At 50.9% G+C, this 57,671-nt stretch carries 49 protein-coding genes and 2 tRNA genes (2 of these 51 only partly in view); 35 read left to right on the forward strand and 16 right to left on the reverse strand.

What is annotated here, in order from left to right:
• Both ACG1BZ_RS03580 and ACG1BZ_RS03585 read right to left on the reverse strand, forming a co-directional pair.
• Positions 1-1,118, reverse strand: the 5' portion of a protein-coding gene (locus tag ACG1BZ_RS03580; RefSeq protein ID WP_413664409.1) for a proline--tRNA ligase. 610 nt of this gene lie to the left of the window's left edge; the window shows 1,118 of its 1,728 coding nt (coding positions 1-1,118); the start codon lies at positions 1,116-1,118; its stop codon lies beyond the left edge, outside the window.
• 214 nt (positions 1,119-1,332) lie between these two features.
• Positions 1,333-1,731: an HU family DNA-binding protein gene (locus ACG1BZ_RS03585; protein WP_282934239.1), complete on the reverse strand. Its 399-nt coding sequence runs from the start codon at positions 1,729-1,731 to the stop codon at positions 1,333-1,335.
• Between the two features lie 287 nt (positions 1,732-2,018).
• Between ACG1BZ_RS03585 and ACG1BZ_RS03590 the strand changes: the two genes are divergently transcribed.
• From ACG1BZ_RS03590 to ACG1BZ_RS03670, 17 genes are all read left to right on the forward strand, one after another.
• The gene (locus tag ACG1BZ_RS03590; RefSeq protein ID WP_282934238.1) at positions 2,019-2,291 is read left to right on the forward strand and encodes an FmdB family zinc ribbon protein; all 273 of its coding nucleotides are present in this window, start codon (positions 2,019-2,021) and stop codon (positions 2,289-2,291) included.
• Positions 2,292-2,368: 77 nt separating this feature from the next.
• A complete protein-coding gene (gene aspS / locus ACG1BZ_RS03595; RefSeq protein WP_282934237.1) occupies positions 2,369-4,147 on the forward strand; it encodes an aspartate--tRNA ligase in 1,779 nt (592 codons plus the stop codon).
• A gap of 105 nt (positions 4,148-4,252) precedes the next feature.
• On the forward strand, positions 4,253-4,996 hold the full coding sequence (locus ACG1BZ_RS03600) for a YebC/PmpR family DNA-binding transcriptional regulator (RefSeq protein ID WP_282934236.1): 744 nt from the start codon (positions 4,253-4,255) through the stop codon (positions 4,994-4,996).
• 150 nt (positions 4,997-5,146) lie between these two features.
• Entirely contained in the window at positions 5,147-5,674 is a 528-nt protein-coding gene (ruvC, locus tag ACG1BZ_RS03605) for a crossover junction endodeoxyribonuclease RuvC (RefSeq protein ID WP_413664410.1), read from the forward strand.
• A 57-nt stretch (positions 5,675-5,731) separates the two neighbouring features.
• Entirely contained in the window at positions 5,732-6,343 is a 612-nt protein-coding gene (ruvA, locus tag ACG1BZ_RS03610) for a Holliday junction branch migration protein RuvA (RefSeq protein WP_282934234.1), read from the forward strand.
• A gap of 23 nt (positions 6,344-6,366) precedes the next feature.
• The gene (gene ruvB, locus ACG1BZ_RS03615) at positions 6,367-7,386 is read left to right on the forward strand and encodes a Holliday junction branch migration DNA helicase RuvB (RefSeq protein WP_413664411.1); all 1,020 of its coding nucleotides are present in this window, start codon (positions 6,367-6,369) and stop codon (positions 7,384-7,386) included.
• 12 nt (positions 7,387-7,398) lie between these two features.
• Positions 7,399-7,803, forward strand: a complete 405-nt coding sequence (ybgC, locus tag ACG1BZ_RS03620; protein ID WP_282934233.1) for a tol-pal system-associated acyl-CoA thioesterase — start codon at positions 7,399-7,401, stop codon at positions 7,801-7,803.
• Between the two features lie 4 nt (positions 7,804-7,807).
• A complete protein-coding gene (gene tolQ, locus ACG1BZ_RS03625; RefSeq protein WP_413664412.1) occupies positions 7,808-8,497 on the forward strand; it encodes a protein TolQ in 690 nt (229 codons plus the stop codon).
• A gap of 20 nt (positions 8,498-8,517) precedes the next feature.
• Complete coding sequence (tolR, locus tag ACG1BZ_RS03630; RefSeq protein WP_282934232.1) at positions 8,518-8,949, forward strand: protein TolR; 432 nt, start codon at positions 8,518-8,520, stop codon at positions 8,947-8,949.
• A gap of 7 nt (positions 8,950-8,956) precedes the next feature.
• Positions 8,957-9,751, forward strand: a complete 795-nt coding sequence (gene tolA, locus ACG1BZ_RS03635) for a cell envelope integrity protein TolA (RefSeq protein WP_413664413.1) — start codon at positions 8,957-8,959, stop codon at positions 9,749-9,751.
• Positions 9,748-11,043: a Tol-Pal system beta propeller repeat protein TolB gene (tolB, locus tag ACG1BZ_RS03640; RefSeq protein ID WP_413664414.1), complete on the forward strand. Its 1,296-nt coding sequence runs from the start codon at positions 9,748-9,750 to the stop codon at positions 11,041-11,043. Before tolA ends, tolB begins: the two co-directional genes overlap by 4 nt.
• Before the next feature lie 99 nt (positions 11,044-11,142).
• Positions 11,143-11,631: an OmpA family protein gene (locus ACG1BZ_RS03645; protein WP_413664415.1), complete on the forward strand. Its 489-nt coding sequence runs from the start codon at positions 11,143-11,145 to the stop codon at positions 11,629-11,631.
• Between the two features lie 18 nt (positions 11,632-11,649).
• Complete coding sequence (ybgF, locus tag ACG1BZ_RS03650) at positions 11,650-12,489, forward strand: tol-pal system protein YbgF (protein WP_413664416.1); 840 nt, start codon at positions 11,650-11,652, stop codon at positions 12,487-12,489.
• Between the two features lie 106 nt (positions 12,490-12,595).
• Positions 12,596-13,255: a 7-carboxy-7-deazaguanine synthase QueE gene (gene queE, locus ACG1BZ_RS03655; protein WP_413664417.1), complete on the forward strand. Its 660-nt coding sequence runs from the start codon at positions 12,596-12,598 to the stop codon at positions 13,253-13,255.
• A 35-nt stretch (positions 13,256-13,290) separates the two neighbouring features.
• Positions 13,291-13,968 carry a 7-cyano-7-deazaguanine synthase QueC gene (gene queC / locus ACG1BZ_RS03660; protein WP_413664418.1) on the forward strand — a complete coding sequence of 226 codons (678 nt, stop codon included), beginning with the start codon at positions 13,291-13,293 and terminating at the stop codon, positions 13,966-13,968.
• A gap of 132 nt (positions 13,969-14,100) precedes the next feature.
• Positions 14,101-14,176 (forward strand) — tRNA-Lys (locus ACG1BZ_RS03665).
• Positions 14,177-14,280: 104 nt separating this feature from the next.
• A tRNA-Lys gene (locus ACG1BZ_RS03670) sits at positions 14,281-14,356 on the forward strand.
• Positions 14,357-14,943: 587 nt separating this feature from the next.
• Here the strand turns inward: ACG1BZ_RS03670 and ACG1BZ_RS03675 are convergent.
• The 3 genes from ACG1BZ_RS03675 to ACG1BZ_RS03685 form a co-directional block, all read right to left on the reverse strand.
• The gene (locus ACG1BZ_RS03675; RefSeq protein ID WP_413664419.1) at positions 14,944-16,515 is read right to left on the reverse strand and encodes a PepSY domain-containing protein; all 1,572 of its coding nucleotides are present in this window, start codon (positions 16,513-16,515) and stop codon (positions 14,944-14,946) included.
• A gap of 40 nt (positions 16,516-16,555) precedes the next feature.
• On the reverse strand, positions 16,556-18,670 hold the full coding sequence (locus tag ACG1BZ_RS03680; RefSeq protein ID WP_413664420.1) for a TonB-dependent receptor family protein: 2,115 nt from the start codon (positions 18,668-18,670) through the stop codon (positions 16,556-16,558).
• A gap of 204 nt (positions 18,671-18,874) precedes the next feature.
• Entirely contained in the window at positions 18,875-19,414 is a 540-nt protein-coding gene (locus ACG1BZ_RS03685; RefSeq protein WP_413664421.1) for a hypothetical protein, read from the reverse strand.
• 1,154 nt (positions 19,415-20,568) lie between these two features.
• Between ACG1BZ_RS03685 and ACG1BZ_RS03690 the strand changes: the two genes are divergently transcribed.
• The 4 genes from ACG1BZ_RS03690 (at position 20,569) to ACG1BZ_RS03705 (ending at position 25,490) form a co-directional block, all read left to right on the forward strand.
• Complete coding sequence (locus tag ACG1BZ_RS03690; protein WP_413664422.1) at positions 20,569-21,006, forward strand: hypothetical protein; 438 nt, start codon at positions 20,569-20,571, stop codon at positions 21,004-21,006.
• A 463-nt stretch (positions 21,007-21,469) separates the two neighbouring features.
• A complete protein-coding gene (locus tag ACG1BZ_RS03695; RefSeq protein ID WP_413664423.1) occupies positions 21,470-22,663 on the forward strand; it encodes a hypothetical protein in 1,194 nt (397 codons plus the stop codon).
• A gap of 270 nt (positions 22,664-22,933) precedes the next feature.
• The gene (locus ACG1BZ_RS03700; RefSeq protein WP_413664424.1) at positions 22,934-23,773 is read left to right on the forward strand and encodes a hypothetical protein; all 840 of its coding nucleotides are present in this window, start codon (positions 22,934-22,936) and stop codon (positions 23,771-23,773) included.
• Positions 23,774-23,933: 160 nt separating this feature from the next.
• The gene (locus ACG1BZ_RS03705) at positions 23,934-25,490 is read left to right on the forward strand and encodes a hypothetical protein (protein WP_413664425.1); all 1,557 of its coding nucleotides are present in this window, start codon (positions 23,934-23,936) and stop codon (positions 25,488-25,490) included.
• Positions 25,491-25,661: 171 nt separating this feature from the next.
• On the opposite strand, the gene ACG1BZ_RS03710 is transcribed toward ACG1BZ_RS03705, so the two are convergent.
• A complete protein-coding gene (locus ACG1BZ_RS03710) occupies positions 25,662-26,759 on the reverse strand; it encodes an NAD(P)/FAD-dependent oxidoreductase (RefSeq protein WP_413664426.1) in 1,098 nt (365 codons plus the stop codon).
• A 162-nt stretch (positions 26,760-26,921) separates the two neighbouring features.
• Here ACG1BZ_RS03710 and nadA point away from each other — a divergent pair, with 162 nt between their 5' ends.
• Positions 26,922-27,974: a quinolinate synthase NadA gene (nadA, locus tag ACG1BZ_RS03715; RefSeq protein ID WP_413664427.1), complete on the forward strand. Its 1,053-nt coding sequence runs from the start codon at positions 26,922-26,924 to the stop codon at positions 27,972-27,974.
• A 69-nt stretch (positions 27,975-28,043) separates the two neighbouring features.
• Here nadA and ACG1BZ_RS03720 read toward each other — a convergent pair whose 3' ends face one another.
• On the reverse strand, positions 28,044-29,552 hold the full coding sequence (locus tag ACG1BZ_RS03720) for a M48 family metalloprotease (protein WP_413664428.1): 1,509 nt from the start codon (positions 29,550-29,552) through the stop codon (positions 28,044-28,046).
• A gap of 192 nt (positions 29,553-29,744) precedes the next feature.
• On the opposite strand from ACG1BZ_RS03720, the gene ACG1BZ_RS03725 reads away from it, so the two are divergent.
• The 12 genes from ACG1BZ_RS03725 to ACG1BZ_RS03780 all read left to right on the forward strand — a co-directional run bounded on the left by ACG1BZ_RS03725 (position 29,745) and on the right by ACG1BZ_RS03780 (position 43,549).
• On the forward strand, positions 29,745-30,038 hold the full coding sequence (locus tag ACG1BZ_RS03725) for a sulfurtransferase TusA family protein (RefSeq protein ID WP_413664429.1): 294 nt from the start codon (positions 29,745-29,747) through the stop codon (positions 30,036-30,038).
• Positions 30,039-30,061: 23 nt separating this feature from the next.
• Complete coding sequence (locus ACG1BZ_RS03730) at positions 30,062-31,147, forward strand: AI-2E family transporter (protein WP_282934585.1); 1,086 nt, start codon at positions 30,062-30,064, stop codon at positions 31,145-31,147.
• A gap of 91 nt (positions 31,148-31,238) precedes the next feature.
• A complete protein-coding gene (locus tag ACG1BZ_RS03735; protein WP_413664430.1) occupies positions 31,239-32,342 on the forward strand; it encodes a phosphoribosylaminoimidazolesuccinocarboxamide synthase in 1,104 nt (367 codons plus the stop codon).
• A gap of 354 nt (positions 32,343-32,696) precedes the next feature.
• On the forward strand, positions 32,697-33,608 hold the full coding sequence (locus ACG1BZ_RS03740; protein ID WP_413664431.1) for a hypothetical protein: 912 nt from the start codon (positions 32,697-32,699) through the stop codon (positions 33,606-33,608).
• A gap of 463 nt (positions 33,609-34,071) precedes the next feature.
• Entirely contained in the window at positions 34,072-36,432 is a 2,361-nt protein-coding gene (locus tag ACG1BZ_RS03745) for a marine proteobacterial sortase target protein (protein ID WP_413664432.1), read from the forward strand.
• A gap of 2 nt (positions 36,433-36,434) precedes the next feature.
• On the forward strand, positions 36,435-37,013 hold the full coding sequence (locus tag ACG1BZ_RS03750; RefSeq protein ID WP_413664433.1) for a class GN sortase: 579 nt from the start codon (positions 36,435-36,437) through the stop codon (positions 37,011-37,013).
• 448 nt (positions 37,014-37,461) lie between these two features.
• On the forward strand, positions 37,462-40,131 hold the full coding sequence (aceE, locus tag ACG1BZ_RS03755; protein WP_413664434.1) for a pyruvate dehydrogenase (acetyl-transferring), homodimeric type: 2,670 nt from the start codon (positions 37,462-37,464) through the stop codon (positions 40,129-40,131).
• A 17-nt stretch (positions 40,132-40,148) separates the two neighbouring features.
• Positions 40,149-41,792, forward strand: a complete 1,644-nt coding sequence (gene aceF / locus ACG1BZ_RS03760) for a dihydrolipoyllysine-residue acetyltransferase (RefSeq protein ID WP_413664435.1) — start codon at positions 40,149-40,151, stop codon at positions 41,790-41,792.
• 263 nt (positions 41,793-42,055) lie between these two features.
• Positions 42,056-42,328, forward strand: coding sequence for a hypothetical protein (locus ACG1BZ_RS03765; RefSeq protein WP_413664436.1), 273 nt, complete (start codon positions 42,056-42,058; stop codon positions 42,326-42,328).
• A 95-nt stretch (positions 42,329-42,423) separates the two neighbouring features.
• Entirely contained in the window at positions 42,424-42,726 is a 303-nt protein-coding gene (locus ACG1BZ_RS03770; protein ID WP_282934207.1) for a hypothetical protein, read from the forward strand.
• On the forward strand, positions 42,716-43,009 hold the full coding sequence (locus tag ACG1BZ_RS03775) for a hypothetical protein (protein ID WP_413664437.1): 294 nt from the start codon (positions 42,716-42,718) through the stop codon (positions 43,007-43,009). Before ACG1BZ_RS03770 ends, ACG1BZ_RS03775 begins: the two co-directional genes overlap by 11 nt.
• Positions 43,010-43,189: 180 nt before the next feature.
• Complete coding sequence (locus tag ACG1BZ_RS03780) at positions 43,190-43,549, forward strand: hypothetical protein (RefSeq protein ID WP_282934205.1); 360 nt, start codon at positions 43,190-43,192, stop codon at positions 43,547-43,549.
• 46 nt (positions 43,550-43,595) lie between these two features.
• On the opposite strand, the gene ACG1BZ_RS03785 is transcribed toward ACG1BZ_RS03780, so the two are convergent.
• Together ACG1BZ_RS03785 and ACG1BZ_RS03790 are read right to left on the reverse strand one after the other, a co-directional pair.
• Entirely contained in the window at positions 43,596-46,787 is a 3,192-nt protein-coding gene (locus tag ACG1BZ_RS03785; protein WP_413664438.1) for an efflux RND transporter permease subunit, read from the reverse strand.
• Positions 46,788-46,886: 99 nt separating this feature from the next.
• Positions 46,887-48,029 carry an efflux RND transporter periplasmic adaptor subunit gene (locus tag ACG1BZ_RS03790; protein ID WP_282934203.1) on the reverse strand — a complete coding sequence of 381 codons (1,143 nt, stop codon included), beginning with the start codon at positions 48,027-48,029 and terminating at the stop codon, positions 46,887-46,889.
• 380 nt (positions 48,030-48,409) lie between these two features.
• Here ACG1BZ_RS03790 and ACG1BZ_RS03795 point away from each other — a divergent pair, with 380 nt between their 5' ends.
• Positions 48,410-49,372 (forward strand): AraC family transcriptional regulator, encoded by a 963-nt coding sequence (locus tag ACG1BZ_RS03795; protein ID WP_282934202.1) that lies wholly within the window; start codon positions 48,410-48,412, stop codon positions 49,370-49,372.
• On the opposite strand, the gene ACG1BZ_RS03800 is transcribed toward ACG1BZ_RS03795, so the two are convergent.
• From ACG1BZ_RS03800 to ACG1BZ_RS03830, 7 genes are all read right to left on the reverse strand, one after another.
• Positions 49,369-49,653 (reverse strand): hypothetical protein, encoded by a 285-nt coding sequence (locus tag ACG1BZ_RS03800; protein WP_413664439.1) that lies wholly within the window; start codon positions 49,651-49,653, stop codon positions 49,369-49,371. The genes ACG1BZ_RS03795 and ACG1BZ_RS03800 overlap by 4 nt on opposite strands.
• Positions 49,654-49,809: 156 nt before the next feature.
• The gene (locus ACG1BZ_RS03805; protein WP_413664440.1) at positions 49,810-52,122 is read right to left on the reverse strand and encodes an immune inhibitor A domain-containing protein; all 2,313 of its coding nucleotides are present in this window, start codon (positions 52,120-52,122) and stop codon (positions 49,810-49,812) included.
• A gap of 284 nt (positions 52,123-52,406) precedes the next feature.
• Positions 52,407-53,732, reverse strand: coding sequence for a sensor histidine kinase (locus tag ACG1BZ_RS03810; protein ID WP_413664441.1), 1,326 nt, complete (start codon positions 53,730-53,732; stop codon positions 52,407-52,409).
• Positions 53,732-55,084 carry a sigma-54-dependent transcriptional regulator gene (locus ACG1BZ_RS03815; protein ID WP_413664442.1) on the reverse strand — a complete coding sequence of 451 codons (1,353 nt, stop codon included), beginning with the start codon at positions 55,082-55,084 and terminating at the stop codon, positions 53,732-53,734. The genes ACG1BZ_RS03810 and ACG1BZ_RS03815 overlap by 1 nt, the downstream gene beginning before the upstream one ends.
• 102 nt (positions 55,085-55,186) lie before the next feature.
• Positions 55,187-55,726: a nuclear transport factor 2 family protein gene (locus ACG1BZ_RS03820; protein ID WP_413664443.1), complete on the reverse strand. Its 540-nt coding sequence runs from the start codon at positions 55,724-55,726 to the stop codon at positions 55,187-55,189.
• A 134-nt stretch (positions 55,727-55,860) separates the two neighbouring features.
• Entirely contained in the window at positions 55,861-57,069 is a 1,209-nt protein-coding gene (locus tag ACG1BZ_RS03825; RefSeq protein ID WP_413664444.1) for an ABC transporter permease, read from the reverse strand.
• Between the two features lie 9 nt (positions 57,070-57,078).
• Positions 57,079-57,671: the 3' portion of an ABC transporter permease gene (locus ACG1BZ_RS03830; RefSeq protein ID WP_413664445.1), read on the reverse strand. Its footprint extends 721 nt past the window's final position; only the last 593 of its 1,314 coding nucleotides appear in the window; the start codon falls outside the window, past its right edge; the stop codon is at positions 57,079-57,081.

Below are 57,671 nucleotides of genomic sequence, written 5' to 3' on the forward strand. Positions count from 1 at the left end.
GTTAAGTGGTAGTCATCGCGATTGGCGCCGCAGATAAAGTCTGCCAGGTGCGCTGCAGAGCGATCCACAACAGTCTCGATCTTTATGCCCGCCGGGCCCAGGGAGCCAATGTTGCAACTGAGTTCTTCGGCGATGCGCTCTTCCGAGGCGAACTGAATAGGGCTGGCGATTCCAGCCAGCTTCTCTGCTTTTAATTCGTTCAGCTCGTGATCGCCACGCAGTACCAGGGCAATTAATGGAGCGGTTTCACCCTCTTCGCACTCGCCCAGAACAATCAGGGTTTTTACTGAGTGGGCGGGATCACTTTTCAAAAACTCGCTGACATCGGCGATGGTTTTTTGGTTCGGCGTATGAACTTCCTGCATTTCCTGCGACGGAGCAGGGCGCTCGCCAGCTGGGGCAACCGCTTCTGCCAATTCGACATTGGCGGCGTAGCGGGATTCTGTGGAGAAGGCGATATCGTCTTCGCCGCTCTGCGCCAGCACGTGGAATTCGTGAGAGCTGGAGCCACCGATTGAACCGGTGTCTGCCAGCACCGGACGGTAGTCCAGGCCAATGCGCTCAAAAACCTGGCAGTAGGCGCCGTGCATAATATCGTAGGTTTCCTGCAGGGAATCCTCGTTCACGTGGAAGGAGTAAGCATCCTTCATGGTGAATTCGCGCGCGCGCATTACGCCAAAGCGCGGACGGATTTCATCGCGGAATTTAGTCTGCACCTGGTAGAAATTGGCGGGCAACTGCTTATAGCTATTGATTTCACCGCGGATCAGGTCGGTGATGACTTCCTCGTGGGTCGGGCCCAGGCAGAAGTCATTGTTGTGGCGATCCTTGATGCGCAGGAGTTCGGGGCCGTACTGCTGCCAGCGGCCGGACTCTTCCCAAAGCTCTGCCGGCTGCACGACCGGCATCAGTACTTCCAGGGAGCCAGCGCGGTCCATCTCTTCGCGAACAATACGCTCGACCTTGCGCAACACCCGCAACCCGGTGGGCAGCCAGGTGTAGAGACCTGAAGACAGACGGCGGATCATGCCGGCACGCAGCATCAGCTGATGGCTGATCACCACTGCGTCGTTGGGAGTTTCTTTTTGGGTTGCGATGAGATAACGAGATGCGCGCATAGGAATTATATGGATTCTATTACGGGTAAGCTGGCTATTTTACGCTATTCGCTGGGCAATAAATATTGCCTGGGGGCAGTATTGCCTCAAAGCGGATTGCCTTTTGCTATACCGGGGTATCTATTTAGCAGGTGCCTGGGCACTGGCTTGGAATGGGAGTGAATAAAAAACCCCGCATAAGCGGGGTTTTTAAGCTGAGGCTTTACAGAGTGTATTAGTTCTCTGCCATTTCCTTCAGCTTCTTCAGTGGGCGAACTTTAACCTGGATGCTGGCAGGCTTCGCCTTGAAGGTAGTCTCTTCACCGGTGAACGGGTTGATACCCTTGCGAGCTTTCTTAGCCGGCTTTTTCACGGTGGTGATTTTCATCAGGCCCGGCAGGGTGAATTCGCCAACTGCGCGCTTCTTGATGTGGCCTTCGATGATATCGTTCAGCTCGTCCAGAACAGATTGAACCTGCTTGCGGGACAGCTCAGTGCTTTCTGCAATCTGATTAAGTACTTGAGTCTTAGTGTACTTTTCCTTGATTGCTTTTACTTTCTTGGCCGGTGCAGCTTTGGCCGCAGCTTTCTTTGCCGGGGCCTTTTTAGTAGCAGCTTTCTTGGAGACAGCCATGGCTTACTTCCTTCTTTGTTGTTCGGTATATATCCGGTAAAAGTGTGTTTTTTCTCCCGCTGCGCTGCATCCGTTACGGGTGTCTCAGCGGGTGATGGGGGAAGTATATATAGTTTTTGTTCGGCCGCACGAAGAAATACTAGAAAAATAGTGCTTTTTTTACATTTTTTAGCCTCACGTCGCCTTTATGGGACGCTTTACCCAGGGAAAAGACCCGTGCAGCTTCTTACCTCTGTAGGCCTCATGTATACTCTCTCCCCCTTTTTTTAAGCACCAGGTACTGTGTAATGCCGATATATGAATACCAGTGCAATGCCTGCGGCCATGAAATGGAAGCTTTGCAGCGGATGAGCGATGACCCGCTCAAAGACTGCCCAGCTTGCGAGAAGGCCGAGCTGCGCAAGAAAATCTCAGCGGCTGGATTTCGCCTGAAGGGCGCCGGTTGGTATGAGACTGATTTTAAAACTGGTAGCAAGAAAAACCTCGCTGGCGGTGACTCTGCCAACAGTGGTAAGGCCAAAAGCGACAAGTCTGGCACAGCGGCGGCAAAGACGGCCTAGGCGAGCTGTGCGGGGCTGTCCGTGCGGTGTACCCTCTAACTAATCTTTTCACCTATCGATAACGGGAATTTTCATCCATGCGCAGCGATTACTGTGGCGTCCTTCGTTCTGCGGACATTGACCGCGTAGTAACCCTCTGTGGCTGGGTCGACCGCCGCCGCGATCACGGCGGAGTGATTTTTATCGACCTGCGCGACCGCGAGGGAATTGTACAGGTGGTGTTCGACCCCGATGCGGCCGAACACTTCGAGATGGCCGATCGCGTGCGCAGCGAATATGTGCTTAAAGTGACAGGTCGTGTGCGCGCCCGTGCCCCAGAGGCCGTGAATCCCAATATGGTGACCGGTGAAGTTGAGGTTTACGGCACAGAGCTGGAGATCCTCAATACTGCTGAGACAGTGCCTTTCCAGCTGGATGAGCACACCGAGGTGGGTGAAGATATCCGCTTGAAATACCGCTATCTGGATCTGCGCCGCAACGAAATGCAGAACAACCTGTATTTCCGTTCCAAGCTGACTACCGCAATCCGCAATTACCTGGATGAGCACGGCTTCCTCGATATCGAGACCCCAATCCTGACCCGCGCCACCCCAGAAGGTGCCCGGGATTATCTGGTGCCGAGCCGCACCCACGAGGGCAAGTTCTTCGCCCTGCCACAGTCACCACAGCTGTTTAAGCAGTTGCTGATGGTTTCCGGTTTCGATCGCTACTACCAAATCGCCAAGTGTTTCCGCGATGAGGATTTGCGCGCTGATCGCCAGCCTGAATTTACCCAGATTGATATTGAGACCTCCTTCCTCGACGAAGAGGAAATCATGTCGATCACCGAGAATATGGTTCGCAAGCTGTTTAAAGAGCTTAAGGGTGTTGATCTGGGTGAATTCCCGCGCATGACCCACTACCAGGCGATGCTGCGCTACGGTTCCGACAAGCCGGACCTGCGTATTCCGCTGGAGATGGTGGAGATCAAGGACCTGATGACCGAGGTGGACTTCAAGGTATTCTCTGGGCCGGCCAATGATCCGAAGGGACGTGTTGCTGCGATTAAAGTACCTGGCGGTTGTAAGAAACTGACCCGCAAGCAGCTGGACGATTACGGCAAATTTGTCGGTATTTATGGCGCCAAGGGCCTGGCGTACATCAAGGTTAACGATCGCTCTGACCTGGAAAATGGTCTGCAGTCGCCAATCGTTAAATTCCTGCCGCTTGAAACCCGTGCAGCTATTCTCGATCGCCTGCAAGCGGAAGACGGTGACGTTCTTTTCTTCGGTTCGGACAAGGCCAAGATTGTCTCCGAAGCTCTGGGTGCATTGCGCTGCAAGCTGGGTGAAGACCTGGACCTGTACACCAGCGAGTGGGCGCCGCTATGGGTTGTCGCCTTCCCGATGTTTGAAGAAAATGATGACGGCAGCCTGACTGCGTTGCACCACCCCTTCACAGCGCCTTCCTGTACCCCGGAAGAGTTGGAAAAGAATCCGCTCGAAGCACTTTCCCGCGCTTACGATATGGTGCTCAATGGCACCGAGCTGGGCGGTGGTTCTGTTCGTATCCACGACCAATTGATGCAGGAAGCGGTATTCCGCATCCTGGGTATCGATGCTGAAGAGCAGCGCGAGAAGTTTGGCTTCCTGCTGGATGCACTCAAATACGGTGCGCCGCCCCATGGTGGCCTGGCCTTTGGCCTGGATCGTCTGGTGATGTTGATGACCGGCAGTGACTCAATTCGCGATGTTATCGCTTTCCCGAAAACCCAGAGCGCCGCCTGTGTGATGACAGATGCCCCGGGTGCTGTAGATGCGAAACAACTGCGTGAGCTGAGTATTCGCCTGCGACAAAAAGAAGAGAAAATCAGCTGATTTTTCCCCGATGGGCCGAGCGAAGCGGGCCTATCCAATCGTAGTGATGGGCGATTCGCTTCGCTCTTTGGCCCATCCTACGCACTGACTGAAGAGAGACGGAAAATGGCCGGACATAGTAAATGGGCCAATATTAAGCATCGCAAAGCAGCTCAGGATGCCAAGCGGGGCAAGGTCTTTACCAAGATCATTCGCGAGTTGACGGTAGCCGCCAAATCGGGTCCAAACCCGGACGATAACCCGGCGCTGCGCGCCACTATCGATAAGGCTTTGGGCGCCAATATGAAGCGCGACACCATCGACAAAGCTATCGCCCGTGGCGCCGGCAATGCGGATGGTGAAAACTACGAAGCCGTAGTTTACGAGGGCTACGGCGTTGGTGGTGTAGCGGTCCTGGTGGAGTGCCTGACTGACAACCGCAACCGCACTGTGGCTGAAGTGCGTCACGCCTTCACCAAGCGCGGTGGCAACCTGGGTACTGACGGTTCCGTTAGCTATCTGTTTACCCGCAAAGGTCAGATGTTCTACGAGACCGGAGTGGATGAAGATGCGTTGATGGACGCAGCTCTCGAAGCCGGGGCTGAGGATATCGAATCCAACGATGACGGCAGTGTTGAAGTTACCACTGAATTCCAGGACTACCTGACGGTTAAGGACGCCCTGGTTGCAGCTGGTTTTACCCCGGACAGTGCCGAAATTGCCATGATTCCGTCCACCACGATTCCGCTGGATAAAGACGGTGCTGAAAAAGTACTCGCTCTGATCGAGATGCTGGAAGACTTGGATGATGTGCAAAACGTTTACACCAATGCGGATATTCCGGCAGAGGTGATGGAGGAGCTGGGCTAAAGCCGGTTCCGTAACTGGAGGCGGCTACTGTCCCGCCTCTGGTTTTTTATCTTTTCAAGCCCTTCTTACTCCCCCTCCCTTGACGCTTCCTGTTCACCTTGGGACACTCCCACCACTATATAAACATACAGATATTTGGGGAGCTGCCTTTTGACCCGAATCCTGGGTATTGACCCCGGCTCGCGAAAAACGGGCTATGGAATTATCGATGTGGAGCGGGGCAAGGCTCGCTATGTGGCCAGCGGGGTGATTCGTATTCCCGAAGGTCCCCTGCCTGAGCGCCTCAAACTGATTTTTGATGCAGTGAGCCAGATCGCCCAGCAATACCAGCCTGCTCAGATGGCAATTGAAAATGTTTTTATGTCCAAGAGCGCCGGCTCCGCCCTGAAATTGGGACAGGCCCGGGGGGCAGCTATTGTAGCTGGGGCAAATAGCGGTCTGGCAGTAGCCGAATATGAAGCTCGCAAAGTGAAGCAGGCAGTGGTCGGCAACGGAGGAGCGGATAAATTGCAGGTACAGCACATGGTCAAAACCCTGCTGTCCCTACCTGCGTCGCCACAGGAGGATGCCGCCGATGCGCTGGCCGTGGCTCTGTGCCATATGCATACCGAGCAAACCCTGGTATTTACCGCTGGCGGTGCGCGCAGTCGTTTTCGTCGCGGCCGCCTGAGCGTGTGATCGGCTGGTAGAATCGGCCCCATAAAGGGCGCAGACAATATAAACCTGGAATAACACATGATTGGAAGATTGAGCGGTACCCTGGCAGCAGTGCAGCCACCTCTGCTGTTGGTGGATGTACAGGGGGTGGGCTATGAAGTGCTCGCACCCATGACCACGATTTTTGAACTGCCCGCACTGGGGCAGCCGGTGCAGCTGCACACTCATTTAGCGGTATCGGAAACGGCCCAGCAGTTATATGGTTTTATTCGCGATGGGGACCGCAAATTGTTTCGCACCCTGATCAAGGTGAGTGGAGTGGGTCCCAAGATGGCCCTGGCTATTTTATCCGGGCTGGACGGCGCTGCCTTGGCCCGCTGTGTGTCGGAGGATAATGTAGCGGCGCTGGTCAAAGTCCCCGGCGTCGGTAAAAAGACTGCCGAGCGCCTGATTGTGGAGCTGCGGGATAAATTGACCCCGGATTTTGGCGACGCCAACGATATCCCCTTGATGGCCGCTGCTGCCGAGCCCAAGGTGGATCACACCGGTGAAGCGGAGAGCGCCCTGGCGGCTCTGGGTTACAAGCCCACTGAAGCCAGCAAAATGGTGGCCCGCGCCAGCAAGGAGCAGCCGGATGCCGATAGCGCGACTTTGATTCGCCTGGCCCTTAAGGGAATGGCCCCCGCTTAATCTGAGGCCCTGGAGTTGTTGCAATGATCGAAGCCGACCGTTTGGTGGCACCGGAGCCCGTGGGCCCCTCGGGCCAGGAAGAGCAGTACGACCGCGCCGTGCGCCCCAAAACCCTGGATGATTATGTGGGTCAGCCAGTGGTGCGGGAGCAAATGGAGATCTTTATTCAGGCTGCCAAGCTGCGAAAAGAGGCCCTGGATCACACCCTGGTATTCGGCCCACCGGGGCTGGGTAAAACTACCCTGGCAAATATCATCGCCGCCGAAATGGGGGTGGCCATTAAGACCACCTCGGGCCCGGTACTGGAGAAGGCTGGCGATCTGGCTGCGTTGATGACCAACCTGGAGCCGGGGGATGTGCTGTTTATCGATGAGATCCACCGCCTCAGCCCCCATGTGGAAGAGGTACTGTATCCGGCGATGGAAGATTACCAGCTGGATATTATGATCGGTGAAGGGCCTGCGGCGCGTTCGATTAAGCTCGACCTGCCACCCTTCACATTGGTGGGTGCCACCACGAGGGCGGGCCTGCTTACCTCGCCACTGCGGGATCGCTTCGGCATCGTCCAGCGGCTTGAGTTCTATAACGTTGAGGATCTCACCAGTATTGTTCGTCGTTCCGCTGGCCTGATGGGAGTGGAGATGGATGAAGGTGGTGCTCTCGAAGTTGCCCGTCGAGCTCGGGGTACCCCCCGAATAGCCAACCGCCTGCTGCGCCGCGTGCGCGACTACGCGGAGGTTAAAGGTGATGGTGCCGTGGATTCCGGAATTGCCGATGCCGCCCTCAACATGCTCAATGTGGATTCCCGTGGTTTCGATCAGCTGGATCGCCGTATGCTACTGGCCATGATTGAGAAGTTCGATGGTGGGCCGGTGGGGGTGGACAGTCTCGCTGCAGCAGTCAGTGAAGAGCGGGATACTCTGGAAGATGTGTTAGAGCCCTACCTGATTCAGCAGGGTTATATCGCCCGCACACCGCGAGGGCGAGTGGCAACCGGGCTGGCCTACGAGCACTTCGGCCTGCCGAAGCCAGATAATAAGTAGAGAGAGGATGGGGTGAAGGAAGTTTTCAGTATTCCGCTGCGGGTTTATATCGAGGATACCGACGCAGGTGGTATCGTTTATTACGTCAATTATTTGAAGTATATGGAGCGCGCGCGCACAGAACTGCTGCGCTCCCTCGGGTATGATAAGCCGGCGATGCCAGAACAGGGACTGTTACTGGTGGTGCACTCCGCCGAGATCCAGTATCGAAAGTCCGCACTTCTTGATGATGCATTGCGCGCTACGGCCTCGATTGGCAAACTGGGGCGGGCCGCAGTGACTTTTGAGCAAAAAATCTGGCGCGGCGATGAGCTAATTTGCGAAGGTGTGGTCAAAGTTGCTTGTGTCGCTGACGACAGCCGCAGGCCCTGTGCCCTGCCGGAACCTATTTATTCAGCATTAAAGGCAGTTATTTAAGAAGATGAACGCCGGTGAACAACTTTCTCTTTGGGGGCTAATCCAGAACGCCAGCCTGTTGGTACAGTTAGTTATGCTGCTGCTGTTACTGGCCTCTGTGGTGTCCTGGGTGATGATTATCCAGCGTGGGCTTTACCTGTCTCAGGCCAAGCGCTCCCTGAACAATTTCGAACGCCGCTTTTGGTCCGGTGCCGACCTGAACAAACTCTTCCGCGAAGGTAACGAACGAGCGGAAAAAGGCAAGACGGATGGTGTTGAGTCCCTTTTCCGCGCCGGTTTTACCGAGTTTACCCGTCTGCGCCAACAGGGCAGCAGCGGCCCTGAAGCGGTGATGGAAGGCACTGAGCGGGCCATGCGTGTGGCTATGTCCCGGGAGCAGGAAAAGGTGGAAATGAACCTACCGTTCCTGGCAACCGTAGGCTCTGTCAGTCCCTATATCGGTCTGTTTGGCACCGTGTGGGGGATTATGAATTCCTTCCGTGGTCTCGCCACTATGCACCAGGCCACTATTGCTACGGTCGCACCTGGTATCAGTGAAGCGTTGGTGGCTACGGCTATGGGCCTGTTTGCAGCAATTCCTGCGGTGATGGCTTTTAACCGTTATTCCGCCAAAGCGGAGTCGCTGTTGTCCAGCTACGAAACTTTCGCCGAGGAGTTTTCCTCTATCCTGCACCGCAAAGTGCATTCCGGCTGAGTAGTGAATAGGCGAACCCTATGAGTGTGTTTCGCAAGGGAACCAAAAAGAAGCTGGTCTCCGAGATCAATGTGGTGCCCTACATTGACGTAATGCTGGTGCTGCTAATTGTCTTTATGGTCACGGCACCATTGTTGATGCAGGGGGTCAAAGTCGACCTTCCAAACGCGCCCTCGGCGCCGATGGAGGAAACCGATGAGGAGCCGCTGATTATTTCTGTGCGCTCCGATGGCACCTATTACCTAAATCTGGGGACTGACGAGAAGAGCGCCAAGCCGCTCGCAGAGATTAAACAAACGGTCGCTAAGGTATTGCGCCAAAAGCCGGGAACCCCGGTTTTGGTGTGGGGTGACACCGAGGCCCGCTACGGCCTGATCGTCAATGCCATGACCGAACTGCAGCAGGCGGGAGCGCCCAGCGTCGGCCTGGTGACAGAGCCACCTCAGGGGTAGGGTGCCGGTGAATAAAGGCTTTTATGCATTGGCGATCATTATCAGCCTCGTGTTACACGGGGCGTTGATAGCTGCCATGACCTACGGCTGGGAAGCCAGCAGTATGCCTGAGCGCAAACCGATGCCAAAGTTTGTGCAGGCTAAGCTGGTGACAATTGAAGCGGCAACACCGAAGAAGAAACTGCCGAAAAAGGTCGATAAAATAAAACAGCGTGCCGATCGCGCTGCGGAGCAAAAACGGAAGGCTGAGGTCGAACGTAAGCGCCGCGCAGCCCTGGAGCATAAGAAAAAGCTCGAGGCGGAAAAGAAACGCAAAGCGAAACTCGAAGCTGATCGCAAGGCACAGGCAGAGAAAGCCCGTCGCGAGAAAGAGCAGCAAGAGAAGGCGCGCAAAGAAAAAGAGCTGAAGGAGAAGCTGGCCCAAGAGCGCCAGAGTTCCTTTGACGAGGCACTTCAGGATGAAGAGGACCTGCTAGATGCCCCCGAGGCGGAACAGGCTTTAGCTTCGGTTAGTGATGCGATCAATCGACATATTGCAGGTGTATGGAGTCGTCCACCCAGCGCCCGTAACGGTATGCTAACCACGGTAAAAATAAACTTTGTCCCCACCGGCCGGGTGGTGGCAGCTAATATCATCGAGAGTAGCGGAAATGCGGCTTACGATCGCTCCGTACTCACCGCCATTAAAAAGGTGGAAGTTTTTCCCGAAGTAGCCGAGTTGGCCAGAGAGGAACCGGTGATATTTGAGCGGGAAGTCCGTACAACTATAGTTAACTTTAGACCCGAAGATCTGCGCCAATGATCAAGAGCTTATTGAAAACAATTGTTATTTTTGCAGTCGCCTCGGTAAGCCTGGGAGTTCGAGCCCAGCTGGTGGTGGATATTACCAGTGGTATCGATGACCCCACGCCGATCGCCGTATCTCCATTCAGCTGGTCTGGTGGCGGGGTACTGGCGGAAGATGTTTCCGGGATTATTTCCGCAGACTTACGCCGCAGTGGCCTTTTCTCCCCGGTGCCCAAGGAGGACATGCTGTCTTTCCCCAAGGCCCCGGAAGACGTGGTATTCCGCGACTGGCGTATCCTCGGCACCGAATACATAGTGACCGGCCGCATTGAGCCTCAGGCCACTGGTTACCTACTCACTTTTGATCTGGTCAATGTGTTTGGGCAGCACAAGGTGTTTACCAAGCAAGTGCGCGGCGGCCAGACCCAGCTGCGGGATATCGCCCACCGCGCCGCCGATGAAATTTTTGAAGCCGTCACCGGTATTCGTGGTGCCTTCTCCACCGAAATGGTGTATGTGCAGGAAGAGACCCGTGGCGGCAAGCCCAGCTATCTGCTGATGCGTGCGGATATCGATGGTGCTCGCGCCAAGCAGATCCGCCGTTTCAGCGCGCCGGTGATGTCTCCCATGTGGTCCCCCAATGGCCAGGAGCTCGCCTACGTCTCCTTTGAAACCGGGCGCCCGGCAATTTTTCGCGAGAACCTGCGCACGGGTGTGCGGAAGCAATTAACTAACTTCAAGGGCATCAACAGTTCGCCGACCTGGTCCCCGGATGGAACCAAACTGGCGATGGTGCTCTCCAAGGACGGCAACCCGGAGATCTACGTGCTGGATCTGGTCAGTAATAAGCTGACAAGAATGACAAGGCACTTCTCCATTGATACCGAGCCGAACTGGATGCCAGATGGTAAATCACTGGTTTTCACCTCCGATAGGGGAGGGAAGCCACAAATTTACCAATTGACTCTTGCCACTGGTCAAGTCGACCGCTTAACCTTCGATGGCGATTACAATGCGCGGCCCCGTGTTTCTCCCGATGGAAAGACACTGGTGATGGTGCATCGTAATAGGGGCGTATTTACCATCGCTACGATGGATATCAACTCGGGCAGAGTGCGTGTCCTTACGGAGACTACGCTGGACGAATCCCCTAGTATCGCGCCGAATGGGGCCATGTTGATGTACGCTACCAAACGTGGGGATAAAGGTATTCTGGCAGCGGTGTCGCTGGATGCCGGGGTGAAGTACAACCTGCCCTCTCAGAGGGGTGATGTCCGTGAACCGGCCTGGTCGCCGTACTTTGAATAAGGCGGGGGTGCCCGACGCGCTTAAGCGAAGGGTGTGAATTAGAGCAAGTAGAAATCTTTCAGGATTTTCGATAACACTATATATAAAGCGGAGTAGCTTATGTTGAAATCAGTAAAAACAGGCCTTGGGTTAGCCTGTGTATTGGCAGTTATGGCTGGTTGTAGCAGCAATGATACCAAGACTGGCGGGGAAACCATTGTTGATGAAACCGCAAATAATACCGCGGTTGAAACCACCGATTTTGATACCCCGAAAGAGCCTGTAGCACCTCTGGAAAACGTAGTTTACTTCGATTTCGACCAGTCCCTGCTGAAGCCCGAAACCCGTGAACTGCTGATCCGTCACGCTGACCGTATGCGCGCTGCCACCGGTTCTGTTCGCCTGGAAGGCCACGCTGACGAACTGGGTACTCGCGAGTACAACCTGGCTCTGGGTGAGCGTCGTGCCAATGCCGTTCGCGACTTTTTGGTACTGCAAGGCGTAGACGCAGCTAACCTGGAAGTAATCAGCTACGGTGAAGAGCGTCCGGCTCAAATGGGTTCTAACGAATCTGCCCGTGCGATGAACCGTCGCGTTGTTATTAACTAATCGTAAAAATGGATGCCAATGGCTTTAACGATTAGAAAACTAGCGATCGCCGCAGCAGTAATGACTGCGGCATCGCCGGTATTTTCCCAGGCCCCGATTGTAGACCTGTCTTCTAAAAGCCAGGACCAGTCGACCATTACTTATACCGATGAAGTGGAAAGCAGTGCTCCGACACAGCTCGCCCGCGCCGGTATGTCACCACCCCGAGCCCAGGGCAACCCCCAGGCCGAAGCCTACTATCAGATGCAGGTTTTGCAGCAGGAAGTGCGGGAGTTGCGTGGCACAGTTGAAGAGTTGCGCCATGAGATCAAGCGTCTCAAACAGCAGCGCACCGAAGATTATATGGATCTGGACCGGCGTATTGCGCGCCTGAGTGGTACAGAGCCAGCGGCTCAGCCGCCGTCTACCGCTGAAGGCGGTGCTTCGTCAATGCAAGGGCAGGGGGGCTCAGCAATGCCGCCTAAACCCCAGGGCCCGAAAGACGGCAAGAGCGAGCGCGACCGCTACCAGGCCAGCTTTGGCTTGGCCCGCAATGGCGATTACGGCGGCGCCAGTGAAGAGTTCAAAAGCCTGTTGCAGGACTTCCCCAATGGTCAGTACGCCCCGAATGCGAATTACTGGCTGGGTGAGATTGCACTGGTTCAAGGCAACCTGGAAGAGGCTCGGGAGTGGTTCGTAGCCCTCCTCGACGGTTACCCGAATTCCAGTAAAGTCTGGGATGGCCGCTACAAGCTGGGTACTGTTTACCACCAGCTGGGCGACCAGCAAAAAGCCCGCAACCTGCTGGAGCAGGTGGCAGCCAGTGACGCCAGAGCGTCGAATCTGGCGAAGAAGTATCTGCAGGAGAACTTCCAGTAGCCTTCAGCCGCTACTGACTGCCATCGCTGGTTTTTTGAGCAGAAAAAGCCTATGATCCCGCGCCCGGGTGGCATGTGCCACTCGGGCGTTTTTGTGTTGGGTGTGTATGACCGATCTTTCCAAAGAATCACTCAGAATCAGTGAAATTTTCTACTCCCTCCAGGGAGAGGCGCGAGAAAGCGGCCTTCCTACGGTGTTTGTACGCCTGACGGGCTGCCCGTTACGCTGTACCTATTGCGACTCCGAGTACGCCTTTTACGGTGGCGAGCGCATGACGCTGGAGCAGATTTTGCAGCAGGTGCAAAGCCATCCCGCTCGCCATGTGTGCGTTACCGGTGGTGAGCCCCTGGCCCAGCCCAATTGTTTTCCCCTGATGAAGGCGCTTTGCGATGCGGGCTATGCGGTGTCCCTCGAGACCAGTGGCGCTATGCCTGTGGATAAAGTGGATGAGCGGGTGTCGAGAGTGGTCGACCTGAAAACGCCGGCCTCCGGGGAGCAGCACCGCAACCGTATGGAGAATATGCAAGTACTCACTCGCCAGGACCAGGTCAAGTTTGTGATCTGTGATCGCGGGGATTATGACTGGGCTCGATTTACCCTGGATCAGTACCGCATACCTGAGCGGGTTGGAGAGGTGCTTTTCTCCCCCAGCTACGAGCAGCTGCAGCCGCGCCAGCTAGCTGAATGGATACTGGAAGATGGGTTACCGGTGCGTATGCAGATGCAAATGCACAAGCTGTTGTGGGGCGACATCCCAGGGGTTTAAAGCGCCGCTGCGCCACATCAAGAAAAGAGGAAAAAATGACAGCAAAGAAAGCAGTAATCTTGCTATCCGGAGGCCTGGACTCAGCCACCGTACTGGCCATGGCTCGCGCTGAGGGCTACGAGTGTTACGCCCTGGGCTTCGATTATGGCCAGCGTCACGAGGCAGAACTATTGGCTGCGCAGAAGGTGGCGAAGGACTTGGGGGCCGTTGAGCACAAGGTGGTTAAGCTTGACCTGCGTTCAATCGGCGGGTCGGCGTTGACCGATGACTCTATCGAAGTACCTGAAGAGGAAACCTCCGGTATTCCGGTGACCTATGTGCCGGCGCGAAACACGGTATTCCTGTCTATTGCCCTGGGTTGGGCAGAGGTGCTGGGCGCCCAGGATATTTTCGTGGGTGTGAACGCCGTGGACTACTCCGGCTATCCGGATTGCCGGCCGGAATATATTGAGGCCTACGAGAAGATGGCCAACCTGGCTACCAGGGCCGGTGTCGAGGGCAATAAGCTGTCTATACGTGCGCCGCTGATGGAGATGAGCAAGGCGGATATTGTTACCGAAGGAACCCGCTTAGGGGTGGACTACAGTTTAACTGTGTCCTGCTACCAAGCCTTGCCAGATGGCGCTGCCTGCCGTCGCTGCGACAGTTGCCGCCTGAGGGCTGCCGGCTTCACAGAGGCCGGCCTGGAGGACCCCACGGTCTACGCACCTTAATTGGCCGTTGGCGCCAATTTTTTGAACAAATACCTAACTCCTTAAATTTGTTAGATTTTTTTTTGAGTTAGGTATTGTCTTTTCGAAATAGATCCGTAAGATACGCAGCTCCTCACAACGAGGCATCGAAAAGGGTCGTTAGCTCAGTCGGTAGAGCAGTTGGCTTTTAACCAATTGGTCGCTGGTTCGAATCCAGCACGACCCACCATTTTCGACAGGGATGCCCAAGGCAGCCCACCCAGTTTTTACACTTCTGCGCGAAGGTAAAAACAACCCAAGTTGGACCATACCAAATTAGTCCAACCATCCTGGGGGTCGTTAGCTCAGTTGGTAGAGCAGTTGGCTTTTAACCAATTGGTCGCTGGTTCGAATCCAGCACGACCCACCATCTCTCCTTTTCCCCACTATCAATTAACCAGTTTCTCTGTATTACCATCGTACACGTGGGCTAGTTTCAGACTTTCTATTACCGTGCTTATTTGCTGTGTTAATCAGCTCCTTTCATTTTCGATTCTGAATGGTGGATATTACTTGTATGGTGATCTATCAGAGTTTTCCGTATCTTAAAGGCTCGCCGACTGCGCAGATGTGCTCGCCAGGGTGTGCTTTAAGTTGTGTGTGCTTAACCCTGGGCTCAATAGCCGCTATTTACTTTAGAGGGCCTTATGTTGGTCTTGGCGGCGGCTTTTGCCGAGTTAGAGAGTCTCGCCAGATCGGCAATGAACACGATTTAGTGCTCGTTGGTGTCAAGGTTGCATGTGGAAAATAAGCTGTTGTAGAAACTTTTAGCTAAGATAAAAGTCAGTTCGAGACAGTAAAAACACCTTTATCGATAATTGTGGTTAACACTTGAGCTTAAAAGGGGGCGTGTATAGCCTTTAGGTTATTCTGCCCTATAAGTCTCTCAGTCAAGGGTAGATCCTGGGCGCAGGGGCTGCTCTTGACCGAGAGTTTTGCTTGAGAAAAAGGCTAGTTCTAATTCGAGGCTTTAATGTAGCCAGACGCTTCCTGTGGGGGTAGGCTGGAACCAACCCTCCTAGCTCTTGGCTTTCTGCGTGCTAAATAAATAGCCAATCCAAAGCAGGACATTGCAATTAAGGCGAGTAATGTAATTACAATCAATATGTCACGCTTTTCAGCTCCTATTAATGGGCGTAAAAAATTCCACTTGTGAAGCAGTGAAAATGAAAGTGATTCCAACCGGTCAATCTTTCGATTTTGGTCAACTAAAATACCTGTTACTGGATCAACAAAATACCTGCTACCGGCTGGGTCATTCAAGTCGACCTGCCAAACCGGTAACCGTTTATTGCGGAAGTCATAGTTTGGCCCAAAGTGTGTGACCAGCTTGATTTCATCAATTTTAATATTGTCGATTGTATTGCCATTAGATTGGATGAACTGTAGAGCTAGTTCTTTGGCCAAGTCCTGGTCTTTAACCGACTCTTTCTCCCCCGTTTGAGCATTGATTAAAGCTGATGATCTTTCCAGAGGCAGTCCGCCAAAGCGTGCTTTACGCTGTTGGTAATTGGACATTGACTCTTCAATCGGAACGCTAATTCCAAGTCGATAAAGTGGTTTTTTATCGATGGACTGATTGAGCGAAATAGCATTTAAATGCGCTTTCTTAGGAATGCTACTCCCTATGCTATGCCGCCACTGAGCCATCTCGCTTTCCGCAACTGCAAAGCTTTCCAGTTGCACAGGTTCAAGCAGTCGCAAGCCTGAAATGGGCTGTATGTATTCTGCCTGTAATAAGTGATAAAACCCGCTTGCTGACCAGCCAAGTAATGGCAGCCAAAGTAGGTAGCTGAGGCGGCGATGCCAGCGTCGATTAGACTTGGGAATTTTGCGGCTGGGGAGTGCAAAAATCAGATAGAGTCCCGTTGAAGCTATCGCTAGAAGCGTCAACATAAATAGTGCAACAGTGAGCACACGCCCATGGCCGGTAGTATCTAGCCAGCTCCAGGTATGTAGCGCTCTGAAAAACAGTTGCGTTTTGGCTTTAAAACTATTGTTTAAAGCAGCTAAGGCACCTGTTTCGGTGTAGATAAAAGCTTTGAGTAAATTATCGTCGGCGGCAATGGTCACCTCATAAACTGGCAGCAGGCGATTAACTCGCGGGTAATCAGTGCTAAAGCTCTCCTTGAATTTAACATCAATAATATTTTCTTGTGGTAAGTCCAAGTAATGAGATGTGAGCCACTTTGCTTGTGCTATATCATGATCAAACAACTCATTTCCAGTTTCGAGGTTGAAATAACGCCTTGGACTGTTATCAGCTTCTGTAATCTGCAGTAGATTACCCTCACTTGAAGGAACAACTTTAGCGATAGCCACCCTTTCAATAGGCAACTTATCAACAATTTTTTCAAGTTTATATAAGGTCTCTGCATTGGCTTGAAACGTGGGTGGCATTGTATTTTTGGCTTGCGGACCAAACCAAGCCATTATTGGATGGAATATTCCAGACAAAGACCAAGTTACAACACCAAAAAAAGCTATCCAGGTTAGGAATCTGTGCCATCTAATGAATTGCAGTTTCATCAAGCTACCTCGCTTATGTATTTCCTACTGTGAGGGGCTATTAAAAGTTAGTGCTGACACCAACATAGAAGGCGCGACCTTGACCTGGAGTAAAAACTGAATTACTGGAAGCCATACTAAGATCTGATACTGTTGACACATTTGAGATATATTTTTCGTCGGTTAGGTTTTCCGCAGATGCAAATAAGTCGATCGCTTCGTTTATCGAGATACCGGCAATAATGCCAATTAATTCATATCCCGCAGTTCTTTCAGTGTTGGCGTAGTCAACGTAGGCTCCGTTGGCAATATGTCGCAAGTTAATGCCTGCATACCACCTGCCATTGCTCGAGTATTTCAATTCGCTGGCGTAGATTGATTGAGGTATTCCAGGTAACTTGTTATCCCCTCTATCCGGATCATTATCAAAGCAAAAGTCGTTATAGTTATAGATGTTCCGCCAGAGAATATTCTTATTTATTTGTATATCGAGACCAAGCTCGACACCTTTGTGTAGTGTGTTACCTCTTGCGTTTTCTGTACTTGTTGTTTCGCCGCTAAACCCGGACTGCCCAACGTCTACAAATTCGTTGCTAATTTCACTGTGATAAATAGATGCGTCCCAGCTTACAATACCTTTCTGCCCGCGAGAGCCAACCTCAAAAGTCAATGACTCTTGTGCATCAAGAATTGTAAATGGATCCGCTCCACCCGAAGTTAGATCAGTTATTCCTGGTGGCTCATAACCTTCACTCACATTAGCGTATAGCTGATTTTCATCTTGTAGGGTATAAATAACACCAAGACGCCCATTGAATTTTTCGAAGCTCAACTTACCGGTGTCATCTTCCGGTCCACCCGTATCCTGAGCGGGGTCAGAGTTAAAGATATTTTTGTTTTCTCTGACGCTACTAATATATTGAGCTCCTGCGATCAGGTTAAGTGACTCGCTTAGGGAAAAGTCTAGCTGTCCATAGATGACAGTATTCGTCGCATTCCGATCATCTTTACTTGATAAATCCCCCTTCTCGGCAGTTGGTGTTGGGCTAAAAGGGCCCTCAGAGTACGCAAACAGTTCTGACTCATTGTTACTTTCAGCATGGGTTATACCTATAACCCAGGAAATATCAGTGATATCCAGTTGGAAATCACCAGTAATATCAGTAGATATACCAAACTCCATTCCGCTTTGCTCAATGATGCCGGCATATGGTGTTATGGCGTGATCCAAATATCTTGTTGCTAGCCAAGCCCCGGCTTCAATAGTGAGCGAATCTAGTGCAAAAACTGTTCGATTTGATAAGCGAAACACATCAAGGTTTCGATCCATATCGCGTTCAATATTTGATTCTGGCGACATGTCAGGATTGCTTAATGCTTGGTCGTGTGTCAAAGAGCCAGCCAGCTCAAAATTGTCCTGCAATGCGGTCAGGAAAAAGCGAGTTTCCATGTTGTCACTAAATTTGTAGCCAACATTACCAAAGCTATAAATACTGTCGACTTCGGAATGTTCTCTAAATCCACTACTATTTAGTTTGGTTACCGCACCATAATAATCAAAAGCGTCATTTCTTCCTTTAGTGTTAATACTGGTTCGGTATGTATCGAATGACCCGCTTTCCAACCTTATATTACTTCCAGCTTTTGACGTAGCTCCCGTCGGTGTTACCACATTGATTGCACCTCCCAGTGAAGCTGCACCATAACGAAGGCCGTTTGATCCTTTATAGATCTCGATATAGTCAATAGATAGTGGATCTATTTCTTGATACTCGGTGCTGCCACTGGCACGTGAAATCGGTACTCCATCACGCAATACAGTAATTCCTCGGCGTTCATAAGTAGCATTCGCAGCGGATCCCCGAATAGAAATTCGATTGTCACGCTGCGCTGAAGTGTCTGCGTAAACGCCGGGTGTGAACTTCAGCGCGTCACCAATACTCTGCGTAAACTCAACTAAATAGTCTTCAGCACGAACCAAGTCAACTCCCCCTGGAACACGCTGAAGGTTATGAATTGCTTCACTTGCAGAGTGTGCAGATAGTGAATTATCGATATCAGCTGTAACTACAACCTCCTCAATTGACTGGGATTGATGATCTTGGCCTTTAGCTTGAGGCGCGCTACTGATAGCAATAAGTGCTAAGGAGATGAGCAGCTTTCGAGTAATTTTCATGTATAGGTATCCTGTCGGAACGCTATGTAGCGTGCCGATAAAATAAATTAGATGCTGTAACGCAGACGATATAGCGACAGGCACAGGTGCTCTGATACTAGATTGGTAGTATCTACGAGCAAGCTGATTTGCTTATATCGAATGCCTTACTGGCTTCATGATTTGGGCAGGCGTAAACGAGCCCAAAAAGTGAAGAGCAAAGACTTAAATTGTGGACAAAGAGGTGAAGAAGGGAGGAGCGCGCTGCTGCTGTTTGCGATGTAGGCTGGCGATTACTTCCTCAGCCAAGTGTCGCTGCTGGATATAGCGTGTTTTTGACAGGCTAGATAGATAAGGGGTAGATAAAAATGTTACTTCGGAATTTGGCTTTGCAATACCAAACTTGCAGTCCAGCTGCCAATTACCTTCGGCATGGTGATCATGATCTGTACTTTCAGCAACTTTATCGGCTGACATACTCGCCATCTCATGGTGTATATGTTGATGATGGGAGTGGTGATTCTGCTCGCTCTTTGTACCGCTGCTTAATGGCTTTTGATTATGTCCCTGATGAATAATCGCCATTACTTCTGGTGAGACGCCACTAGGACAGAGTTTGATAGCTGTACCATCAGTAGCGATCGAGGCTGGCATGTACCCAGTGGGAATCAACGCTTGTACCAAAAATAAAAACAACGCTATACGAGGCAGCAGGTTTCGTGCGCCTCGTGATTGTTTGGTTTTGGTAAAGTAGCAGATTGACAAAGCTGGTACTTGCGAAGTGACAATTTGAGGCGCATTCTGCTCTACTTATTGAGAGTTATCAAGGGCTGGGAGTTGCTTTATATGGTAAAAATGCCATTGCCGCTGGCAACCTCGATCTTTAGTAAAAAAAATCTGCTGATAGGTTTGGCGTGATTCTGCTGGATGATTTTTGGTGACTGGTTATCCAATTCCACATTTGTATATTGCTTGTGGCAGATGAAATATTTTCTTACTGATTGATATTGGAGGAGTCGAGTTTTAGTGGCAGTAAATAGAGGCTTGTCGAACCTGTTCTGGATAGAGTGGTGAATCGTTATGCAAAGTTATGGTTGGTTTAGTGAGATATCTCCAAAACAAGGCTAGTATAAGCTTTATATCTCGACTTTTAATCGGTTGCTCAAGGTATGAAGCCAAGTGCGACCAAAAATTCCTTTCTTATAGTTCTCAATGTCTGATTTTCTTGGTTCTTCCCTGAATGCACTAAACCTGCCACTTCTATTCTTTGTAAAACTTTATACCTAGTTATTGGGTACTTTATTCCCATGGATGGCTTAGATTATATTTGTAGTATTGAATGAGCCATCGACTTGTCTTCTGACGCATTGGTAGGAATTTGAAGCCAGTTAATGCTATGAATCTAGTTTCAGAGAAATAAGGATGCAGTCTTTGGCGTTGCTACCTCCTCAAGCATTTCGTGCCACCAATTATGGTGGATACTGCTTACCTTGATGTTGCGGATTTAGTTTCTAAGGAGCCTCTGAATAACTCCGTAATGCCTCTGCGGGTCTTGAAGGTTGCAGATGTTAGGCGCAGCTCGCCGCGAATAGCGTAGCCCTTTGCAAGAGCTGCAACGCAGCAGCTGTGGCCTTCAAGGCCCGCCCTTCGGGGCTTGCAGAGCGATTCACACTCCGCGTTGCGACCTCTTGAAAGGTCTAGACATTCCTGCGAAGCCGCGCCTTGATTGTGAACCGCTATGCATGCCAGAGGTATCACGGAGTTATTCAGAGGCTCCCTAAGTAGTGCGGTTCGATCTGTGTAGGTAAAGGAGTTGGTTTTTGTAAGAGATATTTCTAATTGTCGGCCCGAGTTTTTCTCTATAGCAGCAGACGGTCGATTCTACTTTGCTGGCCACACAAATTGGCCAAATGAATCAAATGGACGTTAATCAAAACTTAGGCGTCAGCTCAAGTTTGATAGTTGGTGCTCAGGATGGCATAGGAAATGTCGCAGCCCTGGATCAGCTAGGTTCGGTTAGCTTTCTTGTGATGGAGCTGTTGCAAATGGCTAATGACAATATGGCGCTCCTGGAACAGGTGTTTACGGTTGAAAATTCAACTATGATTGTCGACCAGTTTGGTGATATGAATATGTCTACGCTGGATCAAGGAAATGCCTTCTTTACCAGAGCTACAGTGTTGCAAACCGGCGACTCCAATGATGTAAATATTGATCAGAACAATATCACTACGGGTGTTGCCACAATATCCCAAACGGGTACATTGAATATGCATGTTACCTCTCAAGCGGGTACCGCCGAGACAGCAATAGCGACACAGTCTGGAGTAAGTAATACCGGCACAATTTTACAGTAGCAGTCAGTTCTTTGATTTCTGTGCTGCTAGGTTCTGATCTGTGTGGCACAGAAATTTAATCCCATACTTTGTTCCTAGTTTTTCCCCACTTCCTTCTTATAGCTGTATCGCCGCTTATCGTTAACTCTTACCCAGTAGTTGGTCGGCCCATGATCAGCGATTTGAGAATAGTTTCTAAATATTCAGCCGTTCATTATCGCAAGTGACCTTGTGCCAGTGCATGTCAATTCCTCTTGGGGTTTGTTGTTCGCATAATTGCCTGTGTCAATTTTATTGCCTCAGCGCTCGAGTTTGGCGAGCTTTAACACTTCTTTGGTGGATACTGCTGTTTGGAGTAGGGATGGCGCTAAATTGGATTTTGCGCATGCCTTATGCCAGCATGCCTATTGGTATCGATGTTGTTGATGAGGCCCTCTAAGTTGAGTCCCAAGAAAAGCTTGAATAGTTAATGAAGGATTGAATTATGAGGAAGTTGAAGCCTGTAGCTCTAGTTATATTGGCCGCAGTGAGTGGAAGTGCGATGGCCAGTAATAATACGACGTTAATAGATCAGCAGGGAGTGGGTAATACAGCGAACGCCAATCAGGTTGACCCTACGGCTATAGGGAACCTGATAGATGTCACCCAGATTGGCGATGGTAATTCTTCGTCATCGACCCAGGCGAGCGATGCCATAAGTAACACCATGACCCACTACCAAGAGGGTGATGGCAATATGGCTGAGTCTTTCCAGCAGTTTATGACTGAGTCAAGTTCGTTGGAAATTAACCAGATTGGGAATAATAACGATACGACAGCGGAGCAACTTGAGTCACTTGGTTCTACCCAGGAACTAAATCAAGCTGGGGAAATGAACTTTATGACCATCACCCAGACTGATACTGAAGCATCCAGTATCGCGGTGACTCAAACTGGGGATATGAATGATGCGATTATAATGGGGCAGGTATTCGATATTTTGGGAAGTGATGTCATCCTAAATCAAATTGGCGATGACAATATGGCCCAGATTTCCCAGCAGAGTGTTGTTGAATTTAGCTCTGTGTCAGCAGATCAGCTTGGCAACCAGAATAACTTTGATAGTGAGCAATTAATGGGGGTTTTTAACTCTACCGTTACTGCTATTCAGTCAGGCGATATGAATGATATCGAGTCTGATCAGGAAAATGGAGTTACTTCAAGTACGGTCCTTATTACCCAAACCGGTACCAGCAACTTTGGTGGGGCACTACAGCAGAATGGTGTTGCCAATAGTACTGTAAGTGTGACTCAAGTAGGGGATGGAAACTTTGGTGGCGGCGTTCAGGATACTGGTATAGATGCCAGTGTTGGTATAGTGAGCCAATCTGGTACTGCGAATATGGGCGTTACCCAGCAAGCTGGGGGAACTTCTTTTGCCTCTGCAACTGTTACTCAGTTAGGGTCAATGAATGATGCGACGTTGGGGCAAATCACTGCCACCTCAGTTACGGGCTCCATATTTCAAAATGGCACCAGTAATATTGCCGGTGTTCTCCAACAGGGAAATATGCTCAGTGTGGCGACAACTACTCAAATCGGTGATTTGAATCAACATACAACATCGCAAATGCTAGATTCACAAACTGCAATCGCAACGCAAAATGGTACTTCCAATATTGGATTTATTTTTCAATAGATTTCATTGGGGCTTTGCGATATCAGTATGAATACCGGCAGTTGTCGTGTATCTGCAAAGTCCCAGTTTTTCTTTTGTGTTTTATTCAGTCCTATATTTGAGATATGAGTGATTTTTTAGGGAGTTGCATGTTCTCTTTCTATTGACTCTCTCCTGTCTGGTTTGGCTTTTAACTCTAATTTAAATTGGCTTAGATTATTTTCTGGGATGCTTTGCTACGCCTGGACTTTAAACAGAAGGGGTGGGATTTATGTACAAGGGATTAGTTAAATGAGAATTTGGACTTCAGTTACTGCAATAGCTGCGCTCACTTTCAGTGGCCATTCTATGGGCGGCAATAATACGACAGATATTGATCAGGATGGTGTTGGGCATCTGGCAACAGTGGATCAGTCTAATCCGACCAGTACCAATAATTCCGTCTCGATAACTCAAACTGGGGATTCCCACCAAGCATCTGTTTTGCAAGGTGCCCTTACAGATTTGAATACGGGCACGATAGAGCAATCGGGTTTGATGAACGAAGCAATTCTGGAGCAAATTGCAGAAGTCTCTGAGAGTACGGCTCTAATTATCCAGTCTGGCGATGGCAATTTGGGTTGGGTGGTCCAGGATGATTTTGTTGAAGCTGGTAGCGCCACTGTTATCCAGTCCGGTTCAAATAATGAGGGTATTGCTGCCCAGGTGGATGTCGGGGGAATACAGGGTACTGTCGCTGTTACTCAGAACGGGACAATGAACTTTGCACAAGCAATCCATGAGGATTTTGCGCTTAATAGCACTGGGCTAATTAATCAACTTGGGAGTGAAAATAGTGCCGAGTTATTTCAGGGGGACCTAACTGAGTCAAGCTTTATCAGCGTCGAGCAAGATGGAACTCTCAACGAGGCATTGGTAGGGCAGGGCTTTGCTCTTTTCTCCTCTATTACCACCTTCCAGAGTGGTGATATGAATTATGTAGAAGTCTCTCAGTTGGGACTAAGTACTGGATTGGCCACTGTCTCCCAGATAGGTTCTTCCAATATTCATGTCACGACACAAACAAATGATGGGCAGGTGGCTATTGCTAGCCAAGTGGGGGGGGGTAATACGGGAAGTATTATGCAGTAGAATTTCAAGGCCATAAAATTATGCCTGTATTTATTATTGTTAATTCATAATTTTTAATTGTGATTGATAGTGCTAAATAGTTATGAATTCCTCGTTGTCCTTGTGAGGAAGTCCCCTGCTCAGTAGTTTGGTCGGTAATTTGTTTGAAAAGGAATTTGCTATGAAGTTTATGAAGCCATTGGCTGCGGCGGTGTTGGCCGTGGTTCACTGTGGGGCTTTAGCAGACAGTAATGTCAGCAGTGTCTCCCAGCAGGGCTCTATGAATACAGCCACAATTGACCAGTCTGATCCTTCGGTTACAGATAATCAGATTGTGGTTATTCAAGATGGAACTGGAAATGTCTCTGATGCGGAACAGGTGAATAATACAACCAGTAGTGTGATTACACACATACAAATTGGAGATAACAATGAGGCAAGTTCGATTCAGGATATAAATGTTAATGCAGCTAATAACACAATTAATCAACAGGGGGATATGAATCAGGCTGAGTCATTTCAGGAGAATACAGTTGAATCATCCAGTTTAACGGTCAACCAATTTGGCAATTCCAACGATGCGGACCTTGATCAGGAGGAGGGAGTTACCCAGAGCTTGGTGTCGATTACTCAAACAGGGGATATGAACGACGCAGTGGTCCCGCAAGGAGATATCGTGAGTAATAGTTCTGTGGTCGCAACCCAGTCGGGAACTGATAATGAATTTGAATCCAGGCAGGATAACCAAGTTAGTTTCAGTAGTGTAATCTCATCTCAGGTGGGCTCAACAAACAGAGCCGAATTGGAGCAGGAAGACTTAATTGATACCAGTACGATTAGTGGTGTTCAAAATGGTGATATGAACGATGCAGATGCACAACAGTCGACTGTAATTTCGGCTAGCACTATTATTGTTAATCAAGTTGGCGATGATAATGTTTTAGATGTCGATCAGTTTAGCAATATCACTTCATCCACCGCGACTATTATACAGCTGGGCTCTTCAAATGATGGTGATATAGTTCAGGCTTCAGTTGTTGATTCGTCTACCGCGAGCATTTTTCAATCTGGTGCAAGTAATCAGGCAGACGTAGATCAGGGTGATGAGATTTCAAATAGCTCTATCATTGTTACCCAAAACGGTAATGACAATGGAATGTTTGTAGATCAGGAAGACCTGGTTTCCCAGAGTTTTATCACTATTAACCAGACTGGCGATAATAATGAAGCCGGGGTAAGTCAAGAGGGAGACGTTTCCTCAACAGCCGCGACTGTTATACAAAACGGTAGTATGAATGAAGTAGATATTAGTCAAAGTAATTTTGTAGACTCTTCAACATTGACGGTATTTCAGAGTGGTTCCACCAATATGGTGGATGCTGAACAGGACGAATTTATTAGTAATAGTGTGATTGATATCACCCAATCGGGAACGGATAATACCGCTGATGCTGAGCAAGATACATTGGTTGACCTGAGTAGTGTGACTACTTTGCAAACTGGCACATCAAATTTTCTGATGGTGTTACAAACGGATGCCACATCATCCAATATCACCATTACCCAAGATGGAAATATGAATACGGTTGATGTTAGCCAAACTGGGGTTTTCAGTAGCGCCAGTACCACCTCTCAGACAGGTACTTTAAATACTCATACCACCACTCAAGTGAATGATTTCCAAACCGCACTGGCAACACAGCTGGGTACGGGGAATATGGGTATGATTATTCAGTAATTCGGACCGTAAAAGCTAAGGGGAAAGAATACCCTGGGGTTTATATTGAACTTGATGTAGGTGATTGGTAGATAAATACTATTTCTACTTTATCACTTCAATAGCGTATTCTTTCTGCTTTCGTTGTGATTGTTTGAGTTAAACAGAATTTCTCTTCCAGTGGGTAAATAATTAGCAAATCATTTTTACGATTACTTCTCCGAGGTACAGTGAAGAGGTCAGCCCGGGGGATTCAATTCCAAAAAATGCCACTAACTGAGATTTATTCGCTAGTCTTTTGTGATAAATCTGGAAATCACCAGCGGGGTGGCCCCTGCGTACAATTTTGGAGCGAATGCCCGCATAGCCAGGCTGTAAAGTATTCTTTGATATTCCAGGCCAGTAGCGACGGATGTTGTCATAAAATGTATTTAGTTTACTCGGATCCACTTGGTAGTTAATGGTCTCGACCCACTCCACATCCGGACCAAACCGCGCACCTCCAGCCAAATCCAGAGTGAGATGAATACCCAAGCCGGCACTTTCGGGTAGAGGGTAAATTAAGTGTGAAAAAGGTACCTTACTTGACTGGGTAAAGTAACTGCCCTTAACAAAATACGTGGTGGGAATTTCTCGTTTTATAGCTTCGCTATTTATCGTCCCCACTAGCGAGCTTGTGTGGAGGCCTGCGGCCACAATTAGATTGCAGGTTTTCAGTTTGTAGCCATCCTCCATCACGAGTTGACAAGTGCCGCTGGATATTTCAATTCGCGCAACTTTGCTCGCAAGTATAACTTCTCCTCCCCTGGCTTCCATGGCACCCTCAAGGGCTAGCATCAGGCTGTGGCTATCGATAATGCCGGTCGTCGGGGAGTAAATGGCACCGGCACATTGTAATTCCGGCTCCATAGATCGGGCTTCAGAGGCGCTTAGTAATCGAAGTCCGCCAGCGTTATTAGTATCCCCCTGATTTTTGAGGTCTCTCAATTGCGCAAACTGTGCTCTATCGGTAGCGACTACCAGTTTGCCGATTTGCTTATGAGGCACCGCATATTCCTGGCAAAATTGGTACAGCATGGATTTACCCTTAACACAGGCACGGGCTTTCAAGCTGTCTGTTGGATAGTAGAGGCCTGCGTGAATAACCTCACTATTGCGCGCGCTGGTTTCAGTTCCAATGGCACTGTGTTGTTCCAGTACCAACACTTTGTGGCCGGCACGACTCAGCTGGTAGGCGCAGGCAAGTCCTAATACCCCAGCCCCGACTATCACGGTATCCAAAATCTCCATAGCGGTCCTGTTGCCGAAATGTGTACTTTCTGAGATGACCAGGTTGACTCCCTTCGGCCTATTTTGCCTGTAACGCCAGATTAAAATTGCTGTCGAAAGGGTGCGTGGTGGTGTCGTTTCATTGCGCTATAATGCGCGCTTTTCCGCGACTGGAAGTTAGTCATGACTCATAAGTCCATTGCCGCAGACAAGGTAGATTCTCGCTCTTTGGTGCAAGCGCACCTGGCGGAGCCGGTAATGTCTCAATATAGCGAAGAAGAGCTGCAAGAATGGCGCGAGCGCATCAAGCGCTTGTTGAAAGAACAGAATGCAGTATTGGTCGCACACTACTATACCGACCCTTTGATTCAGGCCCTGGCGGAGGAGACCGGCGGCTGCGTTTCTGACTCATTGGAAATGGCCCGTTTTGGCGCTCAGCACTCGGCGGACACCCTGGTAGTGGCCGGGGTAAAGTTTATGGGTGAGACCGCCAAGATTCTTACCCCAAACAAGAAAGTACTGATGCCGACCCTTGAGGCAACATGCTCCCTGGATATCGGCTGTCCCCCGCAAGAGTTCTCTGATTTTTGCGATCAGCACCCGGACCGCACTGTGGTGGTTTACGCGAATACTTCTGCTGCGGTAAAAGCCAGGGCGGACTGGGTGGTGACCTCGAGTATTGCGCTGGATGTAGTGGATCACCTGGATGCCAATGGCGAAAAAATCCTTTGGGCACCTGACAAACACCTCGGTGGCTATGTCCAGCGGGAAACCGGCGCAGACGTACTGTTATGGGATGGTTCCTGTATTGTGCATGAAGAGTTTAAGGCCAAGGGGGTTGAGGACTTAAAGGCCCTCTACCCGGATGCTGTGGTTCTAGTGCATCCTGAATCTCCCGCCTCTGTGGTAGCCCTGGCCGACGTTGTGGGTTCTACCTCGCAGATTATTAATGCTGCCAAGACCCGCCCAGAGAAGCGCTTTATTGTGGCTACCGACCAGGGCATTTTCTACAAGATGCAGCAGGAGTGCCCAGACAAAGAGCTGATGGTGGCGCCAACCGCCGGTGCTGGAGCCACTTGCCGCAGCTGTGCTAATTGCCCCTGGATGGCGATGAACTCTCTGGAGAACCTCTGTGGTGTACTGGAGCGCGGGGACAATGAGATCTTTGTGGACCCGGAACTGGGGCGCAAGGCGATGATCCCGCTGCAGCGGATGTTGGATTTCCGCAAAGGTTAGCTCTCGGGGGAGTAGCGGTGAGTAAACAAAAAGAGCGGCCAGTGGCCGCTCTTTTTCGTTGGGGGGGAGTTACAGCTCCTCGATTCTTTCCTGCATTTTCAACACATCTTTGAGGCGCTGCTCCAGGATGGCATTGACCTGGTAATCGTCTTTTGACATGCGAATTCCATGGCGCAGGTGTTGAATAGCCTTGTCGAATATGCCGTTGAGGATGTAATACTCGGCCCGGGCTTCGTGTACGCCAACAATATCTCCGGCCAATCCGTGAGTCTCCGCCAGTAGATACCATACTGCTGGGTCTTTCTTCCGCGTACGGCTATATTTCGCCAGCAGGCGTTCTGCAGCCAGGTAGTTACCGGCTTTAAAGTGGGCATTGGCGAGGCCCATGAGTAAGGCGTGGTCTCCCGGATTGCGATCGAGGGCCCACTGCAGGCGCTTGGTGGCACTGCTGTAGTCTTCTCGCAACAGATCGATATCCGCTCGGGCCAGCACATAGGCTGCTTTTGAGGGAGTTTTGTCTAACAGGGGCTGCAAGGTGTCCAGCGCTGAATCGGGTCTACCTACGGCTACTTGGGCCAGGGCGAGGCCGTAACGGGCGGCATCCTCATTGTCATTAATACCATTCAGCTCCGCGCTAAAGCGTTTTACTGCTTGCTGCGGCGTTGGTTCTGTGGCGAGCCGTACCCGGGCGCGCATCAGGTGATAATCCAGGTCCTCGCTGGGAGCCACTTTTTCCATACGCTGAGCGCGCAACTTGGCATCGGCAATACGCTTTTCCGTAACGGGGTGGGTCAGGAGAAATTCTGGCGGGCGCTGGTAGTAGCGTGTGGCCTTGAGCATTTGTTCGAACATTTCACCGGCGGCCTCTGGATCGCGCCCGGATTTGGCTAGGGTATCAATACCGACCCTATCTGCCTCTTGCTCATTCTTGCGGCTGAATCGCAGCTGGTTGTCCAGGGCTGCAGCCTGGGTCACGCTCATGGCCGCGATCCCCGCTTCGCCACCGGCGGTAGCCGCCAGAACCAAGGCACCGAGCATGCCGGCCAGGGTGGGAATTGTGCTATTGCGCTGTGCTTCCAGAGAGCGGGCGTAGTGCCGCTGGCTGAGGTGGCCCAATTCGTGGGCAACTACCGATGCAAACTGGTCTTCACGCTCTGCAAACAGAAACAGGCCGGTATGGACCCCCATGACTCCACCGGGGACTGCAAAGGCGTTCATGGTTTTGTTGTTTACTACAACAACATCAATTTCTTTGTCTTCCAGTGGGCTGTACTCGGCCAATTCCTTGACCATGCCCTCGACAAATTGCTGGATCAGGGCATCACTGGAGGTGCGAACCTGACTGCGAAATATACGCAGCCACATCTGCCCCAGCTCTTTTTCTTGGGTATGGGAGACAACCCCACTGGTTCTATCACCGAGCTCGGGGAGCCGTATTTCATCGCTGTCCGCTATGGCAGCAAACGGGACTGCGCCGAGTAACAACCCCATACCCAGGCTTCGCAGTCCTGCGCGAAGTCGATGGAGGATAGCTGGGGGGCGCGTTCGGTGAAGCAGGCTGTCTTTGGAATCAGTCATCTTGATTACTGCTCGGTCTGTCCATGAAGGATCTATAGTCCAACTCTATACGCTACCCCGTTGGACTGTCGAGGTTTGGACTTAGTGGACCATAAAAGGTTCACACTTGCGCCAGGCGGAAAGTTAAAAAGCGTAAAGCCTGCGCGGGTTATGGCGTCTGGTTCGCGCTATAATCCCCGGCAATTCTGGTTTGTGACTAAAAAGGCAATGTCAGTAACTTCTTCTACCAATCAGCCCGATACCCAGATACCGAACTGGGACGTGGCCACTATTGTGGATGCAAGAAATCTGCCCTGCCCACAACCGTTACTGGCCATGCGCCGGGCATTGCGGGAATACCCAGAGGGAACGCTGCTTTGTGTGCTGGCCACTGATGAAGGGTCCTGGCGAGACTTCCACAGTTTTGCATCTTTAAGTGGCCGGTCCCTGCTCCGCGCTGAGCGACGTAATAATACCTTTCAATATTGGCTGTACGCTGGCAAATGAATAAAGATAAATCCCGAGAGTCTATGTTATCGATTGTAAAAGGCTGGGTGAACCGCTACTTCAGTCAGGAAGAAGTGGTGCTTCTGGTTTTAATATTGACCCTGGCCCTGGTGGTTCTGGCGACTCTGGGCGCAGTGCTGGCCCCGGTATTCACCGCACTGGTGATCGCCTTCCTGATGCAGGGAATGGTGCAAAAGCTGAAGTCTTGGCGTGTGCCACACTGGCTAGCGGTTACCCTTTCCTGCTTGGTGTTGGTGGGTACTATTGTGGCTCTGTTATTTGTGGTGCTACCTATTATCTGGCGTCAGTTGGTGCGGCTTGGGGCAGAGTTGCCCAATATGGTGCAGCGCGGCCAAGAACTATTATTGTTACTCCCTGAGCGCTACCCACGACTAATTTCGGCCGGGCAGATCGATGAAATCTTCAATACCCTTGGCAGCGAATTGGGCGGCCTGGGACAGACACTGCTGGCCTTCTCCCTTACCAACCTACCCATTTTTGCCGGGTTGCTGATTTACGTTGTAGTGGTGCCGATCCTGGTATTTTTCTTCCTGAAGGACGCAGAGCAGCTGATTCGCTGGTGCACCTCTTTCCTGCCGAAAGAACGGCCCATGCTCCACCAGATTTGGCATGAGATGAATGATCAGGTGGCCAATTATGTACGCGGTAAGGTAATAGAAATTGGCATTGTGGCTGCTGTCAGTTATGCCGCCTTCCTGCTACTGGGGGTGAACTACGCCCTGTTGCTGGCGGTAGCCGTGGGTTTCAGTGTGTTGATTCCTTATATCGGTGCAGCGGTTGTCACTATCCCCGTTGCGGCTATTGGGCTTTTCCAGTGGGGGTGGAGTAATGAGTTTCTATACCTGATGATGACTTACGGCATTATCCAACTGCTCGATGGCAACGTACTGGTACCACTGCTGTTTTCTGAGGCAGTTAACCTGCACCCGGTTGCCATTATCCTCGCGGTGCTGTTCTTTGGCGGCATCTGGGGCTTCTGGGGAGTCTTCTTTGCAATTCCCCTGGCGACCTTACTCAAGGCCATTATGAGTGCCTGGCCCACCCATGAGCACCAGGTGGAATGGGAGGCCCGGCGAAGCTCGGAGTAATTGCCCGATATCTTTCTTTGTCTGTAGGCCGCGGCATTTGCTAGAATGCCGCGCTTTCTTTTATTTGGTCCCTTCAAATAGGTGAGAGCCCATGAGCCTGGCTGACAAAGTTCTAGCGGTCAATAATGACCTGCCGATCCGCACCGACAAGCCTATCCACAGTGGCAAGGTCCGCTCCGTATACTGGCTGAGCGAAGAAGACAGCCGCCGCCTGATTGAGGAGAAGGGCTACCCCGTTTCTCCTGACACCCCACTTGCGGTAATGGTGATTTCCGATCGCATCTCCGCGTTCGACTGTATCTGGACTGGCGAAGGCGGTATGCGTGGCGTACCAGGCAAGGGCGCAGCACTAAATGCTATTTCCAATCACTGGTTCAAACTGTTTAAAGAGCAGGGCCTCGCCGATAGCCACATTCTGGATATCCCGCACCCGCTGGTGTGGATCGTACAGAAGGCGCGCCCGGTTATGATCGAAGCGATCGCCCGTCAGTACATCACCGGCTCAATGTGGCGCTCCTATGAAAAGGGTGAGCGGGAGTTCTGCGGTATCGAGATTGCCGATGGCTTGCAGAAAGACCAGAAGCTGCCTGAATTGCTCATTACTCCCTCCAGCAAAGGTATTCTCAAGGGTATCCCCGGCGTGCCGGAAGCAGACGATGTGAATGTCACTCGCAAGAATATCGAAGACAATTTCGAGGCCTTTGGCTTCCGCAATGCGTGCGATATCGATCTGTACGAGAAGTTGTTAAAAGAAGGTTTCGATTTGATTTCCGCAGAGCTGGAAAAGCTCGATCAGGTCTTTGTCGATACCAAGTTTGAATTCGGCTATGTCACCGATGCCAATGGTGAAGAAAAGCTGATCTATATGGATGAGGTGGGAACCCCGGACTCCTCCCGTATCTGGGACGGCGAACAGTATCGCGCAGGTAAGGTTGTGGAGAAATCCAAAGAGGGTTTTCGCCAGGCCCTGCTCAACTACTTCCCCGATGCCGATATCCTGTTGAACAAAGATCGCATGGATGAGCGCTCGGCTTTAGCTCGTGATAACGAGCTGCCAGAATCTATGCTGATGGATCTCTCTAATACTTATATTGGTATTGCGGAGAAGATTATTGGTACGAAACTTGAGATATCTGATAATCCCAAAGAGGAATTGCTCGAAGTTCTCCGCAAGGATTACGGTCTGGTCGACTAATCTGGATCGAACTGAAAAAAAACCGGCGTTTTCGCCGGTTTTTTTATGTCTGCTATTTATTTTTCCGAAGGTCAATTGTCTTCATAAATATTGCTTTTGGAGTCTTCAGTGGTTGTTGCGTTGTGGAGTTGATGCCTTTCGCGTGTGTTTCATTTTCTGTCGCAGTATTGCTTCTCCATATGTGTGGTTTTGTTATTGGCATTCTAAATTTCATAGGTGCATTTTTTTGATTTATTTTTATCTTGTTTTTAATTTCTAGGTTTTGTTTTTGTTTTCTTGTAATGAGTTGTGATTGATCTTTCCTTAAGTGGTTTTATTATGCCGTATTGTTAATTTACTGGGATTTTAGTTGTTGTGATGGAGCATAAAAGGCTGCGCCTCGAAAAAGATTATTTCTTGAGGGATATTGAAAATATTGCCCATTTTGTAAATGGTGCAAGACGGTCATGTTTTGATGTGGAGAAAAATCCTGATAAGGAGAAAGATAAGCTGGGTTTCATGGCGGTTCAACTTGAATATCGTAGGAAGCGGATAGATTTTTATCTTTCTTTGTGTGACTTGTATGTGGTCGGCTTTGATCCAAATCCAGAAACTCCTTTTGCGGGAACCAGATATCATTTATCGATTATGCGTCCTGCTATCAAGCAAGGGTCAAGCGTTCCTCTTGGGAAAAGTACAGAGATATTGGATTTGCGTCCAGAGCAGCAGGAGTTGAGGTCAAAGACAGAGATTTTTGATTTTGTTTTGAGTAGAGGTGAGTCTTACAATGCATTAGGCTATCATGGGGCATATGCAGAAAATGAAATGAATTTTGGTAAGCTTGATGCGGATTTTGATCTATTAAAAATGGCGGTTAATGGCTTTGGTGGTAAGCCTGAGGATAGTTTCTATCGTGCTTTAGGTACTATGGCCATGGTTATCAGTGAGAGTATTAGATTTGTTTCTATTTCGAAGTATTTTAATGATCTGTTAAAAGGGGAAGCTTTTACTGTTAGGGATATTAAATGGATTTTGGATGTCGTTCAAAATTGGGAAGTTGGTACTAAAAATAATGATATCGATGTTCGCGTTCCTTTGATTTTGACTGATGAGGTTGTGAGGCTTCGGTGTAATTATTATGAATACGTGGCTGAACTAATGAAAAAGGAGGAGGAACGGCGCGAGAATGCCCTGGTGAATGCAAAGGAGGGGCTCAAGTCTGATGATCTGACGATGATGGAAGACTTTTTTAAGGAAGAATGGGGAGAGTTAACTTTCGTAGAGTAGCGTGTGTGGAGGTAAGTGATTTTGTCTGAAAAGTTGCTGCTTTTATCCTTTTTTCTATTTCAAGAAAGTAGCTCTTGTGGTATCGGATATTTATTTAAAAGAGTATTTCTAAAATTTGTAGTATGTGTTTAGGTTTAGATTGCTTACTTGCGGTTGGTGTTTTAAGTAATTCACTCATTGGTGATGCGTGCAGTAAGATTTGTGCAGAGTTTGAAGGCTCTGCTGTTAAGCGATTATTGGTAACCGGATTAGATTCGCTTGGGTGTGTTTAATTTTATGATTTGTAGAGGTTTTTACATGTTTTTAAGGTCAATCGTGGGGTTGTGATAAGAGTGTAAAAAATGCCTCTTATGCCACAATTCGCCATAATTCCTCCCATTTCCCGCCCATTTCCCTGCCACCTTTCGCCCATTTCCCCCTATTTAATGACTTCAACATCCAATTTAAAAGTGGAGGGAAGTGAGTGAGCAGGGTGATGTTATTCGGGCAGCGGTTCCATAAAGACGATCTGATGTTGCCGAGAGAGGAATACTATCGTCGCCGCCAGAAAACTGGTGGTGCCGGGCGCTGGCTGTTATTTATTGTGGTGGTATTGGCGGTGGTTATTGCGGCAATCGGGGCAGAGGTCAATGCCCAGGAGATTCCCTCTGTGGGTGATGCGATCCAGCAGGAGTTCACTGAGACAGTTACCCTGGAAGATGTAAAAGGGGGGGACTTACTTTTTACTGGCAATGAGTCCGGAAAGTATATTCCAGCGGTGCACCTGAAAAGTCAGGTCAGTATTTCCGTGCGGGGTCTGGTAGCGGAAGTCGAGCTTCAGCAGCAATTCAAGAATACTACTGACGGCTGGCAGGAAGCGGTTTATGCATTACCACTGCCTGAGCGAGCTGCGGTGGCGGGGCTTGAAATTCAGGTGGGCGAGCGCCGCATTGTCGGTAAGGTACGCGAGCGGAAAGAGGCCTCCAAGATTTATAAGGCTGCTCGTGCGGCGGGTAAGCGTGCAGCTCTTCTAGAGCAGCAGCGCCCAAATCTGTTTACTAATAAAGTGGCCAATATTGCCCCCGATGAAATGGTGCAAATTAATATCCGCTTCTTGCAGCCGGTCAGTTATGACAGCGGCGTTTTTTCACTGCGTATGCCCACGACATTGACCCCGCGCTATATCCCTGGCAAGCCAATACCCTCCCAGGCGTTGAACGGCGATGAACAGGAGTTGGTGGCAGAGAGTAGTGGCTGGGCACTGCCCACTAATCAAGTGCCGGATGCTGCGTCGATAACTCCGTTTATGCAGTCAGCGCAGGAGCTACAGGCACTGGGTAGCCATAATATTTCTATCGAGGTGGATCTGCATGGCGGACTGCCACTAGCAAAAATCGATAGCCCCTATCACCAGATTGATATTGATAACCGAGGTGACGGTCGCTATCGGATTCAGTTGCGAGATGAAACAGCTGCTATGGATCGGGATTTCTTATTGAATTGGCAACCGCGCGCTTCTGCTATGCCGCGGGCGGCGCTGTTTAGCGAGAAAATCACAGCGCAAGAGGGAGCAGAAGAGCAGGCTGGTGCTTATCTACAGGTCATGCTGCTGCCACCCAGCGACGGTACTGCCGCGCAGCGTTTACCAAGAGAAGTGATTTATGTGATCGATACTTCCGGCTCCATGTCTGGCAATTCTATTCGCCAGGCAAAGGAGAGTCTTACCCTGGCACTGTCTCGCCTGCACAGCAATGATCGCTTTAACGTTATTGAATTTAACAGTACAACCCGCGCATTTTTCCTGCGCCCGATAGCCGCGAGCGCGGAGAATATCCGCCGTGCGCGTCAGGAAATCGAAAACCTGAATGCAGAGGGAGGTACAGAAATGGCGCCGGCCTTGCGAATGGCATTCGGTCAGCAAATGCAGGATGACACCAGTACCGTTCAGCAAGTCGTATTTATTACAGATGGTGCGGTAGGCAATGAGCGGGCCCTGTTCGAGTTAATTAGCCAGTCCCTGCATAATGCCCGGTTGTTTACTGTGGGTATTGGTTCGGCTCCCAATAGCCACTTTATGCGCAAAGCTGCTCAGTTTGGACGCGGTACTTTCGTCACCATCGGTGATATTTCCGAAGTTCGTGAGCGTATGCAGGCTCTGTTCGCCAAGTTGGAAAATCCTATGGCTACAGACCTGCAACTCAGTTGGCCCCAGGGAGTCGTCGCGGATGCCTACCCCAAGCGCATCCCGGATCTCTATAACGGTGAGCCTATGCAGTTGGTGGCCAAGGTGCAGGGTGATCTCTTGCAGGGAGATATCCAGCTGCGGGGCCGAATGGCAGGTAAACAGTTTGTGCGCAAACTCGCTCTGAAAGTAGAGAGTGGTAGCGATACTTCAGGCATCGGCAGTGTCTGGGCGCGCAGCAAGATAGATTCTCTGCGGGACCGGCAGCTTCAGTCTGGAGAACAGTCGGATGCGGGCCTGGCTCTGCGCGAACAGATTTTGCAGATTGCCCTGAGGCATCAACTTGCCAGCCCCTACACCAGTTTTGTTGCAGTCGAAGAGGAAGTTGTACGCAGTGCTGAAGAGAAGTTATCTCGCAGCTCGGTCACCAATATGGTGGCTAAAGGGCAAGTGCTACAGCGCCAGGCCTATCCGCAAACTGCTACAGGTCTCTACGGGCAGTTATTGGCAGCGGCGGTATTGTTGATGTTTGCGGCGATCTTCCAGCGCGGTCGGGCCTTGCGCAGCAACTTGACCCGAGCCCTGCGCTCCTTCCTGCGCAGGGTTTTACCAGACCCCCGTCAACCCAGCAGCGCTAATCCTCTGCAGCGGGGAGGTGTGTAAGCGTGGCTCGCTCACTGCTCTTTATGCTTTGCTTGGGAACGGGGGTGTGGCAGTTGGGTTCAGCCAGCTGGCTTCTGGCCAAGGCAGAATTGGCCCAAGTGTTGATTAATAGTGCTTGGGAAGAACAGCTACAGGGCGGGGCTCTGCAAAAGCCCTGGCCCTGGGCGGACACCTGGCCTGTGGCCAAGTTAAAGTTGGAAGGGCAGTCGCCATTAATTGTTCTCAGCGGCGGTAGTGGTCAGGCGTTGGCTTTCGGCCCTGGTCTCTTAGCCGGGTCCGGCAATCCTGGTGAGCCTCGCACCACGGTTATTGCCGCACACCGGGATACTCACTTTGCGGGATTAGAGCGTGTCAGGCGGGGTACCTCCATTTACCTGCAGGATAAACGCGGACGCTGGCATACTTATCGGGTTGCGGAAATGCGAATTGTGGACAGTGAGAGAGAGCGTTTGCCGATCTTTGCCGAGCGGGGTTTATTGCTGGTGACTTGTTACCCCTTTAATGCCCTGGCGGCTGGTGGCCCGCTGCGTTACTTGGTCTACGCTGAATATCAACCCGGTGGGGAGCTGGTTCAGCTGTGACTGATGTCTTTGTTTGAGACTCGATTTTGTAGTTCATTTTCTCAAAAATTCCACTAAATGTTCCGGTGAAACGGCCAAACGGCAAATAATTGTTTTGCTCTTTTGTTTTATTTGTTACTAACCGTCCTATCTGGAAAATTTTTTGTAGTAATACTACAATTCCCTCCGCTAACAACCGGGGATGGGGTTTTGTCCGCCAGTCTGCGCGGGCCCCGGAACAAATAATCACAGTCAAACTAGGCACTTGCGGCAATCAATTGCGCCGCTTTCCTCACCGTCATATTCGAGTAAAGATTCACAAACTTTGCATTTACGCCAACAAAGTTGGTGAATTGGCGGAACCAAGAAAAAAAGGAAGCTTTTTTTTGCTCGCGCTGTAGTTTGCCCGCGTACCGATTTTTGAGAAATAGACCGACTCGACGTCGCCTAATTCGCCGAGGAGCACTTGATGCACGAAGATACCGATAACCTCGAAACGCAGGAGTGGCTGGACGCGCTGCAAGCGGTTATCCGCTATAGCGGCAAAGAACGCGCAGCCTTCCTCCTGAAGCAGCTGTCTGACCGCGCTACCGATGTAGGCGTACAATTGCCTGCGGCAATCACCACTCCCTATCGCAACTCCATTCCGCCCAATGCGGAAAAGCGTATGCCTGGCGACTTATTTATGGAGCGCCGCATTCGCTCCCTGATTCGCTGGAATGCCCTGGCGATGGTGGTACGTGCCAACCAGAATGACGATGGCCTCGGCGGCCATATCTCCAGTTTCTCCTCTGCGGCCACACTCTACGATGTGGGCTTTAACTACTTCTTCCGTGGCAATGAAGGTGAAGAGCGCGGCGACCTGATTTTCTTCCAGGGCCACAGCGCACCGGGTATTTATGCTCGCTCCTACTTGGAAGGGCGTTTTGATGAAGAGCAGCTGGACAACTTCCGCCGCGAAGTGAACGGCAATGGCCTGTCCTCTTACCCGCACCCCTGGCTGATGCCAGAGTACTGGCAGTTCCCCACGGTCTCCATGGGATTGGGGCCGATCCAGGCGATTTACCAGGCGCACATTATGCGCTACCTGTCTGCCCGCGGCCTGTCCCCGCGCGGCGATCGCAAAGTGTGGGCTTTCCTTGGTGACGGTGAGTGTGACGAGCCGGAAACCCTGGGCGCAATTTCCCTGGCCGGCCGCGAGCAACTGGAAAACCTGGTGTTCGTGGTTAACTGTAACCTGCAGCGCCTGGACGGCCCGGTACGCGGCAACGGTAAGATCGTGCAGGAGCTGGAAGGCGTATTCCGCGGTGCCGGTTGGAATGTTGTCAAAGTACTCTGGGGCCGCCTGTGGGATCCGCTGCTAGAGAAAGATGACAAAGGCCTGTTGCAGAAAGTCATGGACGAAGTGGTCGATGGCGAGATGCAGAACTTCAAGGCCAACGGCGGCGCTTATACCCGCGAGCACTTCTTCGGCAAATACCCGGAGTTGCTGGAGCTGGTTAAGGATATGTCCGACGATGAGATTATGAAGCTTAATCGTGGCGGCCACGATCCTTACAAGGTATACGCAGCTTACGCAGCGGCGATGGCCCACAAAGGCCAGCCCACCGTGATCCTGGCCCAGACCGTTAAAGGTTACGGCTTAGGCTCCGCCGGTGAAGCGGCGATGGACACCCACTCTGTGAAGAAGCTGGACCTTGATTCCCTCAAGCGTTTCCGCGATCGCTTTGCCATTCCGCTCACCGATAAGGAGCTGGAAGAAGTTCCTTACTACCGCCCATCTCCGGACAGTCCGGAAATGAAATATATGGCGGAGCGCCGCAAGGCCCTGGGCGGCCCGGTTCCCCGTCGCCCAGTTGAGTGCCCGAAACTGGAAGTCCCCGGCCTCGATGCCTTCAGCGCACTGACCAAAGGCTCCGGTGAGCGCGAAATCTCCACCACCATGGCATTTGTCCGCGCTATCGCGGCCTTGGTGAAAGACAAGAATATCGGCAAAAACATCGCGCCGATCGTTCCCGATGAAGCCCGTACCTTTGGTATGGAAGGTCTGTTCCGCCAGCTGGGTATCTATTCCTCCCAGGGGCAGCGCTACACCCCGGTGGATCACGGCCAGATCATGTATTACAAGGAAGATAAGAAAGGCCAGGTGCTGGAAGAGGGCATCAACGAAGCCGGTGCTATGTCTACCTGGATGGCGTTGGCCACGGCTTACAGCAACCACGGCGTGCCGATGGTGCCTTTCTATATCTACTACTCCATGTTCGGTTTCCAGCGTATCGGCGACCTGGCCTGGGCCGCTGGCGATATGCAGGCGCGCGGCTTCCTGATCGGTGCCACTGCTGGCCGTACCACCTTGAACGGTGAAGGTCTGCAGCACCAGGATGGCCACAGCCACGTACTGTCCTCCACTATCCCCAACTGCCGCAGCTACGACCCGGCTTACGGTTATGAGCTGGCGGTGGTTATGCAGCGCGGCTTGAAAGAGATGTACGAAGAGCAGAAGAACCTCTTCTACTACATCACTATCGAGAACGAAAACTACTTGCAGCCGGAAATGCCTCAGGGCGTGGAAGAGGGCATTATCCGCGGTATCTATAAGCTGCAGTCCAACGTCAAGAAAGGCGCCAAGGGCAAAGCGGCGAAGAAACATGTACAGCTGATTGGTGGCGGTACTATTTTGCGCGAAGTACTGGCAGCGGCGGATATCCTCGCCGACCAGTTCGGTGTGACCTCCGATGTCTGGAGCCTCACCTCCGCTGTGGAATCGGCCCGTGAAGGCCAGGATGTGGCGCGCTGGAATATGCTGCACCCGGAAGCCGAGCCGCGCAAAGCCTGGATCACTGAGCAGTTCGAAGGCAATACCTCCCCGGTTATCGCCTCTACCGACTACATCCGTTCCTATGTGGAGCCACTGCGCGAATTTATCGACGGTGAACTGACCACCCTGGGTACCGATGGTTTCGGCCGCAGTGACAGCCGCGAGCAGCTGCGTCGCTTCTTCGAAGTGGATCGCAACTACGTGGTAATTGCCGCACTGAACGGCTTGGCCAAGCAGGGCGTTATTGATGCGAAAGAGGTTGCGGAAGCAATCGTGAAGCTCAATATCGACGCCGAAAAAGTTAACCCGCGCATCAGCTAAGAGAAGGCAGAACTCCTATGGCAAAACAAGTCATTAAAGTGCCTGATCTCGGTGGTGCCGATCAGGTGGATGTGATTGAAATTTCTGTTGCTGTCGGCGATACCGTCGCGCAAGAGGATTCACTGATTGTGGTGGAGGGCGATAAAGCCTCCATGGATGTGCCAGCCCCAGTGGCTGGCAAAATCCTCAGCATCAGCGTGAAAGAGGGCGATAAGGTCTCTGAAGGCGACGTGATTGGGGAAATCGAAACCGATGTGGCGGAAGCGCCGACAGAGGAGCCGGCTGCGGCCCCCGCCAAGCAAGAAACTGCACCTGTTGCAGAGCCTGTGGCTGAAGCCCCTGTGGCGACGCCGAGCGGCGAGCCGAAAGAGGAAACGATCCAGATCCCGGATCTGGGCGGCGCTGATGCGGTTGATGTGATCGAGATCAGTGTGCAGCCCGGTGATGCAGTCGAAGAGGGCGACTCCCTGATTGTGGTGGAAGGCGATAAAGCCTCTATGGATGTGCCTTCCCCCAGCGCCGGTACCGTGGTTTCTATCGCAGTAAAAGAAGGCGATAAGGTTTCCACGGGTGACACCCTGGGCATATTGAAAGTCGTTGCTGCAGGCGCCGCCGAGCCTGCGGCTACAGCTGCAGCCCCTGCAGCGACAGCGCCTGCCGAGAGCGCGCCACAGCAGGTATCTGCGTCTGTTGAGCCCCCGGCAGTGCCGCAGAAAGACTATCAGCTGGAGCGCAACCTCACCGCAGCAGCCCAGGTTTACGCTGGCCCGGCCGTGCGCAAACTGGCCCGCGAGTTGGGTGTTACCTTGAATAAGGTGAAGCCTACCGGCCCGCGCAACCGGGTCTCCAAGGACGATCTGCATAATTACATCCGTGAGCAGGTGAAGAAAGCTGAAAGCGGCGCGGTTGGTGTCGGCGGTGGAATCGGTATCGCCAAGATGCCGGATATCGACTTCAGCCAGTTTGGCCCGGTGAATGTGGAGCCGATGAGCAAGATCCACAAGATTACCGCAGCCAACATGTCGCGCAACTGGCTCAATGTGCCTCACGTCACCCAGTTTGATGATGCGGATATCACAGAGCTGGAAACCTTCCGCAAGTCCATGAAGGCCGAGGCGGAGAAGCGCGGAGTGAAGCTCACTCCAGTGCCTTTCCTGCTGAAAGCGGTAGCTGCGGCCCTGCGTGCAGAGCCGAGCTTTAATGTGTCCCTGCACAACGATGGCGAGCACATTGTGCGCAAGGACTATGTGCATGTGGGTATGGCAGTAGATACACCCAAAGGCTTAATGGTGCCGGTTATCCGCGATGTGGATAAGAAAGGCTTGTACGAGCTGGCGGCCGAGGCCACTGAAATGGCCCTGAAGGCCCGCGATGGCAAGCTGAAGCCCAACGAGATGCAGGGCGCCTGCTTTACCATTTCCAGTTTGGGGGCTATCGGCGGCACCGGATTTACCCCGATCGTCAATTCTCCGGAAGTTGGTATCCTCGGTGTTTCCAAGCTGGCGATGAAGCCGGTGTGGAACGGTAAGGACTTTGAGCCTCGGCAGATGTTGCCCTTGGCGCTCTCCTACGATCACCGCGCGGTAAATGGCGGAGATGCCGGACGCTTTATGACTTACTTGGTCAGCGTGCTGGCAGATGTGCGCAGACTGTTGCTGTAATTGTCAGCGAGTTAAAGTCAGTAAAAAAAGCGGCCAATCGGCCGCTTTTTTTATAGTCAGGACTAAGGAGCCTCTGAATAACTCCGTACATTCCATATAAGTAAGTTAGCCTTTAAGTGGAAATGAAATATTCGCCGCGAAAAACATCAACAAGATGATTTACGCGCAAATCGATTCTGGGTTGCTGGCTGCTAATGCCTCGGCAGCTAGACTCACAGAGAGGCTACTATCATCGCAGCACTGAAAATGTGAGGTGTCGGATTATGGGACCTACAAGGAAATTCGCGTTGCCGCTTGTGGCGGTATTTGCGATGCAGGGCTGCTTGTTTTTGCCTGCGGAAGAAGTGGAGGGTGAAGACCCTTTCTTTTATGAGGCAGAGGCTGCCGGACAAAGCGCCAGCTTTGTGGAAGTCGGCAGTAACCACACAAAATACCCACAACCCCTTACCGCCAAAAGCGAATGCGAGGCGGCGGATTGCGTAGATAGCTTGCAGGACTCCATGGCCTGGTTTTTCCCTATATTGCGGGTTTACTAACGACAGTAGCCGAGCCCAGTGTGGAGCTGTTGCGAAATAGCCGGATCTAAAAGTGCGTGGATTCTGTCCGCGCGGTGCTGATACGGAGCGCTACCATGCAAAAGTTTGCGATATTTATTTCTGCCTTGTCGATGGGTGTATTCCTTGAGGGTTGTGGAACCCCCGATACGCGCAATCAAGTGGTTTATCCCGTAAGCCCGCCAATTCCCCGCCATGCGGAATACCGGGGTTACCCCTCTTCTCACTCCTCTCATTCCTCCCATGTGCCAGATGCGCCTGCGTCTCCAACAAGCTGCCCGGGAGATTCTGAGGAGCTGGCGCCGGGTTCTATTTGTCCACCCAGTGCCCGTTGTTTTGATATTTCCGGTGGAAGGCGTTGTATTTCCTATGAAAATTAGCGTTGTTTTTTTTCTTATTCTTGTAGCGCAGTCCCTGGCGGGCTGCGTGGCTGACGGTTTCGGTTATGACTTAACCGGCACGGCAACTTACTACACCTACAAAACTACTCCGGTGCCACCGGATGAACTTACAGCATTCCCGCGTTTTTGTCTGGCCGGTGATCCCTATATGGGAAGTCTCGACAACTGTATTGCCGAGGGTGTGCACTGCTATCAACTGGACACCGGTGATTGGTGTGAAGGACCTTATTCACCATTTGAGTTGAGTTACAGTTTCTACTGACCAAGTAATTTTCCGCTAGTGCCGCTTTTTGAGCCGGTGCGAAATGGTGGTATGGGGGCACGCAGTTTATTTTGACTCCATTGTTTTTTCCTGAGTGGAGTAAAAATTAAGACTGGATCGTTTTATTTTGGGATGCCGATTTAAACAGGTTTAATAATGAGGGGTGCCAATAGAAGCTGGATGCGAAATGTAATTGTCGCAGTGGATCAGCTGGGAAATGCTATTGCCGGTGGTAATCCCGATGCAACAATATCGGCACGCTGTGGGTATTTTTCCAGAGTGACGGAAACCCGTTTTCGCCACTATTGGAGATTTTTGGAGCGGGTGATTAATTACACCTTGATGCCAATAGATGGGCCGGATCACTGTTACCAGTCTTATCTGTGGGATCGCGCTGAGAAACACGAAGAGGGCAGTGACTATATGCGAGCCATTCTGGGGGTGATCGTTATTATTTTTTGTGTACCCATGGGGTTATTGATTCGGGTTTATGTAATTTTATTTCCGAGAGCCCGCTGGAAAAAGGAAACGCGCAAATAGAAAAAAGCCCGGACGCACAGCATTTATGCGCCCGGGCTAAGCGGGGTTAAGTGTTAGCTACTTGCTCCAGAGGTAAGTTACTCTTCTGGCTATCTGTAGTGCGGGCAGCTGATAGTTTGCCGCCGGCAATCTTGCGCAGGGCAACATAAAATACCGGAGTGAGGAACAGGCCAAACAGGGTTACACCGATCATGCCGGTAAATACGGTAATGCCCATGGCATTGCGGACCTCAGCGCCAGCGCCGCCGGCCAATACCAGTGGTACAACACCGGCAATAAAGGCGACTGAGGTCATAATGATCGGGCGCAGACGCAGGCGGCAGGCTTCCAGTGCAGCCTCGACAGTGCCTTTGCCTTCCATTTCCAGTTCGCGAGCAAATTCCACGATTAAAATAGCGTTCTTACAAGCGAGCCCCATCAGTACAACCAGCCCGACTTGAACAAATACATTGTTGTCGCCGCCAGTAGCCCAGACACCGAATAGTGCAGCCAGCAGACACATGGGCACGATCAGGATCACCGCCAGTGGCATTACCCAGCTTTCATAGAGGGCGGCCAGCACCAGGAATACCAGTAATACTGCGAGAGGGAAAACCACCATGGCGGCATTGCCCTGGTTGACCTGCTGGAAGCTGAGGTCGGTCCATTGGATTTGCATGCCCGGTGGCAGGGCTTGGCTGGCAACCTGCTCAACCGCTGCCAGTGCCTCGGAAGAGGACAGCATGCTGGGATCGGACTGCCCCATCAGGTCGGCTGCGGGATAGCCGTTGTAGCGGATCACCGGATCGGGTCCGTAACTCTGGCGCAGGGTCACCATGGTGCTGATGGGCACCATCTCCCCATTCATATTGCGAGTGTAGAGATTATCGAGATCCTGCACTTCATCGCGGAAGGGTGCATCAGCCTGGGCAACGACCTGGTAGGTGCGGCCGAAAAGGTTGAAGTCGTTGATATACATAGAGCCGAAGTAGAGCTGCAGGGTGCCGAACAAGTCGTCCATACGCACACCTTGAGCCTTGGCCTGTAGTCGATCCACTTCCGCGTCCATCTGCGGCACATTGGCCTGGTAGGAGCTGAAGGGGTAGCTGAGGCCACTGGCTTGGCTCAGGGCGCCCGCCAACATATTGGTGGCGTTTTGCAACTCACCGTAGCCGGCACCGCGACGGTCCTGAACATAGAGGGAGTAGCCGGAGCCGGCACCCAGACCGAAGATGGGCGGCGGCATAAAGGTCATGGCAAAGCCTTCCTTGATCTGTGAGATCTTGCCATTTAGCTCCGCAGCGATTTCCTGGGCACTGCGCTCACGTTCATCGAAATCGTCGAACAGGATAAATACCGTGCCCACGTTGGGGGTGTTGGTACCTTGCAGGGCATTGAAGCCGACAAAGGCCGCGGCGTTGGCAACACCTTCGGTTTCCAGGGCCAATTCACTCACGCGGCGAGCAACTTCCTCGGTGCGGTCCAGGGAGGCACCTTCCGGCAGGCGGATACTACCCACCAGGTAAGTCTTATCCTGAACCGGAATAAAGCCGCCGGGCACCTGTTGGAACAGGGCAAAAGTACCGCCGAGCAATATCAGGTAAACACCAAATACGATACCGCGACGCTTGAGGCTGCCACCCACGATTCGCTGGTAGCGCTCGGAATTGCGCTGGAAGAAGCGGTTGAACGGGCGGAATATCCAGCCGAACAAACGCTCAATAATGCGCGCGGGCATATCCGGTTTGGCGCCGTGAGGCTTCAACAGAGTTGCCGCCAGAGCCGGAGATAGAGTCAGAGAGTTGATCGCGGAGATAATGGTGGCGATGGCAATAGTGGTGGCAAACTGGCGGTAGAACTGGCCGGTGATGCCGTCCAGGAATGCCATGGGCACAAACACCGCGCAGAGTACCAGGCTGATCGCGACAATCGGACCGCTCACCTCGCGCATGGCCTGGTGGGCAGCGGCTAAAGGCGTCAGTCCCTCCTCGATATTCCGCTCGACGTTTTCCACCACCACAATGGCGTCATCCACCACAATACCGATGGCCAGCACCATGGCGAACAGGGTTAGGGTGTTGATTGAGAAGCCCAGCATTAACAGCACCGCAAAGGTGCCGACAATAGATACCGGCACGGCCAACAGCGGGATCAGTGAGGCGCGCCAGGTTTGCAGGAACAGGATAACTACCAGAACCACGAGTAGTACAGCTTCCAGTAGGGTCTTGATCACTGAGCTGATGGAGGTGCTAACAAAAACCGTGGGGTCGTAAGCGACTTCCCACTTGAGGCCTTCCGGGAACTGGTCATCCAGTTCAGCCATTTTCTCCCGTACCGCCGCAGAAACTTCCAATGAATTGGAGCCGGGGGATTGGAAAATAGGGATGGCGACAGCCTGGCGGCCGTTGAGCAGGGCGCGCAGGGAGTCCTGGGAAGAGGCCAGCTCTACACGAGCCACATCTCTCAGGCGGGTGATCTCACCATTATTGCCGGTCTTGAGTACAACATCGCCAAACTCCTCTTCACTTTCCAGGCGGCCTTTGGCGTTAATGGAAATCAGGAAGTCGGAGCCGTTCGGCATGGGGGAGGCACCGATCTGGCCGGCGGAAACCTGTACGTTCTGCTCACGCACGGCACTGACAATATCGGCAGCAGTAATGCCTACGGCGGCGGCTTTCTGCGGGTCCACCCACAAGCGCATGGCGTAGTCACCGGAACCGAATACGGCGGCGAGGCCTACGCCGGGAATGCGCGATAGCTCATCGCGAATATGCAGTACGGCGTAGTTGCGAATATAGGTAGCGTCGAGGCTGTCGTCCGGTGAAATCAGGTGCACCGCCATCATCAGGTTTGGCGACTGCTTCTGGGTAGTAACACCTTGCAGGCGGACATCTTCGGGCAGGCGCGGCAAGGCCTGGGACACCCGGTTTTGCACCTGTACCTGGGCTTGATCCGGGTCTGTGCCCAACTCAAAGGTCACGTTCAAAGTCAGGGTGCCGTCACTACCAGCCACTGACTTCATGTAGATCATATTTTCCACGCCGTTAATCGCTTCTTCCAGCGGCGTGGCTACAGTTTCTGAGATCGTCTTAGGGTTAGCGCCAGGATAGCGAGCACTCACTTGCACGCTGGGGGGGACAACTTCGGGATATTCGCTGACCGGCAGTGAGGGAATACTGATCAGGCCGACGACGAAAATAATGATCGACAACACGGATGCAAATATCGGTCTGTCGACAAAGAAACGGGAAAAATTCATATACTGCTACTCCGAGAGCGACTTAGTCAGCCGCTCGGATTCCATTGATAGGATTAGCTGAATGTATGGGCTCACTTCGGCAAGCCCCTTGCTCTTTGTTTAGTGGCCGGCGACTTGGGTCGCCTTTACCTGCTCCTGCATGGCCACCATTTCCGGTGCGACGGGCATGCCCGGGAAGAAAATCTTTTGCAGGCCATTCACCACAATTTTCTCGCCGGGCTCCAGGCCGCTGCGGATAACAACGAGGTCACCTTGGCGTTGGCCAGCGACCACGGGGCGCTTTTCGGTGACATTACTGTCGTTGACGATGTAAACATACCGGCGGTCCTGATCGGTAAGAACCGCTTTGCTATTGATTAAAACTGCCTGTGAAACCTCTTCAATTGGCATTTCCACCCGAGCAAATTGCCCCGGTCTGAAAAAGCCGTCCCTGTTGTTAACCACAGCGCGGAACTGAATAGTGCCGGTATGGCTGTTCAAGCGGTTATCAATAAAGTCCAACTCTCCACTGTGTGGATAGCCCTGCTCACCGGCGAGACCTACGCGCACAGCAGGTTTTTGCCCGCTATTAAGTAAGTCGCGGCCCTTAGCAAAAGTCTGTTCGTCACTTTCGAAATACACGTACATTGGGTCGACAGAGACCAGCGTTGTCAGCAGGGTGCTGTCGGCATTGGCGAGATTGCCTTGAGTAACCAGGGCGCGGCTTACCCGGCCACTTATTGGTGCTTTAACTTCAGTGTATTGAAGGTCCAACTGGGCATTTTCCAGTGCTGCCTCGGCGGCGCTGAGGGCCGCTCGGGCCGAATCTCGCGAAGCGATACGCCGATCGTATTCCTCGCGGGAGATGGCTTTGCTGTTGAGTAGCTGTTTTGCCCGGCCGGCTTGCTTCTCGCTATAGGAGAGGTCGCTGCGAACCCGAGCCAGGTCTGCGCGGGCGGCGCGTTCGCGGGCCTGATAAGGGCGGGGGTCAATGGTGAACAGGACATCGCCCTGTTTGACCAGAGTTCCCTCGGCAAATGAAACCTTGTCGATATAACCGCTAACCCGTGGGCGCAGTTCAACGGTTTCTGGGGCTGCCACACGGCCGGTAAAGCTGCGCCACAATGTCGTATTTCCTGCAGATACCTGGGCGACCTCCACGGCTGGGGGAGGCGGTTGTTGACCGCTGGGTGCGTCACTGTTGCAGCCGGCGAGTACCAGTGCAGATACGCCGAATAAAACCGTCGTTAATTTTCTTACCATTACGCGTGTACTCCCTTTGCTACGGAGGGGGAAGGGCTATTGGGTGCTTCTCCCAGTAAGGGCGTAACTCTAGCGGTGGCCAAGTTGGTTGCGGTATCCGGGAACTGTTAATTGATTGCCTATTTCTACTTAAGGCGTGCTTTTGGGTTGGAAGGATCACATTCTGGTGGACGTGTAAAGAACTGGATATATAACTAGTTATCGCAAAAAGTGATTAAGATATTACAGCGACTGTAGGCCTGTTAATCGATTATGGTTACCTATTACTGCACAGTAATTGCCCAATCCTGCAAAACTGCACGAAAATTGCCTAAAACTCCGTATACTCTGTGCCACTTCGTGTTGAGTCGTGGAATTGTTAGCGGGCACAAGGGGAGCATATGAGCATTGAAAAAAGAGCGGAATTCAACTCTGTCGCCATGGATATGGAGTCGATACGGCAGAAACTGATCGCCTCCCTGATGCGTCAGGCACCGGAACAGGGATTAAATGAAACAGTACTGGGTGGTCTCTCCCTGATTCGCTGCAACGAGCCGGGAGCTTGTGCGGCATCGGTGTATACACCGTCCCTGAATTTTATTATTCAAGGCCGCAAAACCTTGGAGCTGGGAGACCGGGAAATTTCCTATATGCCGCTGAGCTATGTGGCAACCTCGGTGCACTTACCGATCCTGGGACGTGTTGAAGACGCTTCCCTGGATACTCCGTTTCTTGGCGTAAAGATAACGATCGATCCGCAAGAGGTGGCAGACCTGGTTATGGAGCTGGGTGATAAGGCGCCGGGTGTGGAGGCTGGCTACGACTGTCCCGAAGTCAGCTGCGGCCTGTGCCTGACCAAAATGGATTACGGTATGCTCGATGCGCTAAACCGGCTGGTCTCCTTGCTGGATAGCCCTAAAGATGTCCCGATACTGGCGCCATTAGCCCGGCGTGAGATTATCTATCGCGCCCTGATGGGGGAGATTGGCGCGCGGATGCGCAAGTTTGCCATGGTAGATAGCCAGGCGAACCGGGTATCCCGGGTGATTGAGGTGCTAAAAGACCGCTTCTCAGAACCGCTGCGTATCAGTGACTTGGCCGACCAGGCCAATATGAGTGAGTCATCCCTATATCACAGCTTTAAGCAGATCACCCGCATGTCCCCGTTGCAGTTCCAGAAAAAGCTGCGCTTACATGAGGCGCGACGCCTAATGTTGACCGAGGGGCTGGAAGCGGCTTCCGCCAGCTATCGGGTTGGCTATGAGAGCCCCTCTCATTTCAGCCGTGAATACAGCCGCATGTTTGGTCTTCCGCCCCGCGCGGACGTGATTAAATTGCGCGGTGAACAGCGGGTCCCAGCTTAATTTGAAACTGGGTTGCCCTGCTTCAGAACAAATAAGCTACACCACCCTTCGGGACTGATATCGCCCTCCACAACCAGGCAGGCATTGGGGGGCTCAAACAGCTGACAGTCCACGCACTTTTTCCCATCCTTGGGAGTATCCTGGTAATTTACCTTATCTTTTTGCGCTTTGATTTGGGCCTGAGCTGAGGGTGTTGCAATAAATGTGGCAGGAATTAAAAGTAGCGATGTCCCTGAAAGCTTAAGAAAGTGGCGACGGGAGTTGTCTAGAGGCTTTTCCATAAATGAACGCCTGAATGATGAAAATAAGTTTCTGGCATTCAGGTTAGCTGGAGAAGGGAGTTTTGCTCAAATTAAAGGCTTTGTTTTAAGCGGTAATCTTATTCTATTTGTTAAATTGGAGACGGCGCCATGTAGGCGCCGTCTGTTTTTACTTCTTTACTTGGTTACGCGTATTTTAGCTACAGATTTATCTCCGCTGCGAGATACGACCCGAACCTTTAAGCCGTAAGGTGTGATAGCGCGGCCGGCATCTGGTATTTCTTCGCTGCTATAGCTCCGGGTGTCATTAAACAATGGGTAGCGGCGGTTGTGAGTGTCACTTAAGAGTATGCCGTAGTCCTCGAGTAAATCCAGAACCATGTCGTCGGCTCTTTCGATGTTAAATGTGGCATCGTGAACCTGATAGCGGGTACTGGCAACGGAATCATCACTCCATCTCAATACATTTTGGTCGGCATCAACAACTCCGAGGAAGCCGTTTCCTGGGTGTACGCCAACCCAGTTATTATCGTAGCTGGAATCTACGTACCAAACCAAGAGGCCTTCTGTGAAAGTGAGCATCTCGCCGGCTACATTCACATGTGCCAATCCGGCATCAACGCCGCGATGCGTACGCCATTCGAGTAAGTAGTAGTGATCGTGCTCGAGATAGCCTGGGTTTCGGCTAAAGCCTGCAAGGCTAAAGTTGCCATCAGTTTCAGCATCATCGAAAAGGAATGTTGTGTCATCAATTTCGATGCTGATGTCATCGGCAAAAAGACCTGAATTCGCTACGGCGCCATCAGTAATATAGGCAAGTGAAAGGCTAATTTCTTGCCCGGCGTAAGCGCTTAGATCGAATGTAACGTCAATCCAGCCCTCGGAGCTACCAGTAATACCATTACCTGGGTTGGTGCCGTTGGGGTTGGTATCTGTAGTTACTGAACCAGGAATGGAGACAAAGCCATCACCGGAATCTACCATGATCGCGGCGTAATCCCAATCCAGCTCAATGTCGTACCAAGCTTTGAAAGAGAGGCTTGCTGTTTCTGCATTGCTCAGATCAACAGATATTGTCATAGAGTTTTGCAGGTTGTTGCCGCTACCGCTGAAGTAGGCGTATTCTCCACTGCTGGGTTCGGTAACTATTTCTTGTTTTGCTGGTAGGTCAATTCGTACTGCATCGTTATTGGTCCCCTTATTAACCGCTTCATCGAGTAGCAACTCGATACCGCGGCGAGGAATTTCATCTAGTGCAATAGTTTCACCATGAAGCCAGTTACCACCATGGTTGTGTTGCAGGTATTCCTTGGCATAGGCAGAGAAGCCGGTGGGCTCTGAACCCGGAATAATACCGGCCCAGCTACCACTGGACATAATGGACCAGGAGGAGACGGGTTCACCGCGACCGCTACCATCGGTATCGTATTCATCGGGCAAGCCCAAATCATGGCCATATTCATGGCTGACAACCCCTGCAGCGGCGTCCGCCGGCTGAATGGTGTAATCATAAGCAGCCATAGTGCCGCCCCAGTAATCTACCTCCGCAGTAGTTCCTTCAAGTGAATAGACGCTGCCAAGGTTCCAACGGTGAGACCAAATAGCGTCTTCACCCAGTTGCCCGCCACCTGCTTCTTCACCAACCGAGGAGTGGAAGATCATGATGTGGTCTACCAAACCATCTGCTTCCCAAAAATCGCCATCACCATCCAAGTCGTAACGGTCTTCAATATCAAAATCTGACAGGTTTACTGTGGGGTCGGCAGCTGCAGCTTCCAGGGCCTCACGAATTAGGGAGCGAGCATCACCATCAGTGTTATTGCCGTAAAAAGCTGCTGGTTGGCTGGCCATATACCAACCTGCTACAGAGCCTTCAACTGAGTAGCTGTTACCGGATTGCTGCCAGTAAAACTGTTGCATGGATAGCATGTTTTCCCCACTGGGGCCTTCAAAGCCGTTTTGGGAGAAAAGTAAGTCAGCGTAATGTTCAGCGGCGTAATCCGCGTAGTACATATCACTTTCCCCGGGCTCGATGCTGTTATGGGGAAAATCGGGGAACTCCATCAAAATAGCGAGAACCCGTGCAGTTTGGGCTTCACCGTCGTAGCTCTCTAGTTGAATGTTTCTAGGGTGGCGGCTGCCATGGTTGCGGTGAAGGGAACCTTTGCCTCTTTTAAGCCGGGGGTGATGTTTTCCACGGGCATCGCGCATCATCGTTACGGTATCGCTGGAAAGATCTTGAGCCCCATTAATGCTATGGGTGGCCCGCTCTTTTAAGTAAGCCCTTAAAGTGCGTTCAGCTTCTGCAATAGAGGCATCTTGGCTGATGCGCCCAGAGCGCTTGAGCATATCAATTAATTTGGCTTCATTGGCAATGACCAAGTCAACTTGATCACCACCTTTTTGATGTGAATTAATCGCCTGGGCATTGGCTGCCATCAGGCTCAGTGCAAGTGTGCTGGCGGAGAGCAAACTATTTATTTTTAGCATGATCCCTTCTTATGCGTTCCGAGATGATTTTAAGTTTCGAAATTAGACATAAATAAAATTTACTAAAATAGTCAGATTTCGAGTTGTGGCAGCTCAGGTTTTTTATTATTAGCTACAGAGGGGTGACGTTTCAGGATGATTAGGTAGCAATAAATTTATGGGGATTTTGCATAATTTTAAACTAAAGTGTGATGTTAATTTGATCGCTGATAAATTTTCCTAATGATGTTATTGGGAATTATTTCCTTATCTGGGTGGCTTCTGTAGCATAACTTGTTGTACATCTAATTTTTATTGTTTTTCCATGGCAGCCAGAGACAGATTTGCAACCCTCCATTGGGACGATTCAAAAGCTGAATATGCCCATCATGCGCATCAATGATTTCTCTACATAGAGCTAATCCCAAACCCACGCCTTGCTCTTTTGTTGAGAAGAAAGGGAGTAGTGCCTGCTCAAGTACTTTCTCACTCATCCCGCAGCCTCGGTCGGAGAGTACTAGCTTTTGCCCAAAACTGTCTGTACTAACTTCAAGTTCAATATCTTTGCTATCGCTTCCAGCTTCTCGTGAATTCTTAATTAGATTTAGTAGGGCTTGCTCTATTTGGACGGGGTCAAAGTAACCGGGTTCGTCTGGCAGGCTTCCCTTTAGGGAGAAGGCTTGAATTGGCATTATGCGATTGACTAGCTCCTGCCAGCTAATAGTCTCACAGCTTGGAGCGGGCAGTTTGGCAAAAGAGGCGTATCCCTGAGTGAACTCTGTCAGATGCTTGCAGCGGTCTGCGATAATATCGAAAACCTTTTCCAAAGCCTGCTCTTTGCCAGGCTTTGTTACCAACATTTTTCCAGAGTGTGCGAGCGATGAAATTGGAGCTAGAGAGTTATTCAGTTCATGGCTGATTAAGCGGATAACTTTTTTCCAAACTTCTACCTCCGCACGGGTCAGCTCACGAGTCATTTCGCGTAAAACGATTAGTCGATGTTTTTGTGTGTTTAAAACAAAAGAGCTGTTTCCGATATGCATGGAGTGGGGGCCATTGATATCGGCATAATTAAAAATTCCATTCTTCCAACTATTAATGGCGCTGGCTATTTCATTGGGGCTCTTGGATAAAAGCTTCGGTAAAAGTAGTCCTTGTATTGGTCTTCCATTGTTAAGAAGTTGCTTGGCACTACTGTTTGAATAAATAATGCGATCGTTTTGATCCACTAGTAGAAGAGCTTGGGGTGATGTTTGGATAACTGTATCCAAGAGGAGTTCCCGTTGATAAATATGGGCACGTTCCTTACGCAAGTGTTCCCCAATCTCGTTATAGAGAATTGTTATTTGCCGGAGTTCACTATCCTTGGGGTGTACGAGGGAGATTGAGAAGTCGCCGTCACGAAAATTTAGCAGGCCATTTTGTAGTGATTTTAGGGTGCTAGTTAGGGGGGCAAGTATAAGGCGAATCAGTACAATTAATAACGGCAATGAAATGATGAGTCCCGCTGACCAGGCGAGTGATGGGTTAAAGCCAGCCCGAATGCCGAGCCAGGATATGGTAACACCAGCGACTAAGGGAATGGCCGCTGTTGCAATAAGGCGGCCTTCAAGTGAAAAATATTTCGACATCAATAGGGTATACCGTGTTTTTCCAGGCGGCGGTATAGCGCTTGGCGGCTCATACCGAGTTCTCGTGCAGCCTGGGCAATAATTCCATTGCAGTTGGATAGTGTCTCTTGTAGCAGCTCACGACTGGGCTCGAAACTCACTTCCACTTTATCGGATGGTGTTTGCTCAGGAAGTGCCAGGACGGCTTCATCGATGGTATCCTCCTGACTAAGGACGGCCGCTCGCTGCATAACATTTTGAAGTTCTCGCACATTGCCGGGCCAATGATAGCGAGTAAGGGCGTTTAACGCTTGAGGAGATAGCTTTTTTGAGTTGCCACTTTCTGCGAGGAAGCTCATCGCGAGGGGAGGGATGTCTTCAGGGCGCTCATGCAGTGGTGGGAGGCGCAGTTCTATAACATTGAGTCGATAAAATAAATCCTGGCGAAACTTGCCTTCCTCGATAGCCTTGTGGAGATCTCTATTGGTAGCACTGATTACCCGAACTTTGGTTTTGCGGGTTTGGCTGCTGCCTAAACGTTGGAATTCCCCGGTTTGTAGTACACGCAGTAGTTTCACCTGACCGCTGGGTGATAGCTCGCCAATTTCATCGAGGAACAGGGTGCCGCCATCGGCGGCCTCAAACCTGCCCTCCCGTGCCCGATTGCTGGCGCCGGTATAGGCTCCAGGTTCGGCTCCGAACAGCTCTGCTTCCATCAGATCTTCCGGCAGTGCACCCACATTAACTTTAATAAAAGGCCCTTCTTTAGATGAAGAGTTCGCCTGGACAATCTCAGCAATCTTCTCTTTGCCGGCCCCATTTGGCCCTGTGATCAGGATGGGAACTTCAGATTTCGCTACTTGAGTGGCCATCTCCAACAGCTTTTGCATTTTATCGCTGCGGTAAATTATGTCTTGTAGTAGAAAGTCCTCCCGTAATTGGCTGCGAGCATTCAAAGCTTGTTGCTGGGATGCCTGCTGGCGCTTTTGTAGTTCTCCCAGTTCCAATAAATTGTTAATTGTGGATATTAGTTTATTGTCATCCCAGGGCTTACCCAGGTAATCAGCAGCACCAGCTCTGACTAACTCGACGGCCATTTCCAGTTGAGTCCAAGCTGTCAGCAGGATAATCGGAAGGTCCGGATTTATTTCCCGAATCGCGAAGAACAGTTCTTTGCCTTCTTCTCCAGAAGTTGTGTCAGCGGTGAAATTCATATCCTGGATAACCAGGCTGACATCGCTGTTCTCTCGTAGTAGCTGTAAGCCGGCTTGAGGAGTAATCGCACAAAGTGGCTGCAAGTCATGCAGAGACAACAGGATCTCCAGGGCGGAAACGATACTGCTGTTGTCGTCAATAATAAGTACTTTGTCCATAGTTTCTAAGACACGCTATTAAGGCGCCTATTATGCAATGTGTTGATGGCGAGGGGGAATGCTTGTGGCAGGTTTTCCCTGCCACAAATAGATTAGGGAGAGTTAGTGGACGATGTGTTGCTCAGCAGGTTTATGGTCGAAGCTGAGTACCCTCGCGAGCTGCCACTTTCCATCTACCTGTTTCCAGAGGTGAGTAAACTGTGAACTTTCCCGTAAGATCTCAGATTTGTCGTCATTGATGCCATAAAATCGATGGGTGCCTGACTGAATAGCACCGTAATGGTTAACAGGGTAGATTTTAGTGCTCTCGATTACCAGTTCACGACGTGCACGAATACCACTTCCATTTTCACGCTGTTTACACATATTGGTAATGGCCTTGACAAACTCTTCTCCAGACTTTGCTGTTTGACCCCACTTGTCATGGTACATTTCAAAGTCATCGGTCACCAGGTTTTGTGCTTCTCTTAGATCACAATTATTGAATAATGCATCAAATAAGCGTTGGTCGGCTCTAGTAATTTGTTGTACTAGTTCTTCAGTTACTAGTGGACCAGCAATAACCGGATGTTTTTCAGCTTGTAAGTTTGGGCTAATGAAGGTTAGCCCCACAAAAAATAAAGAAGATATTTTTTTAAACAAGATCAATGTCCCTATTGTTTTTTTGCTGGGGGGTATGTCGACCGAATGTGGCAGATAAACCATGAAAATGAATGAGGAAAACTTTTACCTTATCTTGGGGGCGAGCAATTAGCTCACCCCCTAAAGGTTGTTGTTTAAATACTTCGGGTGGCTGTCGCCGGCGATATATTGGCTGCTCGTAGTGCTGGGGCAAGTGCAGCTACAAGGCTGACTAAGAGAACCAGTAGCGCACAAATAACTAGAGGTACAATTGTTAAAGTAGGCTGTGAGTAATCGCGAACCATATATTGATTGGCAATCAGTGCCGTTGCACTGCCAACTGCGATACCCAGACTCGCTATCATTCCGTTTTCAATAAGGAAATATCGGCTGATATTAGTACGGGTGGCCCCTAATGCACGTCTAACACCAATTTGCTTGGCCCTTTGGTTAATCCAAAAAATGGTTAGACCTACAATGCCAAGGGCTACAATAAAGCTCAGCATAGCTGCAACGATAGAGAGTACTTTAACCATCATATTGTCGATAGCATAGCTGCGTTTGACATACTTAGAGAGTGGCTCAACAGAGATTACTCGCTGAGGGTCTCGCTCGGAAAGCTTGTCAGCTAACACCTTCATTACCTCATCGCGTTTACCCGGCTCTGTACGTACTATATATTTTGCATAACGCCTATTTTTTATTTCTGGGTAAAACATCACATTACCAGCTTTGGACCATCCAACCCATGCTCCCAGATGCCGTTCTACAACTCCGACTATTTCCATCGGTTCAGAGCTACCACCGGAGAAAATTGGCCGTCCTATAGGATCCTGATTGGGGTAGAATTTATCGGCAAGTTGCTGGGTGATAATGACAACAGGTTTTTTTGTAGCCTCGTGAGAGTTGCTGGCCTGCATATCGGCCTCGGTAAAGTTACGACCTGCGACTAACTTTAAATTGAGGGTGTTAATAAAGTGTGGATCAACTTGATAGTAGTTGGCTCCTTCTCCGCCGATTTCCTGATTGGCTTTATTGTGATATACCGAAGACGATCCTGATTGCGATAGAGGGATTTGTTGAGTGATCGAGGCATCGACAACATTTGGAAGTTGACGGAGAATCCCTAAATCGGCTCGTACCGCCCCAATTGTGTCGTAGTCTTTTGGTATTGCCATGAACCCAATAGTAATAATGTTGTCGACATCGATTCCTGTGGGCCGGTTTATCTTTTCTACTCTATCTTGGATTATTATTGCTGTGTTGCTGATAATTGCCAGGGTTAAGCCAAGCTGAAGGGCAATCAGCAGTGCAGAAACTTTGTTGCGCCAGAGGGCGGACAGCATCGGTTTTAATTCAAGCATGGTCAGGCCTTACTGGGTTTTCAGGTAGATAGAAGGGTTGGTTTGACTGATCTTCAATGCTGGATAGAAACCTGCCAATAGGCTTGCGACAATAGCCAGGCCAATAGCCGCAACCATCATGACCCAATCCATAGTTGGAAGTGTGTCGATTTGGCCCATGGCCAGGTAGCGAATGCCGCTAAGGCCGAGTATGGCGAGAAAAATACCTGCTACTCCGCCGATGATTCCTATGGTTGCGCTTTCAATTAAGTGCTGGGTGAAAATCGCACTTCTACTTGCTCCCAAGGCGCGACGCACACCAGCTTCTGGTGCTTTGCGTAGAAATTTTGCCAACAATAATGCAACGGCATTGATAATACATACCAGGAGAAACGCCAAAGAAACCCACCCAAGAATGCGGTTGTCATCGCTGAGTACCTCATTGAGAACCAACCACTCAGATGGCTTACTCAAGGCAAACTTTAGTGGTCGCTCGAAACGTCCTTGAGCTTTCTCTTGCTGAATATAAGCACGAAGAAAATTTTCGTAATGTGCTTTTTGTTCGCTAGTTGTAAGTTCAACCCAGTATTGAACCCAGAGATATTCACTCTGTAGAAACTCTT

It is taken from the genome of Microbulbifer sp. CNSA002, from assembly GCF_047324085.1.
Taxonomy (GTDB): domain Bacteria; phylum Pseudomonadota; class Gammaproteobacteria; order Pseudomonadales; family Cellvibrionaceae; genus Microbulbifer.

Excerpts from the sequence above, each read along its gene's own strand:
- ACG1BZ_RS03805 (WP_413664440.1), bottom strand. The coding sequence starts at position 52,122 with ATGCTAAAAATAAATAGTTTGCTCTCCGCCAGCACACTTGCACTGAGC.
- ACG1BZ_RS03700 (WP_413664424.1), top strand. The coding sequence starts at position 22,934 with ATGAGAATTTGGACTTCAGTTACTGCAATAGCTGCGCTCACTTTCAGT.
- ACG1BZ_RS03800 (WP_413664439.1), bottom strand. The coding sequence starts at position 49,653 with ATGGAAAAGCCTCTAGACAACTCCCGTCGCCACTTTCTTAAGCTTTCA.
- ACG1BZ_RS03675 (WP_413664419.1), bottom strand. The coding sequence starts at position 16,515 with ATGAAACTGCAATTCATTAGATGGCACAGATTCCTAACCTGGATAGCT.
- ACG1BZ_RS03600 (WP_282934236.1), top strand. The coding sequence starts at position 4,253 with ATGGCCGGACATAGTAAATGGGCCAATATTAAGCATCGCAAAGCAGCT.
- ruvA (WP_282934234.1), top strand. The coding sequence starts at position 5,732 with ATGATTGGAAGATTGAGCGGTACCCTGGCAGCAGTGCAGCCACCTCTG.
- ACG1BZ_RS03585 (WP_282934239.1), bottom strand. The coding sequence starts at position 1,731 with ATGGCTGTCTCCAAGAAAGCTGCTACTAAAAAGGCCCCGGCAAAGAAA.
- ACG1BZ_RS03825 (WP_413664444.1), bottom strand. The coding sequence starts at position 57,069 with ATGCTTGAATTAAAACCGATGCTGTCCGCCCTCTGGCGCAACAAAGTT.
- ACG1BZ_RS03680 (WP_413664420.1), bottom strand. The coding sequence starts at position 18,670 with ATGAAAATTACTCGAAAGCTGCTCATCTCCTTAGCACTTATTGCTATC.
- ybgF (WP_413664416.1), top strand. The coding sequence starts at position 11,650 with ATGGCTTTAACGATTAGAAAACTAGCGATCGCCGCAGCAGTAATGACT.
- ACG1BZ_RS03765 (WP_413664436.1), top strand. The coding sequence starts at position 42,056 with ATGGGACCTACAAGGAAATTCGCGTTGCCGCTTGTGGCGGTATTTGCG.
- ACG1BZ_RS03690 (WP_413664422.1), top strand. The coding sequence starts at position 20,569 with ATGGACGTTAATCAAAACTTAGGCGTCAGCTCAAGTTTGATAGTTGGT.
- tolB (WP_413664414.1), top strand. The coding sequence starts at position 9,748 with ATGATCAAGAGCTTATTGAAAACAATTGTTATTTTTGCAGTCGCCTCG.
- ACG1BZ_RS03735 (WP_413664430.1), top strand. The coding sequence starts at position 31,239 with ATGAGCCTGGCTGACAAAGTTCTAGCGGTCAATAATGACCTGCCGATC.
- aspS (WP_282934237.1), top strand. The coding sequence starts at position 2,369 with ATGCGCAGCGATTACTGTGGCGTCCTTCGTTCTGCGGACATTGACCGC.
- aceF (WP_413664435.1), top strand. The coding sequence starts at position 40,149 with ATGGCAAAACAAGTCATTAAAGTGCCTGATCTCGGTGGTGCCGATCAG.
- tolR (WP_282934232.1), top strand. The coding sequence starts at position 8,518 with ATGAGTGTGTTTCGCAAGGGAACCAAAAAGAAGCTGGTCTCCGAGATC.
- ACG1BZ_RS03705 (WP_413664425.1), top strand. The coding sequence starts at position 23,934 with ATGAAGTTTATGAAGCCATTGGCTGCGGCGGTGTTGGCCGTGGTTCAC.
- tolQ (WP_413664412.1), top strand. The coding sequence starts at position 7,808 with ATGAACGCCGGTGAACAACTTTCTCTTTGGGGGCTAATCCAGAACGCC.
- aceE (WP_413664434.1), top strand. The coding sequence starts at position 37,462 with ATGCACGAAGATACCGATAACCTCGAAACGCAGGAGTGGCTGGACGCG.
- ACG1BZ_RS03710 (WP_413664426.1), bottom strand. The coding sequence starts at position 26,759 with ATGGAGATTTTGGATACCGTGATAGTCGGGGCTGGGGTATTAGGACTT.
- ACG1BZ_RS03775 (WP_413664437.1), top strand. The coding sequence starts at position 42,716 with ATGAAAATTAGCGTTGTTTTTTTTCTTATTCTTGTAGCGCAGTCCCTG.
- ACG1BZ_RS03645 (WP_413664415.1), top strand. The coding sequence starts at position 11,143 with ATGTTGAAATCAGTAAAAACAGGCCTTGGGTTAGCCTGTGTATTGGCA.
- queE (WP_413664417.1), top strand. The coding sequence starts at position 12,596 with ATGACCGATCTTTCCAAAGAATCACTCAGAATCAGTGAAATTTTCTAC.
- ACG1BZ_RS03720 (WP_413664428.1), bottom strand. The coding sequence starts at position 29,552 with ATGACTGATTCCAAAGACAGCCTGCTTCACCGAACGCGCCCCCCAGCT.
- ACG1BZ_RS03590 (WP_282934238.1), top strand. The coding sequence starts at position 2,019 with ATGCCGATATATGAATACCAGTGCAATGCCTGCGGCCATGAAATGGAA.
- queC (WP_413664418.1), top strand. The coding sequence starts at position 13,291 with ATGACAGCAAAGAAAGCAGTAATCTTGCTATCCGGAGGCCTGGACTCA.
- ACG1BZ_RS03785 (WP_413664438.1), bottom strand. The coding sequence starts at position 46,787 with ATGAATTTTTCCCGTTTCTTTGTCGACAGACCGATATTTGCATCCGTG.
- ACG1BZ_RS03780 (WP_282934205.1), top strand. The coding sequence starts at position 43,190 with ATGCGAAATGTAATTGTCGCAGTGGATCAGCTGGGAAATGCTATTGCC.
- ACG1BZ_RS03695 (WP_413664423.1), top strand. The coding sequence starts at position 21,470 with ATGAGGAAGTTGAAGCCTGTAGCTCTAGTTATATTGGCCGCAGTGAGT.
- ACG1BZ_RS03815 (WP_413664442.1), bottom strand. The coding sequence starts at position 55,084 with ATGGACAAAGTACTTATTATTGACGACAACAGCAGTATCGTTTCCGCC.
- nadA (WP_413664427.1), top strand. The coding sequence starts at position 26,922 with ATGACTCATAAGTCCATTGCCGCAGACAAGGTAGATTCTCGCTCTTTG.
- ACG1BZ_RS03795 (WP_282934202.1), top strand. The coding sequence starts at position 48,410 with ATGAGCATTGAAAAAAGAGCGGAATTCAACTCTGTCGCCATGGATATG.
- ACG1BZ_RS03730 (WP_282934585.1), top strand. The coding sequence starts at position 30,062 with ATGTTATCGATTGTAAAAGGCTGGGTGAACCGCTACTTCAGTCAGGAA.
- ACG1BZ_RS03810 (WP_413664441.1), bottom strand. The coding sequence starts at position 53,732 with ATGTCGAAATATTTTTCACTTGAAGGCCGCCTTATTGCAACAGCGGCC.
- ACG1BZ_RS03790 (WP_282934203.1), bottom strand. The coding sequence starts at position 48,029 with ATGGTAAGAAAATTAACGACGGTTTTATTCGGCGTATCTGCACTGGTA.
- ruvB (WP_413664411.1), top strand. The coding sequence starts at position 6,367 with ATGATCGAAGCCGACCGTTTGGTGGCACCGGAGCCCGTGGGCCCCTCG.
- ACG1BZ_RS03770 (WP_282934207.1), top strand. The coding sequence starts at position 42,424 with ATGCAAAAGTTTGCGATATTTATTTCTGCCTTGTCGATGGGTGTATTC.